The organism is Microcoleus sp. Z1_B2 (genome assembly GCF_036700325.1).
In the GTDB taxonomy this organism is placed as follows: domain Bacteria; phylum Cyanobacteriota; class Cyanobacteriia; order Cyanobacteriales; family Microcoleaceae; genus Microcoleus.
Genome location: NZ_JAUBOQ010000002.1, coordinates 1 through 57,671, shown reverse-complemented (window position 1 = coordinate 57,671; position 57,671 = coordinate 1). Strand labels below are relative to the sequence as shown.

47 protein-coding genes and 1 tRNA gene (1 of these 48 running past the window's edge) are annotated in these 57,671 nt (G+C 45.7%); 27 read left to right on the top strand and 21 right to left on the bottom strand.

Going from position 1 to position 57,671, the window contains the following annotated elements:
* A protein-coding gene (locus QT984_RS01215; RefSeq protein WP_333055811.1) for a universal stress protein crosses the window boundary here: on the bottom strand, positions 1-714 show its 5' portion. Its footprint begins 138 nt before the window's first position; 714 of the gene's 852 nt are visible here — the first part of the coding sequence; its start codon is at positions 712-714; its stop codon lies beyond the left edge, outside the window.
* A gap of 144 nt (positions 715-858) precedes the next feature.
* Here QT984_RS01215 and QT984_RS01210 point away from each other — a divergent pair, with 144 nt between their 5' ends.
* The 4 genes from QT984_RS01210 to QT984_RS01195 all read left to right on the top strand — a co-directional run bounded on the left by QT984_RS01210 (position 859) and on the right by QT984_RS01195 (position 7,167).
* On the top strand, positions 859-1,359 hold the full coding sequence (locus tag QT984_RS01210) for a thioesterase family protein (RefSeq protein WP_333055810.1): 501 nt from the start codon (positions 859-861) through the stop codon (positions 1,357-1,359).
* A 230-nt stretch (positions 1,360-1,589) separates the two neighbouring features.
* Positions 1,590-2,651, top strand: a complete 1,062-nt coding sequence (locus tag QT984_RS01205) for a DMT family transporter (protein WP_333263092.1) — start codon at positions 1,590-1,592, stop codon at positions 2,649-2,651.
* A gap of 22 nt (positions 2,652-2,673) precedes the next feature.
* Entirely contained in the window at positions 2,674-3,849 is a 1,176-nt protein-coding gene (locus QT984_RS01200) for an ATP-grasp domain-containing protein (protein WP_333055808.1), read from the top strand.
* 186 nt (positions 3,850-4,035) lie between these two features.
* Positions 4,036-7,167, top strand: a complete 3,132-nt coding sequence (locus tag QT984_RS01195) for a right-handed parallel beta-helix repeat-containing protein (protein WP_333055807.1) — start codon at positions 4,036-4,038, stop codon at positions 7,165-7,167.
* A 226-nt stretch (positions 7,168-7,393) separates the two neighbouring features.
* On the opposite strand, the gene QT984_RS01190 is transcribed toward QT984_RS01195, so the two are convergent.
* The 5 genes from QT984_RS01190 to QT984_RS01170 form a co-directional block, all read right to left on the bottom strand.
* Entirely contained in the window at positions 7,394-8,356 is a 963-nt protein-coding gene (locus QT984_RS01190) for a DUF6282 family protein (protein ID WP_333055806.1), read from the bottom strand.
* 53 nt (positions 8,357-8,409) lie between these two features.
* A complete protein-coding gene (locus QT984_RS01185; RefSeq protein WP_333055805.1) occupies positions 8,410-9,315 on the bottom strand; it encodes an alpha/beta hydrolase in 906 nt (301 codons plus the stop codon).
* Positions 9,316-9,329: 14 nt separating this feature from the next.
* Positions 9,330-9,776 carry a SufE family protein gene (locus QT984_RS01180; protein ID WP_333055804.1) on the bottom strand — a complete coding sequence of 149 codons (447 nt, stop codon included), beginning with the start codon at positions 9,774-9,776 and terminating at the stop codon, positions 9,330-9,332.
* 155 nt (positions 9,777-9,931) lie between these two features.
* Complete coding sequence (locus QT984_RS01175; RefSeq protein WP_333055803.1) at positions 9,932-10,960, bottom strand: GTP-binding protein; 1,029 nt, start codon at positions 10,958-10,960, stop codon at positions 9,932-9,934.
* Positions 10,961-10,962: 2 nt separating this feature from the next.
* The gene (locus QT984_RS01170; RefSeq protein ID WP_333372879.1) at positions 10,963-11,106 is read right to left on the bottom strand and encodes a hypothetical protein; all 144 of its coding nucleotides are present in this window, start codon (positions 11,104-11,106) and stop codon (positions 10,963-10,965) included.
* 235 nt (positions 11,107-11,341) lie between these two features.
* Here QT984_RS01170 and QT984_RS01165 point away from each other — a divergent pair, with 235 nt between their 5' ends.
* Complete coding sequence (locus QT984_RS01165; RefSeq protein WP_333055801.1) at positions 11,342-12,112, top strand: iron ABC transporter permease; 771 nt, start codon at positions 11,342-11,344, stop codon at positions 12,110-12,112.
* Here QT984_RS01165 and QT984_RS01160 read toward each other — a convergent pair.
* Complete coding sequence (locus QT984_RS01160; RefSeq protein ID WP_333055800.1) at positions 12,101-12,466, bottom strand: hypothetical protein; 366 nt, start codon at positions 12,464-12,466, stop codon at positions 12,101-12,103. The genes QT984_RS01165 and QT984_RS01160 overlap by 12 nt on opposite strands.
* Before the next feature lie 325 nt (positions 12,467-12,791).
* On the opposite strand from QT984_RS01160, the gene QT984_RS01155 reads away from it, so the two are divergent.
* The 3 genes from QT984_RS01155 to QT984_RS01145 all read left to right on the top strand — a co-directional run bounded on the left by QT984_RS01155 (position 12,792) and on the right by QT984_RS01145 (position 15,387).
* On the top strand, positions 12,792-13,523 hold the full coding sequence (locus QT984_RS01155; RefSeq protein ID WP_333055799.1) for a response regulator: 732 nt from the start codon (positions 12,792-12,794) through the stop codon (positions 13,521-13,523).
* A 2-nt stretch (positions 13,524-13,525) separates the two neighbouring features.
* Positions 13,526-14,125, top strand: coding sequence for an adenylate/guanylate cyclase domain-containing protein (locus tag QT984_RS01150; RefSeq protein ID WP_333055798.1), 600 nt, complete (start codon positions 13,526-13,528; stop codon positions 14,123-14,125).
* Positions 14,126-14,451: 326 nt separating this feature from the next.
* On the top strand, positions 14,452-15,387 hold the full coding sequence (locus tag QT984_RS01145) for a fused MFS/spermidine synthase (RefSeq protein ID WP_333055797.1): 936 nt from the start codon (positions 14,452-14,454) through the stop codon (positions 15,385-15,387).
* A 306-nt stretch (positions 15,388-15,693) separates the two neighbouring features.
* Here the strand turns inward: QT984_RS01145 and ccmS are convergent, their stop codons facing one another.
* From ccmS to QT984_RS01130, 3 genes are all read right to left on the bottom strand, one after another.
* On the bottom strand, positions 15,694-16,125 hold the full coding sequence (gene ccmS / locus QT984_RS01140) for a beta-carboxysome assembly chaperone CcmS (protein WP_333055796.1): 432 nt from the start codon (positions 16,123-16,125) through the stop codon (positions 15,694-15,696).
* 169 nt (positions 16,126-16,294) lie between these two features.
* A complete protein-coding gene (locus QT984_RS01135) occupies positions 16,295-18,091 on the bottom strand; it encodes an ABC transporter ATP-binding protein (protein WP_333055795.1) in 1,797 nt (598 codons plus the stop codon).
* A 207-nt stretch (positions 18,092-18,298) separates the two neighbouring features.
* Complete coding sequence (locus QT984_RS01130) at positions 18,299-19,138, bottom strand: prephenate/arogenate dehydrogenase (RefSeq protein ID WP_333055794.1); 840 nt, start codon at positions 19,136-19,138, stop codon at positions 18,299-18,301.
* 38 nt (positions 19,139-19,176) lie between these two features.
* Between QT984_RS01130 and QT984_RS01125 the strand changes: the two genes are divergently transcribed.
* The 6 genes from QT984_RS01125 to QT984_RS01100 all read left to right on the top strand — a co-directional run bounded on the left by QT984_RS01125 (position 19,177) and on the right by QT984_RS01100 (position 26,014).
* Complete coding sequence (locus QT984_RS01125; RefSeq protein WP_333055793.1) at positions 19,177-20,739, top strand: pentapeptide repeat-containing protein; 1,563 nt, start codon at positions 19,177-19,179, stop codon at positions 20,737-20,739.
* A gap of 96 nt (positions 20,740-20,835) precedes the next feature.
* Positions 20,836-22,398, top strand: coding sequence for a pentapeptide repeat-containing protein (locus QT984_RS01120; protein ID WP_333055792.1), 1,563 nt, complete (start codon positions 20,836-20,838; stop codon positions 22,396-22,398).
* A gap of 80 nt (positions 22,399-22,478) precedes the next feature.
* Positions 22,479-24,008 carry a pentapeptide repeat-containing protein gene (locus QT984_RS01115; protein WP_333055791.1) on the top strand — a complete coding sequence of 510 codons (1,530 nt, stop codon included), beginning with the start codon at positions 22,479-22,481 and terminating at the stop codon, positions 24,006-24,008.
* A 22-nt stretch (positions 24,009-24,030) separates the two neighbouring features.
* The gene (locus QT984_RS01110) at positions 24,031-25,539 is read left to right on the top strand and encodes a helicase C-terminal domain-containing protein (protein WP_333372874.1); all 1,509 of its coding nucleotides are present in this window, start codon (positions 24,031-24,033) and stop codon (positions 25,537-25,539) included.
* Between the two features lie 65 nt (positions 25,540-25,604).
* Positions 25,605-25,817 carry a DUF2839 domain-containing protein gene (locus tag QT984_RS01105; RefSeq protein ID WP_333055789.1) on the top strand — a complete coding sequence of 71 codons (213 nt, stop codon included), beginning with the start codon at positions 25,605-25,607 and terminating at the stop codon, positions 25,815-25,817.
* A gap of 125 nt (positions 25,818-25,942) precedes the next feature.
* Positions 25,943-26,014 (top strand) — tRNA-Val (locus tag QT984_RS01100).
* A gap of 76 nt (positions 26,015-26,090) precedes the next feature.
* On the opposite strand, the gene QT984_RS01095 is transcribed toward QT984_RS01100, so the two are convergent.
* The 4 genes from QT984_RS01095 to QT984_RS01080 all read right to left on the bottom strand — a co-directional run bounded on the left by QT984_RS01095 (position 26,091) and on the right by QT984_RS01080 (position 28,430).
* On the bottom strand, positions 26,091-26,297 hold the full coding sequence (locus QT984_RS01095; RefSeq protein WP_333313260.1) for a type II toxin-antitoxin system HicB family antitoxin: 207 nt from the start codon (positions 26,295-26,297) through the stop codon (positions 26,091-26,093).
* Positions 26,298-26,413: 116 nt separating this feature from the next.
* Entirely contained in the window at positions 26,414-26,491 is a 78-nt protein-coding gene (locus QT984_RS29710) for a type II toxin-antitoxin system HicA family toxin (protein ID WP_445243029.1), read from the bottom strand.
* 215 nt (positions 26,492-26,706) lie between these two features.
* Positions 26,707-28,032 carry a phthiocerol/phthiodiolone dimycocerosyl transferase family protein gene (locus QT984_RS01085; protein WP_333372871.1) on the bottom strand — a complete coding sequence of 442 codons (1,326 nt, stop codon included), beginning with the start codon at positions 28,030-28,032 and terminating at the stop codon, positions 26,707-26,709.
* A gap of 44 nt (positions 28,033-28,076) precedes the next feature.
* Positions 28,077-28,430: a type I restriction-modification enzyme R subunit C-terminal domain-containing protein gene (locus QT984_RS01080; protein WP_333372868.1), complete on the bottom strand. Its 354-nt coding sequence runs from the start codon at positions 28,428-28,430 to the stop codon at positions 28,077-28,079.
* A gap of 280 nt (positions 28,431-28,710) precedes the next feature.
* Here QT984_RS01080 and QT984_RS01075 point away from each other — a divergent pair, with 280 nt between their 5' ends.
* Together QT984_RS01075 and QT984_RS01070 are read left to right on the top strand one after the other, a co-directional pair.
* Positions 28,711-29,652, top strand: coding sequence for a DNA polymerase beta superfamily protein (locus QT984_RS01075; RefSeq protein WP_333372865.1), 942 nt, complete (start codon positions 28,711-28,713; stop codon positions 29,650-29,652).
* 119 nt (positions 29,653-29,771) lie between these two features.
* The gene (locus tag QT984_RS01070) at positions 29,772-30,533 is read left to right on the top strand and encodes a nucleotidyltransferase domain-containing protein (protein ID WP_333372862.1); all 762 of its coding nucleotides are present in this window, start codon (positions 29,772-29,774) and stop codon (positions 30,531-30,533) included.
* Between the two features lie 308 nt (positions 30,534-30,841).
* Here QT984_RS01070 and QT984_RS01065 read toward each other — a convergent pair whose 3' ends face one another.
* On the bottom strand, positions 30,842-31,534 hold the full coding sequence (locus QT984_RS01065; RefSeq protein ID WP_333263117.1) for a hypothetical protein: 693 nt from the start codon (positions 31,532-31,534) through the stop codon (positions 30,842-30,844).
* 612 nt (positions 31,535-32,146) lie between these two features.
* Complete coding sequence (gene cobJ / locus QT984_RS01060; protein WP_333372858.1) at positions 32,147-33,943, bottom strand: precorrin-3B C(17)-methyltransferase; 1,797 nt, start codon at positions 33,941-33,943, stop codon at positions 32,147-32,149.
* Between the two features lie 218 nt (positions 33,944-34,161).
* Here cobJ and QT984_RS01055 point away from each other — a divergent pair, with 218 nt between their 5' ends.
* Entirely contained in the window at positions 34,162-38,085 is a 3,924-nt protein-coding gene (locus QT984_RS01055) for a cobaltochelatase subunit CobN (protein ID WP_333372855.1), read from the top strand.
* Between the two features lie 98 nt (positions 38,086-38,183).
* Here the strand turns inward: QT984_RS01055 and QT984_RS01050 are convergent, their stop codons facing one another.
* Positions 38,184-38,843, bottom strand: a complete 660-nt coding sequence (locus tag QT984_RS01050) for a COP23 domain-containing protein (protein ID WP_333211737.1) — start codon at positions 38,841-38,843, stop codon at positions 38,184-38,186.
* Positions 38,844-39,369: 526 nt separating this feature from the next.
* Between QT984_RS01050 and QT984_RS01045 the strand changes: the two genes are divergently transcribed.
* From QT984_RS01045 to QT984_RS01030, 4 genes are all read left to right on the top strand, one after another.
* Positions 39,370-41,055 (top strand): NAD-binding protein, encoded by a 1,686-nt coding sequence (locus QT984_RS01045; protein ID WP_333055778.1) that lies wholly within the window; start codon positions 39,370-39,372, stop codon positions 41,053-41,055.
* Positions 41,056-41,224: 169 nt separating this feature from the next.
* Positions 41,225-43,084, top strand: a complete 1,860-nt coding sequence (locus tag QT984_RS01040; RefSeq protein WP_333055777.1) for an N-acetylmuramoyl-L-alanine amidase — start codon at positions 41,225-41,227, stop codon at positions 43,082-43,084.
* 81 nt (positions 43,085-43,165) lie between these two features.
* Positions 43,166-43,561 carry an SH3 domain-containing protein gene (locus QT984_RS01035; RefSeq protein ID WP_333055776.1) on the top strand — a complete coding sequence of 132 codons (396 nt, stop codon included), beginning with the start codon at positions 43,166-43,168 and terminating at the stop codon, positions 43,559-43,561.
* Between the two features lie 151 nt (positions 43,562-43,712).
* Entirely contained in the window at positions 43,713-43,883 is a 171-nt protein-coding gene (locus QT984_RS01030; RefSeq protein WP_333211731.1) for a hypothetical protein, read from the top strand.
* A 20-nt stretch (positions 43,884-43,903) separates the two neighbouring features.
* Here the strand turns inward: QT984_RS01030 and QT984_RS01025 are convergent, their stop codons facing one another.
* Positions 43,904-44,464, bottom strand: a complete 561-nt coding sequence (locus QT984_RS01025) for a Uma2 family endonuclease (protein ID WP_333234107.1) — start codon at positions 44,462-44,464, stop codon at positions 43,904-43,906.
* Between the two features lie 78 nt (positions 44,465-44,542).
* Entirely contained in the window at positions 44,543-45,520 is a 978-nt protein-coding gene (locus QT984_RS01020; protein ID WP_333234106.1) for a hypothetical protein, read from the bottom strand.
* A 170-nt stretch (positions 45,521-45,690) separates the two neighbouring features.
* Between QT984_RS01020 and QT984_RS01015 the strand changes: the two genes are divergently transcribed.
* Both QT984_RS01015 and QT984_RS01010 read left to right on the top strand, forming a co-directional pair.
* On the top strand, positions 45,691-46,887 hold the full coding sequence (locus tag QT984_RS01015) for a CapA family protein (RefSeq protein WP_333211724.1): 1,197 nt from the start codon (positions 45,691-45,693) through the stop codon (positions 46,885-46,887).
* Positions 46,888-47,828: 941 nt separating this feature from the next.
* The gene (locus tag QT984_RS01010; protein WP_333211722.1) at positions 47,829-48,449 is read left to right on the top strand and encodes a transcriptional regulator; all 621 of its coding nucleotides are present in this window, start codon (positions 47,829-47,831) and stop codon (positions 48,447-48,449) included.
* A gap of 550 nt (positions 48,450-48,999) precedes the next feature.
* On the opposite strand, the gene QT984_RS01005 is transcribed toward QT984_RS01010, so the two are convergent.
* Together QT984_RS01005 and QT984_RS01000 are read right to left on the bottom strand one after the other, a co-directional pair.
* Positions 49,000-50,928 (bottom strand): penicillin-binding protein 2, encoded by a 1,929-nt coding sequence (locus QT984_RS01005; protein WP_333211720.1) that lies wholly within the window; start codon positions 50,926-50,928, stop codon positions 49,000-49,002.
* 295 nt (positions 50,929-51,223) lie between these two features.
* Positions 51,224-51,799 carry a hypothetical protein gene (locus tag QT984_RS01000; protein WP_333055768.1) on the bottom strand — a complete coding sequence of 192 codons (576 nt, stop codon included), beginning with the start codon at positions 51,797-51,799 and terminating at the stop codon, positions 51,224-51,226.
* 337 nt (positions 51,800-52,136) lie between these two features.
* On the opposite strand from QT984_RS01000, the gene QT984_RS00995 reads away from it, so the two are divergent.
* From QT984_RS00995 to glgB, 4 genes are all read left to right on the top strand, one after another.
* Positions 52,137-52,331, top strand: coding sequence for a serine protease (locus QT984_RS00995; RefSeq protein WP_333055767.1), 195 nt, complete (start codon positions 52,137-52,139; stop codon positions 52,329-52,331).
* Positions 52,332-52,675: 344 nt separating this feature from the next.
* The gene (locus QT984_RS00990) at positions 52,676-52,918 is read left to right on the top strand and encodes a hypothetical protein (RefSeq protein ID WP_333211717.1); all 243 of its coding nucleotides are present in this window, start codon (positions 52,676-52,678) and stop codon (positions 52,916-52,918) included.
* A gap of 532 nt (positions 52,919-53,450) precedes the next feature.
* Complete coding sequence (locus QT984_RS00985) at positions 53,451-54,884, top strand: transposase (protein ID WP_333055766.1); 1,434 nt, start codon at positions 53,451-53,453, stop codon at positions 54,882-54,884.
* Between the two features lie 233 nt (positions 54,885-55,117).
* Entirely contained in the window at positions 55,118-57,412 is a 2,295-nt protein-coding gene (gene glgB, locus QT984_RS00980; RefSeq protein WP_333055765.1) for a 1,4-alpha-glucan branching enzyme, read from the top strand.
* The last annotated feature ends 259 nt before the right edge of the window (positions 57,413-57,671 follow it).

The following is a 57,671-nucleotide window of genomic DNA, read 5'->3' as shown; positions in this document are numbered from 1 at the left end:
TAACAAGTCGGCATTCAACTCGTCTGCAATCCGACAAATTTCTTCCCCTGGCTTGCCTGTAGCACTCACGCAGCGGTAGCTAACTCCCATTTGTTTGGTTAGTGCTACTGCTGGGGCCAATACAGCGTCTTTTTCAGCACTTGTTGTTAAATCTGTGCTGGATTTTCCCGTCAAATCTTTGGTGACGTGTACTAAAATTATCTCTGGGCCACTGACTTCTTTGACCAAAGATAGCGCCAGCTCTAATGACTGTTTGGCAGCTTCTGATTTGTCTACCGCCACCATGACGCGCTTGATTTTTTTGACATAGATGTCGTCTTTTACTAACAACATCGGTCGGGATGTTAGCTGGAAAACGTACTGGCTGACTGAGTTTTCCAAAATCGATTGCAGCCGTCCGAGTCCGCGGGAACCCATAATTACTAAGTCGGATTGTTCTTCTTCTGCGACTTGGCAAACTGTGGTTTTCGGGTCTCCCTGTTTGAGCCTGGGGTTGACTTTGCTGGGATCTATTTTCAAAGACTGGACTGCTTGTGCTAAAATCTTGCCTCCTTCTTCCAGTTTCTCGGCCATGCCATCGGAGGTTACTTGGGGCGGCACGACGTGCAAGACGGTGACAGAGGTTTGTTGCAAGGAAGGGATGTCCATCAACATATTAAACATCTCTTCGCACAAGCCGCGACCGGCGACGGCTACTAAAATTTTTTCTATCATGGTTTTTTTGGCGGTAAAAACAGTTGAGTTTTCTTGTGCGACGTTAAACTAGGGCGTTGGTACTCTAGTTGCTTACAGTCAAGCATAAGCCTGAAGTTTGTCTTATGATTTGTAGAAATGTAGCGTTTTGGAACGATTTGTAAAGTGTTAGAGAACGATCGAACTCAACCTGAACTCGCACCGGCTGGTGCTATTCAAAATCGCCGCGGGATCGACTCTGAGGGCTGGTTTGAATATTTGGTGCGAGTTTACCCTCACCATACTGACTACAGCGGTGTGGTTTGGCACGGGACTTATATTGCTTGGATGGAGGAAGCTAGGGTGGAAAGTTTGCGATCTCTTGGCATCGAGTATGCAGACTGGGTGGCGCAGGGTTTGGAATTGCCTGTGGTGGAACTTTCGCTGCGCTACCACCGGGCTGTACAAATGGGTCAATCTGTGGCAGTCAGAACGCGGATGGCTGCTAGCGAGGGTGTGCGGCTGCTTTGGGATTACGAAATTCGATCGGCTGAGACTCAGGAGTTATATGTGACAGCACAGGTAACTTTGGTGGGTGTCGATCGCGACAAGAACAAGATTATCCGGCAATTGCCGCCGGCGCTAAAGGAGGCTTTGACAAGGCTTTCTGTTAAACCTTCAACCTAAGCTGCTGTTAATACCAATTCTCGCCTCCAGAAAGCAAGAATGATGAGTGTGGGTTTGTTTACTGAAAGACTGTATGCACCGGTGCGTCGCTCAAAGATTGTGGATATTATTTAATATTTAAGGGTGGCGACGCACCCGGAGCGATACTGTTGCATGAGTTTTGAGGATTTGTATAATTTATAATTATACCTTCTGCTTTCTGTTTTTTGCCTTCATTGGAACTTTTAATAATGTCAAAAAAACTGGAATTGCCAGAGCAAAATATTGAACTTCGGCGCAATATTTTGGAAAAAACCGAGTTAAACTCTGCCTTAAAAACTGAAGACAAAACTCTTGTTTCGGGAAAGTCAGACAGTTTAAAAAACGGTGAATTAGCTGACAGTCAAGGCAAAATTTGGGCGATCGTTTCGCTGTCTGCGGCGCTGCTAGCGGTGTCGCTGGCGGCGATTTTTATTAGGTTTAGCGAACGGGAAATCAGCCCGAATGCTACTGTTTTTAACCGTTTGTGGATAGCAACTGTGGTATTTGGAGTATGGAATGGTGCTGATGCTGCACGCCGCCGAATGTCTGGGGCAAAAGTTGAAGAGCGATCGAGCTACACTCTGCAGGATGTGATGCTGTTAACAGCCGTAGGCGTGGTTTCTTCTGCTTCTTTGGGTTTCTGGGCCTGGTCACTGACTCAGACTAATGTCGCTAATTCTACTGTACTGCGAAACTTAACTCCTTTATTTACTACTTTGGGGGGATGGCTGCTGTTGGGGCGGCGCTTTGACAGCAGGTTTTTGGTGGGACTGGCGGTGGCTTTGTCTGGCGCAATTGCGATCGGAATGGACGATTTGCAAACGGCGGGAGACAATCTAGTCGGCGACATTACTGCTCTTTTATCGGCGATTTTTTATGCAGGAAATCTGCTACTTTCAGAACATTTGCGAACAAAGTTTCCGGCGACAACTATATTGATGTGGCGCTGTTTTATTGGTAGTCTCTTGGTTTTGCCACTGGTTCTGCTGGCGGGCGATCGAGTTTTCCCTTATTCTTGGCAGGGATGGCTGGCTGTAATTGGTTTGGCGGTGATTTGTCAAGCTTTCGGCCAGGGACTGCTCATCCACAGTCTCGGTCGTTTGTCGTCGGGATTTGTCGCTCTTTTTCTGCTGCTAGAACCCGTGATTACTGCGATTATTGCCGGGGTGCTGTTTGCGGAAAGTTTGAGCTTGTTTAATTGGTTTGCATTCTCCGTAGTTTTGGCGGGAATATATTTGGCAAAATCTAGCAGTTCGGCAGATAAAAAATAAAACACACAGGAAATAAACTTAAATGGTTGCAACATCAATTAGCCTGAATCGCTGGCATTATGACTTTAGTTTGCTGCGTCAATATTTGGAGGTGCTGTTTGCTAAATTGCGGATTGCTGTGGTGTTCGGCGGGGACTGCGATCGCCCCGGCTCAGTGATTTACAAAACTCACAATCCCCGCGCTTGGAAGAGTTACGAAATCGTCGCCCGCGAAATTGCTACAGCATTAGCAGAAATTGGCTTTCAGCAAGTCTTTGTCATGCCTGACGACATGAACTTACCGGAACAACTAAAACAAAAAAATATCCATTTAGTGTGGCTGAATACTGGCGGAGTCCAGGGATACAATCCTGTTTGTCACACTCCCGCATTGTTGGAAATGTTGGGAATGCCTTATGTCGGTCACAATCCTTTAAATAGTTCAACTTTAGATAACAAACACGCTTTTAAACGGGAACTGCAATCAGTCGGAATACAAACCGCTCCGTTTATTACTTGGCATCCTTCTCAAGGGATTTTGCATCCTAATTTGCATCAGCGTTTTGCCATTGCTTTTGGTGACTATCAAGGGCCGTTTGTTGTTAAACCAGTATCCGGTCGCGCTTCGCTGCACGTTCATTTTGTAGACAAAATTGAGGGTTTGTCTGAGGCGGTTTCGGAAGTTCACCGAGCCACTCACAATACTGCTTTAATTGAAAAGTATTTGCCGGGACGAGAATTTTGTGTGGCGGTTTGTGGCTATGTTAAATATGCTAAAGGCGGTTTTGGTAAAGATACAAAACCTTTTGCTTTTTCGACGGTGGAGCGCGTGCTTGAGCCTGACGAACTTATCTTTACTTCTATGGACAAAAAAGCGATTACGGCAGATCGAGGACGGTTGATGGGCGGTGAGGAACCTGAACTCAAACAAGAGTTAATTGAGTTAGCTAGAAAAATTTATTGGGAGTTTAGTTTGAACAGTTTGGTGCGGATTGATGTCCGCAGTGATGCTGATGGAACGCTTTATGTTTTGGAAGCAAATCCCAAACCGGATCTGAAACATCCAGGGGAAAATGTGACGAGTTTGGTAGCTTTAGGTTTGGCGGAATACGGGATGAGTTATAACGATTTAATTTTTAGTTTATTGGCGGATAGGTTGGATTATTTGTTGACTCAGCATATCGAAATTATTCCTCATATTGTGGATTTGCTGCATTAATCGGACTTGCAGGGCGGGCTGCACCTTACCTGTAAACAAAAGGGATTTGTAAAGAAATATAAATTGTCGAGAAAAGTCAACACAGGCTGGCAAGTTGTGATAGCTTTGAGTAAGATCGCGATTTGTGGATGTCCCTTTTTTGGTCATAATCAAAATCCCTCAATTTATATTAATTAGATAAAACACATGGAAGCATTACTTTTATTAATAGGATTTGGAGGCGGGGCATTAGTCTGCTGGCTAATTTTGAATAAGCGAAATTCACGCAATTTGGTACGGATGCAGGGTTCGCAGGAGGCGATATCGAATTTGGCTGCTCAGTTGGATGCCAGAACTTCGGAATTGCGGCAAAAGGTGCAGAATGAAAATCAGCTAAATTCTGAATTGTCTCAGTTACAAAGTCGGTTGGAAACTGTGACTCGCGAGCAAGAAGTGTTAAAAAATCAAGTGTCGGAAATGGAAGAATTTTTGGCAGGAATTGCCCAGGATCGATCGCAAATTGATACTCTGATTGCTGATTTGCAGTTTCAGCTAGAAAATGCTCAACAAGCTGAGTCTCAGTTAGCAGAAGTGGCAGAACTTCAAGAGCAGTTAGAAGTTGCGGATCAGGAGCGATCGCAACTTAACGCTCAATTGCTGGAAATGCAAGCAGAGTTAGAGGCGGTTGATGCAGAACGTTCTCAATTTCACGCTCTGCTGTCGGAATTTGAAAGTCAGTTGGAAACGGCTAGCCAAAGCAGATTGCAGGTACAGTACCAGTTGTCGGAAACTCAAATTAAGTTCGATCGCTCGATTCAAGAGCGCGAGCAACTTCAGTCTCAACTATCTGGTTTGCAAGAGCAACTGCAATTAGTCGAAGCAGAGCGATCGCAATTTACTTCGGAATTGTCAGAGCTACAAGCTCAATTGGAGAGTGCAGAGCAAGAACGCAAAACACTCAACTCTCAATTGCAAACCGCTCGCCAACAAGCAAAGCAACCTCCATTGGAATTATTAGAACTGCAAAGACAGTTAGAAGCAGCTAATCTGGAGAAAATGCAGTTAAACTCTCAACTTCATGAAGTACAACTTCAATCCGAAATGGTTGTTGTAGAGCGAGAGAGACTGCTGTCTGAGTTGTCAGAATTGGAGTCTCAGATACAGCGCAAGGAGGAAGATAGCTCGCAACTCCAGTCTCAGTTATCAGAACTGCAAGCTGAATTAGAAACTGCTAACACAGAACGCTCCCACCTTTATTCTCAACTGTCCCAATTGCAAAGTCAAATCGAGACAGCAAACCAGATCCCTACTCAACTTCAATCTCAAGTATCGGACTTAGAAAATCAGCTAAATAGCCTGCATCAAACTCGCTCTGAATTAGAAGTTCAGCTAGAAACTGCTAACACCGAACGCTCGCAACTTTATTCTCAACTCTCGGAAATTCAAAGTCAAGCCGAGACAGCAAACCAGAATCAAAATCAACTTCAATCTCAAATCTCGGAGTTAGAGCAACAGTTAGAAACTGTGCGTCAAAGTCGCTCTGAATTGGAATCTCAGTTCAATTCTCAAATCTCGGAATCCCAAAGTCAAATCGAGACAGCCCACCAGAATCAAAATCAACTTCAATCTCAAATCTCGGAGTTAGAACACCAGTTAGAAACTGTGCGTCAAAGTCGCTCTGAATTGGAATCTCAACTCACTTCTCAAATCTCGGAATCCCAAAGTCAAATCGAAACAGCTAATCAGAATCAAAATCAACTTCAATCTCAAATCTCGGAGTTAGAAAATCAGATAAATAGCCTGCATCAAACTCGCTCTGAATTAGAAGTTCAGCTAGAAACTGCTAACACCGAACGCTCGCAACTTTATTCTCAACTCTCGGAAATTCAAAGTCAAGCCGAGACAGCAAACCAGAATCAAAATCAACTTCAATCTCAAATCTCGGAGTTAGAGCAACAGTTAGAAACTGTGCGTCAAAGTCGCTCTGAATTGGAATCTCAGTTCAATTATCAAATCTCGGAATCCCAAAGTCAAATCGAAACAGCTAATCAGAATCAAAATCAACTTCAATCTCAAGTATCCGACTTAGAAAGTCAGTTAGAAAGTGTGCGTCAAAGTCGCAGTGAATTGGAATCTCAGCTAACTTCTCAACTTTCGGAATTCCAAAGTCAAACCGAGACAGCAAATCAGAATCAAAATCAACTTCAATCTCAAATATTGGAGTTAGAAAGTCAGTTAGAAAGTGTGCGTCAAAGTCGCTCTGAATTGGAATCTCAGCTAACTTTTCAAATCTCCCAATTGCAAACTCAAATCGAGACAGCAAATCAGAATCAAAATCAACTTCAATCTCAAATATTGGAGTTAGAAAGTCAGTTAGAAAATGTGCGTCAAAGTCGCTCTGAATTGGCATCTGGGCTAGAAACTGCTAACAGAGAACGATCGCACCTTTATTCTCAACTCTCGGAAACTCAAAGTCAAATTGAGACAGCAAAGCAGAATCAAGCTCAACTTATATCTCAAGTATGCGAGTTAGAACATCAGCTAGAGACAGTTTATCAAGAACGCTTGCAGCTAACATCGCAACTTTCCGCAGCGGGCGATCGGCAATCTGAGCATTTTGAGTCGAAGTCAGGGAAAATTAAAGCATCTACTTCAGATACCAAAGTTGGGAAGAGTCAAGGATTTGTTGTTTCTCAGCAGGGTCAAGGCGATTATACTACTATTAGCGAAGCGCTGAAAAATGCAGCACCGGGCACGCGCATTGACGTGCATCCAGGCGTTTACCGCGAAAGTCTAATTATCGACAAATCGGTAGAAATTATCGGCAGCGGAGAGGTCGATCGCATTGTGGTTGAAAGTATCAGCTCAAACTGCATTAAAATGGCAACTGACAGTGCTTTAGTGCGCGGTTTAACGCTGAGCGCCACTGGGAAATATTACGCTGTAGATATTCGCAAAGGCGAGTTAATCATAGAAGACAGCGATATCACTTCTGCGGACTATTCTGTGGTGGGAATTTGCGGCCCTGATGCAAATTCGATCCTCCGTCGGAATAAAATTCATGATGGGGTATGGAACGGAATTTTTATATCGGATAATGGGAAAGCAACGGTGGAAGATTGCAGTATTTTTGACAACGGCAGTTTGGGAATAGGTGTCGGATTGGGAGGGAAATTGATCGTGCGCCGGTGTCGGATTAATGGTAATGAAGGTGAGGCGATCGCCGTTTACAGAGATGGCATTGCTACCGTGGAAGATAGCGATTTAACGGGCAATGCTGGGGGTGCTTGGCGCATTGCAGATAACGGATACTTGAACAGCAAAGGCAATCAAGAATAGAAGAAGGAAGTTCGGCAACGGATTCGCTCGACGGATGTAACGGATGTAAAGGATAGAAGGAAGAGGGAAGAAGGCAGAAGGAAGTTCGGCAACGGATTAGCTCGACGGATGTAAAGGATAGAAGGAAGAAGGAAGAAGGCAGAAGGAAGAGGGAAGAAGGAAGAGAAAAGAGGGAAGAGAATTCCCAATTAGCGATTCCCAATCCCCGATTGCCAATTACCAATTATCAATTATAAATGCCTAACAATCGAGCTGGATTGTGTTTCATCATTAAATCAATTTCCTGCGGAGAAATGCCTTCATCTATCAATTTTTTCACAAATAATCTGTAACCTTCCGCAGGCAAAGGATCGGGTTTCCTTCCTAAATCCGTGCTCATCACAAAATGCTCTGCTCCTATTAGTTTAATCGCTGCTGCCATCTTACTAATAGAAACTTGATGCCAGTTTTTGTGTCCGTCATCAGCGGCATTTTCTCCCATCAAATCGTTCACAAATGCGAGTTCTAAGAAAGCTCCGGTTGCGGCGGCTGTTTGCATATTTTCTAGGGACAAACCGGGTACATCTGCCATTGCATGGGTAATCAGAATGTTCTTAATGTTGAGCAGGTTGGCTTCAGCTACAACTGCCATCACTTCTTCTGAGGAAATATGACCGGTTTCCAATACCAAATTCTCTTGGGCTACAATCTTCAAAACCGCTGCTGTTTCCGGTAAAACCTTGCCATTTTCCGCAACTTTAATCCCCATTCCCGACTTGTGAAAAACCTGCAAGTGATGCTCAGCATCAACCGTTGGTAGCCACACTACTTTACCGTATTTGCCACCGATGCGGTGCATTGCTTCTACAGCGTCGGGATTAATGCCGCCTACCGAATGATTGAGAACAACTCCTCCGAAAACTTCGATTTTTGGTACTATTTTATTAACCAGAACTGCCCGCGCTGCTGTGCTGGCATAATGATTTTTCAATACCACAGCTTTCATCTTCGCCCTAGCAGCTAATTTCGCTACTTCAAAATCGTCTAATCTACGGGGAATCGCATCAGGAGAAGAATGAATGTGAAAGTCGATCGCACCTTCGATCGTACTCTTGGGCAAATTGATTATCGGCGGATCTGCGACAGCATAAACTGGCAGACAAAACCAATAGCAAACCATCCAAACAAACGTTAAAAAAACAGCTTGCATTCCTCCCCTCTGCGTTCTCTGCGCCCTCTGCGGTTCATCCCCTCTTAATCCTCTCAAATAAAAGATTTAACCACATTTGCCAAAGCTTCAGCATTCTCTTCGTGCATACCCAAAGAACCGGGAATAACTCGCGATTCAACACCCGGTAATTCCGTTAATGCTTCCATTTCAGCCTTGGATTTTGGCGGCGCATTTTCAGCAATTACAACCATCACCTGCACTGCTAATTGTTGAAATTTATCTGTAAATTCCGATCGCACTTTTGCCGTATCTAAACCACCAGTCACAAAGGCAGCGGAACCGTATCGAGCACCTGGTTTTTGCGTCACTTGCCATTTGTTTTGGATGAAATCTGGCGTGACTTTAGCTGCATCGGCGTAGACGTGGCGGCGGTACATAAAACTGAGGAAAGACGGCGCAGTGTTTAGTTTGTAGAGGAATTGTCCCAGTAAGGGCGATCGTACTAATTCTCTCACGATTCCGTGCCAGCCGCTTTGCTGTTTGCTCATCGTCGGCAAAGGCCCGCGCCAAGTCGGTGCTGCTAACACAATCTTTGACCAAACATGGGGTTTTGATTGCGCTAATTGCATCACATAACTCGCAGCGTGACCTGCTGCAACTACAGCCACCGGACTATTAAAATTTTCCGCAACAAAATCCTTGAGAAATTGATGATATAATTGCGGTTCATAGTCGGTTCGCGGGCGATCGGATTCGCCAAAACCCGGCCAATCTAAACTCATAACTTGAAAGTTAGAAGCTAACAATTCTGCTAAAGGACGCATTTCTTCTCGCGTCGAAACCGTACTGAATGCCGGCAGCAACAATACAGGATTTCCCTGCCCTCTGGTTTCGTAAATAACTTTGATTTGGGTTTCTTTCCAATTCCACAGATATTCTTGAACTGCGGCGGAATACTGGCCAGAATTGGATTTTGTTAAATTTGTAGTTTGAGTCATGGCTGTTTATTCTTTTAATTTTCTTCTGCTTGCTTGCTCAATTCACAAGCAAGAGCCTTATTTTTCATCATTTGAAAGATGTTGAAAAATCCGTTAGCGCGGGAAGGTGTAAGACTCACATTCAATCCCGTGTCTTGAATAAAATCTGGGGTAATGGTGACAATTTCAGCAGGCGTTAATCCGCTCAAACCTTCCACCAGCAAGCCAACTAATCCTTTGACTAACTGAGCGTCTGAATCGCCTTGATACAGAACTTTTCCGTCTGCCAAATTTGCGGTAATATAAACTTGCGACACGCAGCCAGAAACTTTGTTTTCCGGCAGTTTATCGCTTTCGGGAAATGCTGGGAGTCGCTTGGCATACCACAGCAGTTGTTCGTAGCGTTGTTTCGGATCGGAATGTCGCTGAAAGCGCTGAACGATTTTAGCTAAAGCAGCAGGTAGCGCGGTGTTTGCAGACATGATTCACTCGTAGCGGTTTACTTCGTTAATATTATACCTTCGATTGTAGCAGGAAGGGCGATCGATTTGAGATTTTAGATTTGAGATTAGGACTTACGCATGAGATAGTAGGGACACGGCAATGCCGTGTCCTCATGGTTTTTTAAGACACGATCTTAAACTAAACAACTGTTCAGGTGTTCTCGAATTTGAGCGATATCTAAGTTGCGGCCGATGACTACGAGTTGATTCTTAGGTGCGGTAAACCATTCCGAAGCATCTAGTTCGTATCTGGGGCCGCTGAGTTGAAATATGTGTCTCATCGGACTGTCGTTAAACCAGAGAATTCCTTTTGCCCGAAATACATCGAAGGGCATTTTTTCCGTTAGAAATTCTTGGAATTTGTGGACATCAAAAGGTCGATCGCTCTCAAATGATAGTGAAATAAATCCGTCGTTATCTAAGTGATGAGATTGATGTCCGTGATGGTGGTGTTCGTGATGATGTTCGTGATGGTGTTCGTGTTTTTCCTCAATTTCAAGACTGTTGAAAATATCTGCTTGCGTTAAACCCACACCCAAAATTAAGGGTAGAGGAACTTCACCGTATCGAGAGTGTAAAATTCTCGCTCCTTCCTTAACTGTGCGAATGTAAGATTCTAACTTTTCTACTTTTTCTGGAGGAGCGAGATCGGTTTTGTTCAGCAGCACAATATCTGCAAATGCCACTTGTTTAAAAGCTGCTTCGCTGTCAAAATGATCGGGAGTGAATGTTTCGCTATCGACTACGGTAAGTACAGAATCTAGATTGGTTAAATCCCGCAATTCTGTGCCGACAAATGTCAGGATAATCGGCAGCGGGTCAGCAACTCCGGTGGTTTCAATTACCATGCAGTCGATGCGTTCTTCTCGTTCTAAAACTCGGTAAACTGCATCGACTAAGCCTTCGTTAATAGTGCAACATATGCAACCGTTGCTAAGTTCTACCATGTCATCCTCTGTAGAAAATAGAAGCTGCGAATCGATGTTTATATCGCCAAATTCGTTAACTAAAACGGCTACTTTTAAGTCTTGGCGATTTTTGAGTATTTGATTGAGTAAAGTAGTTTTTCCACTGCCGAGAAATCCGGTAATTATAGTTACTGGCATCCCTCTTTTGGGAAGATCGGCAATTAAATCTGGGGTTTGTACGGTGAGATTAGTCATTGTTATTCGTTGGTTAATTGTAGAGACCTTGCTGTTAATTTGCCAAGCCGATCGCACCTCATCGCTGACAGCCCGGTGCGATCGCCTCTGCTAAGATACGGGCGATCGAGCCGATCGCGCGCCTTTTGTTTGATAATCATTCTCATTATACGTGAAAATGCGGTTGGCGCGCAAGCTCTACAATTACAGATCGGTGCAATATCTCCGATCGAGCGTTAATCTGAAGAGCTTACTGTAGTTAACGAGCGCGATCTATCCACAAACAGGAGAATATATGGTATTTAGTAACTAGCCGGATTGTCTCTTAGGAGTTTGGGCGATCGCGCAGAAATAACTATGTAAAAATGTTATTTATCTAAAAGCAAAGCGGTATAATATATTGTGAAAAAAATCTGGCTAAAATATCGAGTTTTTCAGGCAGTTGTCTTCTTAGGATTGGGTTTGCTATTAACCATCGCGCTTTCGCTTTCTTTTGGTGCGGTACCCATGAGTGCCGATCAATTGTGGCAAGCATTTCTGCACCGAGGTGATACTGTCAATCAAACTATTTTATGGGAATTGCGTTTGCCCAGAGTTGCGGCAGCGCTGACGGTTGGTGCGGCTTTAGGAATGTCGGGGGCTTTGCTGCAAGGTTTGCTCCGCAACGGTTTAGCCGATCCTTTTGTATTAGGAATTTCGGCGGGTGCAGGGTTGGTTGCGATTACCATGCTGACTTTGGGAATATTTCAAACTTGGGTGCCTTTGGCGGCTTGGATAGGTGCTATTTTCACTTCGATGCTGGTCTACTTTTTGGGCAAAACTAAAACGGGAATTTCTGTGGAACGTTTGGTTTTAGCAGGTGTGGCTGTGAGTTCTCTTTTTGGGGCAGTACAAACTACACTGTTGCTGTTAGCTGAAGACAGCCGCTTGCAAGCTGCTTTGAATTGGTTAATCGGTAGTTTGAACGGTCGCGGTTGGTCGGATTTGCAGGTGGCTGCACCTTATATTTTGGCTGCTTTGCTGTTAGGATGTTTTTTGGGGCGATCGATAAATTTGCTGGCTTTGGTTTCTCTAAAAGTGAGAAAGCTAAAGGCATTCCAAAGCCCGCAGCGATCGGAAACCTGGTTTTTGAGCCTGACTCCCAATGCTGTCGGATCGCCATCAAGAAGCTAGATCCAGAGGTGGCAAACCGCGCAACTGTCGCAGCGAGTTGATACACATCTGACAGTCGCAGCCAAACAGCGCCACCGCCTCATCGCTTTCTGCTTCCGAAAAATCCAGCATCGCCACCCGTTCTTCACCCGGGCGCTGCCAACTGATTCTTACTTTAGAATTAGCAGCAGCAGACTTGCCAGAAAGCCGCACGCAACTCAGGCGCTGAGTGTGGGGCGATCGCACGCATTGAGGCGAATCAGCCGATTGGGCTGGTATTTCGCCAATTAGAGCGGGATTGGCGATCGCGCTCATAGACATCACAGATCCAAACAGCGTCGGACTTACAAGTAAAGTGAGGAGCAATCGATTCATTTGTCGTCCTTAAGAACTTTAACGTATACAATAGCCGATTATCTGTTGCAATTCAACAATGTATTCGTCCGACATCAGTACGATTTGCCGTTATTAAGGCTTAAAAGCCGAATATTTGCCGCCCAAACTTTCAACAATTATCCGCGTATTAGCAACTAGCATTTTCTGATAAGTATCACCTTGGCTCCCGATTTTAAGATTTGTTGCAATTTGAGTAAATTTAGATAGCCAGTGATAGCAAATTCATCCAATGCGGGTAAACTGATTTCAGCAAGGACAACTCGAAGCAGCGAACAAGTTTACCTCAAAAACCAAGTGGGGAGTGATGAGTACAGTTTTAGTGGTGGAAGATTCCCGCAGCCAGCGCGAGTGCATTTCACATCAGTTGAGATGCAGCGGATTGAATGTAATTCAGGCATCAGACGGTGTGGAAGCGCTGGATAAAATCGAGAAAAATTGCCCCGATTTAGTATTATTAGATGTCATAATGCCCCGTCTCGACGGCTACGGGGTTTGTCGTTTCATTAAAGCTAATCCCGAAACTCGGAACATACCGGTGGTATTTTTAACAGGCAAGGGACAGCAGTTAGCTTTATTTGCGAGGTTCCAGGGCGATCGCGCCGAGGCTTATGTTAGCAAACCTTGGCAGCCGAGGGAACTTTTGGCAACAATCAAAAAAGTTTTGCTCAATGCTAATATTAAGTTCGATCGAGCTTCAGCCGACGCTTGGACAGAATACGGTATTTTAAACTTAAGTACAGTCGAACTGTATCAAAGCCATGCCGATGCTTGGACAAAATACAGTTCCCAAATTATTAAATTGTACGATTCCAGCTTAGCAGCTTTCGAGCAAGCTTTGGCAATTGAACCGAGTCACTCAAATGCAAACAAGTATCGCAACCGAGTCCAGACAATCCGGGCAACTTTGATGAAAAAATTAGAGCAAACTAAACCTTGCAAAGTCTGTGATTATTATTACGGTAAGGATGGCATCACTTGTGCAGTGCATCCTGCTGGCCGCCCTCAAGAAGTGTGTCGCGATTGGGAATTTAATTAAAAATGAAAACAAATAACCGCGCTTACTTGGAAAAGTTGCTGCAAGAAAGAAACGAACATCCCGAAAGAATGGCGGAAATTGATGCGAAAATCAATGAAACTTTTCGCCAAAATTACGCAATTTTAGTAATGGATATGTCAGGATTTTCGCGCACGACAGTCCGCTACGGAATTATTCATTTTTTGGCAATGATTCACCGAATGCACGGAATTGTAAAACCGATAATTTCCGAATACAGCGGCACTGTAGTTAAGGAGGAAGCCGACAATATTTTTGCAGTTTTTCCCGATGTAAAATCGGCGGTGGAAGCTGCGATCGACTCTTTGAAACAAACGGCGGCTGTCAACACGACACTGCCGCCGGAGATGGACATTTACCTCTGCATTGGTATTGGCTGTGGCGATGTTTTGATGCTGGAAGGAGAGGATATGTACGGATCTGAATTTAATCTGGCATCCAAGCTGGGAGAGGATTTGGCGGAACGCGGAGAGATTTTGCTGACCTCAGCAGCCTTTGAAAAGTTGGAAGGTGACAAGCAAGATTGGGAAAAAGTGGAACTTTCGGTTTCAGGTTTGGAATTGGTGGCGTACAAGCGGCTGTAATCGGGTGAATTTCTGTTGTCTTCTCGTTCTTCGCCCTGCTGGAAAATGAGAACATGGCTTGTGCCAGCCTTGACTCGAAACCCGGTTTCTTCGCAGATATCGGGCGACTAAGGATCGCGAATTAAATAATTTACACTCTTGAAAGTGGGGAGTAGGGGATGGGCCTGAAAGCCCGCCCTTTCTGGACGGGCTTTCAGGCCCATCCCACAAGAACCATCACGCATTGTAAGTTATTTAATTCTCATTCCTAAGCCATTTTGGTATAAACCAGGTTGATGAGGCTATATTCTTAGAGAATATGGAGTTTAAATAAAATTTAAAATTAGATGATTGAGGAACACAAAACTTGGCAATCTATTAATTTATCCGCTATTGGACAGCGGCTGGCTTGGCTGCAGCAACAGCCAGACAAGGTTATTTTTTGCAAAGAGTCTGGTGTTCACTATGTTGCAGTCACAAAAGAGCGATCGCACATTAAACTATCTTTAGTAGAAAAAGTAAATCAGCACACAGATTTACTGCAATCTGTATTCGATTTCAACAATCCTTTACATCTAGTGTCTGAATATACTCAGGCGATGATGTTGGGTTTAGTGTGGCAAAACCAACCTCAAAGAATCTACATAGCTGGTTTTGGCGGCGGCAGAATTCCCTTAGTGTTGCACCACTATTTGCCGGAAACTGTTATAGAATGTGCGGATGTCGATCCGATCGCGATCGAAGCAGCTACACAGTGTTTTGGGGTAAAATTGGACGATCGTCTAACTGTAACAATTCAAGACGGCAGAGAGTATTTAGAGCAGCAAAAATCAGATACTCAATACGATATCATCATGATCGACGTAGCTTTTGGCAACGGCTACTTTCCGCATCGCCTATCCACCAAAGAATTTTATCAAATCTGCGAAAAACGCTTGTCAAGTGAGGGAGTTGTGCTGGTAAATCTGCTGCAAAGAGATGAGTTTTATGCGGAAAAAATCAAGACTTTTCAAAGCGTATTTTCCCAGGTGTGCGTGTGTCCGTGGAAGGACATTAACACTGTTTTGATTGGTAGCAACAGCGCTATTTTAGAGAAGAATGAGATTGTTGCTAGGGCAAAATATTTGCAAGATGGCTATCAATTTTCATTTCCATTAACAGAAAGAGCGCGGGAAGTAAAATTAGGTACAGAATTGGCGGAAGCTGTACCTAATTTATATCGATCTCAAATTTTGCATGACGATTCGCCGCCCGCTGGTTATTTTGATTGCTGGTTATTCTGATATCTATAATAAGTCCGGGTTTACTCTTTGTGGAACAGGCATCTTGCCTGTTGCTAATAGGAAGTTGAGAGCACCCAGGGATTGAAAGAGACTATGGGATAAAATTGCCCTCAGAGTGCGATCGGATATAACCATCGACAATAGGGCAACTGACGACACAACATTGCCGTTTCCCTACGCCAACATAATCAATCTTCCTCGATAAGAGATATAACCATCGCCCGATTTATTTTCGGGAAACCGCACAGCGTCGTCTCCTGACTGTAGGTAATATCAATTCCGATGCCACCGGATTTGATATAACTGCTATTTCATACATTCAACCATCTGCTGTTCCAGCTTAGCCAACAATGTATCAACATCGGTTGCAGCTTCCTCAAAACAAACAGGAGGTTCAGGCTTAGGTTCAAAAAGAATCAACTTAATTTGACCTTCCCCGATCGCCAAAATCGCCACTTCCTTCTCAGGCTTGTGAGCGTTCAACACACCTACAACTTCCTGAATATGACTTTTTACTTGACGGTTCAACTCCTCAACCGCCTCTTTCTTACAATACACAAAACGCGCAGTTTCTGCAATATCAATTGCCAAAATCTCCTCGCTTTCTTCTCCCCTTTCCAGAAATAGCCCCCAAGCCAAAGCAGCCAATTCATTTTGATTAGCTTTCACAAATTTATCTAATTTCCGACTCCAGCTATTTTCGTTGGGTTTGGACTCAGGGCTATCAAATAGAAACATTTTCTCTTCTTGCTTGTAGAAACTAATATTTTGCAGTCAGTTGTCAGTTAGCAGTTGGCAGTTGGCGGTTGGCAGTTGGCTGTTGACTGTTGTCATTAGTTACCCATGCCCAAAGGCCCATCCCCAATTACAAATTAGCAATTCCCAATTACCCAAAACCGCTGCGTTTCTATCTTATACCAGATTGCACGCGCCAGAGCGCCGCATAAATTCCGTCCTGTTCGATCAGTTGTTCGTGCTGCCCCGATTCTACCACCAGCCCCTCTTCCATGACACAAATGCAATCGGCATTGCGGACAGTAGAAAGACGGTGGGCGATCGCAATTGTAGTGCGATTCTTGGTAATTCGTTCGAGCGATCGCTGAATTGCCGCCTCAGTCTCGTTATCCACCGCTGAAGTAGCTTCGTCAAGAATCAAAATCGGCGGATTCTTCAAAACAGCCCTCGCAATTGCAATTCGCTGTCGCTGCCCCCCCGACAACTTTTGACCGCGTTCCCCTACAATAGTGTTGTAACCGTCCGGCAATTGCGCGATAAACTCGTGCGCTTCGGCAATTTTCGCAGCATTTACTATCTCTCGATTGCTGGCCTCAAAACTGCCGTAAGCAATATTTTCTGCCACCGTACCGTGAAACAAAAACACATCTTGACTCACCAATCCGATCGCTCTCCGCAAATCTTTTAAATTCAGGCTATTTAATTCTATACCGTCGAGATAAATATTGCCATGCTGTACCTCGTACAGCCTCAATATTAGTTTCACCAGCGTACTTTTACCGGAACCTGTCGCCCCAACAATCGCAGTAGTTTTTCCCGCCGGCAGATTCAAAGAAAAATACTGCAAAATCGGTTTTCTTTGATTATAAGAAAACGTAACATTTTTAAATTCCAACTCACCCTTAATCGAACTAACCGGCCGCCGAATATCACCCGTGCGAATTGCGATCGGAGTATCCAACAAATTCATCACCCGATTAGTCGAAGCCATGGCGCGCTGGTATTGATCCAGAGTATCTCCCAGGCGAGTCAGCGGCCACAACAACCGCTGGGTCAAAAACACCAAAACGCTGTAAGTTCCCACAGACAACCGGCCCGCCACCACCTCCAAACCCCCCAGAAATAGTGTTGCAATAAACCCCAAGAAAATCACAACCCGAATCAGCGGAATAAAAGCAGCCGAAAGTACGATCGCCCGTCGGTTGCTTTGGCGGTAAGCTTGGCTTTGTGTTTCGATGCGCTGAATTTCATAATCTTCGGAAGTAAAACTTTTAATAGTAGTAATTCCCATCAAATTATTCGACAGTTGCCCGTTCAGAAAACTCACCTTTTCCCGCACATCAGCATAGAAAGGAGCGAGGCGATTTTGAAAGGCGATCGAACCCCAAATAATAAAAGGTATCGGCAGCATTGACAGCCCAGCAACAAGAGGAGAAGCAGCAAAAAAAGCCGCCCCAATCACAACAACCGTTGTCATTACCTGAATTACCTCATTAGCGCCGTCGTCTAAAAAACGTTCGAGTTGATTGATATCATCATTGAGAATAGAAATCAAACCGCCCGTGCTGCGTTCTTCAAAATAAGCTAATTCTAATTCCTGCAAATGACTGTAAGCTTCCAGACGCAAATCGTGTTCAATATCCTGAGCCAAATTGCGCCACAAATAATCATAGGCATATTCAAAAACAGATTCCAACGTCCAAACAATCGCGCTCAAAAGAGTGATAATTGCCAGTTGCCAAAAGACATCTTTTATGCCCCATTGAGCGAGGATAGAATCTTGCTGTTTCACCACCACATCAACGGCAATACCGATTAATGCTGGCGGCGCTAAATCAAAGAATTTATTCAGCAGCGAACAGATACTTGCCAGCCAAGCTTTCAGGCGGTAGCGGCGCCCGTATTTCAGCAGCCGCTTGAGGGGATGGACAGGTTTTGATGGATTTGGTGATGCTTGAGAATCATTCATAGGGCATGGGGCATCCGAAATAGGGCCGAGAATTAGAAATTAGTAGGGTGATCGGCGCGCACCTTACCTTTGTTTAATTGTTAATTCTCAAAAGCCCGGTTCCTAGGCTTTAAACGTTAACACTCGCTTCATTTTAGCGACTACACCAACTATTTGCGCCTCAATCTGAACGTGAATTACTGGTTGAATTGGCTGGTAAATTTTGGATCACAAGTTGTAATTCTGTCTCGCTTGTTGAGTCAGCTTCAACTTGTGTTCGAGACTTTGCCAATTTTCGGCTGCGATATCGCTGATAAACTCGTCGAGACTGTCGCGGTAAATAGAGAGCGATCGCAATAATTCCTCTCGATTGTACTTTGCCACCATCACTCCCAGTTCGGGATTGCCACCCCCCACCCGGCTCGTGTCCCGAAAACCCGAACTCGCCAAATGTTGGGCTAAATTAACAATATCCCGATCGCCCTCTCGATCGCACGCAGCAACCAGCGTCGCGCTCGCCATCAGCGGCAAATGAGAAATCCAAGCCACAGCTCGATCGTGCTCTTCCGGTTCACATCGGTAAACTTTAGCACCCAGCAACCGCGCAATTTCCTCAACCTTATCCACAGCAAACGCCGGCGTTTGGGCAGTCGGCGTCACCACATAAGGCCGGCCCACAAACAAATCAGGTACCGCAGCCTCGATTCCGCTTTCAGCAGTCCCCGCCATCGGGTGTCCCCCTACAAAATTCGGCCACAGAGAAGACACAGCCTGCACTATGGGTGTTTTTACGGAACCGACATCGGTTACAATAGTATCAGGGGAAAGATAGGGCACCAAGTCTCGGACGATCGGCTCGATCGACCCCAGTGGCGTGCAAATAAAAACCACATCGGCTGCTGCAATCAGAGACAGGTTTATGCTGGCTTCATTGACAACACCGCGAGCTTGCGCCCGATCGCAAGTCTGCTGCCGACTCGAAACCCCCAAAACATTAAACCCGCGCGATCGCAAATCCAGCCCGATCGAGCCACCAATTAAACCCAGTCCGACAATACCGATATTCATAGCAATAAAATGGGGATATTTGATACGGTGCCGCCCCCATGACAGTCGAGGAACTCCTGAAGAAATATGCCGCCGGAGAAAGAAACTTTGCCGGAATCAACCTGACTGAGGCCAACCTCAGCGGCGTCAACTTGAGCGGAGCCAACCTCAAGGGTGCGAATCTGAGTGTAGCAAACCTGAGCGGAGCCAACCTCAGCAAAACCAACCTCACAGGTGCAAAACTCAACATTGCCAGACTCAGCGGCGCCCATCTAGGCGGCGCCGACCTCACCGACGCCGACCTCAACGTCGCTTACCTAGTGCGAGTTGACCTCAAAAAAGCCATACTCATAGGAGCCAAACTGATCAGAGCCGAGCTCATTCGAGCCGAACTCAGCGGCGCAAACCTCAGCGGTGCAAACCTCAGCGGCGCCACCCTCACCGAAGCCACCCTTCGAGGAGCCAACCTCGCTCAAGCCAACCTTCGAGGCGCTCACCTCAGTGGCGCGTGCTTGACAGAAGCCAACCTCGAACAAGCCAACCTGCAAGGAGCCGACCTCAGCCGAGCCGACCTCAGCGGCGCCGACTTGCGAGGCACAGAACTGAGACAAGCCAACCTAACTCAAGCCGTACTCAGCGGCGCCGACCTCAGCGGCGTCAATTTGCGCTGGGCAATCCTCAGCGGTTGCAATCTCCGCTGGGCCGACCTGAGCGAAGCAAAATTGAGCGGTGCCGACCTCAGCCGAGCCGACCTCTGCCACGCCAACTTGCTCAATGCCAGCTTAGTTCACGCCGACCTGACAAATGCCTATCTGATCCGCGCCGACTGGATTGGAGCCGACTTAACCGGAGCCACCTTAACCGGAGCCAAACTCCACGCAGTTTCGCGACTGGGCATCAAAACCGAAGGCATGACCTGCAAATGGGTCGATCTGAGCCCCAACGGCGACCACAGCCAAATTTACTGGTTGAACTCAGGAGGAACCCACGAATTTTTTCACGAAACCTTGCCCACAGTTCGGATTGTAATTGACTCGCCCTTAGACCAAGGCGCTCATTTTGCGCTAGCAGCAACTTATTACCAAATTGCCCAACAATATCCGAGTTTAAGTCAGCCTCCCACGATCGAAGTCAGCTCCAGGCGCACCGTACTCGCCTTTAAAATGGACAGCGACGATAAATTATTTGCCACCGCTTACGTTGCCATCATTCCTTTTAACGACGCTGCCATAACTCAAAAAAACCTAATAGCTTTGATGAAAATGATTCAATCCCACGATGCAGGCAAACTTAACGTCAAAGAATCTAAACACGTTCAGTTATGTAGCAAAGCTCTCAACCAAGCTATCAGCAAAGTAGACCAAATCAAAATTTCCAGTTCTTTTCCAAAAATCGGCGAAAGCATCAATTTCTTTCAAATTCCCACACAAATGATCTTAATTAATTCCCGCGACCAAAGACTCAGCGTATATCACCACCCAGCCTTCGGCAAGCGCCTGATTAAAAAATACGACCCAAGTAACTCAACCTCTGGCAAGTTAGCCGAGATAGCAAAATTGGCTCAAACTAATATCAGTAGCATTTTGGATTTTATAAAAGGCTTCCACAATATAGATGTTTAAGCATATTGCATCAAGTTACAGAAAATGCTTATTCTAGTTTAAAGGTTGGCACAACAAAGCTTTGTTCTAGCTAACACATCAGGGAAATTCAAAAGCATGGATGCCGAAGAACTCATCACAAAATATGCAGCAGGAGAAAGAGACTTTACTGCAATCCTCCTTTGCGAGGCAAATCTCAGCAGGATCGATCTCAGCGGGGCTAATTTCAGTGAGGCAATCTTAAGCCTCACCAACATGAGTGGCACCAATTTGTCAAACGCCAACATGAGAAAAGCCAAACTCAATGTTGCCAGACTCAGCGGTGCCAATCTGCACAAAGCCAACCTCAGCGGTGCTATCCTCAACGTAGCTAACTTGATTAGAGCCGACCTCAGCGAAGCCCAACTCGTCGAAGCTACACTGATCAGATCCGAACTGATTCGAGCAAACCTCAGTAGTGCCAACTTGACCGGTGCAAATCTCAGCGAAGCAGATTTGAGAGAAGCAACCCTCAGAGAAGCCAATCTAGAGCAAGCCGACCTCAGCGGGGCTCACCTTAGAGGCGCTTCCCTAACAGCGGCCAACTTGGAACGGGCCAACTTGCACAGAGCCGACCTCAGCAGGGCAGACTTGCGAGGAGTCAACCTCTGCAATGCCGAACTCAGACAAGCTAATCTTTCTCAGGCCAACCTCAGCGGCGCTGACTTGCGAGGCGCTAATCTCCGGTGGGCTGACCTCAGCGGGGCGAACCTGACCGGCGCTGACCTCGATGAAGCGAGATTGAGCGGGGCCAACTTGTACGGGGCAAATTTGAGCAATGTCAATCTCTTGAACGCTACTCTGGTACACGCGGATTTGACTCAAGCGAATTTGATTCACGCTGATTGGGTAGGCGCTGATTTGACGGGGGCGGCCCTGACGGGGGCAAAAATTTACGCGGTGTCGAGGTTTGATGTGAAAGCAGATGACATTACCTGCGATTGGGTTGACCTCAGTCCTAACGGCGATCGCAGCCACATTCAGCGCTTTACCCCAGAAGAATCTCAAAGGTTTTTCAATGCTACACCGCCGACAGTTCAAATTATTGTCGATCGACCCCTCGACCCCGATGCTAACTTTGTCCTTGCAGCTACCTACCGCCAAATTGCCCGTCAATACCCTGCTTTGAACCATCCTCCCAGTATCGAAGTTAATTCTCGACGCACAATCATATCATTTAGAATAGAACAAGACGAGCAACTATTTCCCACAGCTTTCGTGGCGATTACTCCCTTTAGTGATGCAGCATTTACTCAGAAAAATTTAATGACTCTGATCAAAATGATTCAACCCCAAAGTGGTAATAACCTGGGTGTCAGAGTCTCAAATATGGTAGTGCAATTAAACGTTGCCCTGACCCAAACAATGAGAAAAATAGGGGAAATGAAAATTCAGCCGATTCGCCTCGATCGCGAACCGATGTCAAGTTTTTTCCAATCGCCTACCCAAACTGTACTGGCCAACTCCAGCGCCGAAAGTTTGATGATTCACTATCACCCAGATTTTGGCAGAAACTTGACCAATTTGCCTGGAGTCAACAAAACCTCTATCAGTCCTGCAATTAAAGCCCAAAGATTTACCACCCCGCCGCTAAATACTGTCATTGAGTTTGTCAAAAGCTTTTATCAGCTCGGTGAGTAAATACTATAAATGAATTTGATATTATTTCTATTTATGCCATAAAAAAGTTAGCCGATTGCCATTTCATTCAGGTAAAAAAAATGGAAGCTGAAGAACTGCTCAAACGATTTGCAATCGTCAAAAGATACACAGAAGGTGACAGAGATTTCACAGGAATCAACCTGAATGAAGCTAATCTCAGCCGCATCAACCTCAGCCAATCAATTTTAAGGCGGGCTAGCTTATTTGTCACCAACCTCAGCGGCGCTAATTTGAGCGACGCTAACTTGAGCGAAGCTAACCTGAATGTGGCTAGACTCAGCAGTACCAACCTGTCGCGGGCAATCTTAAACGGGGCGACTCTCAACGTAGCAAACTTAGTCAGAGCCGATTTAAGTGCAGCTCAATTAATCCGAGCATCCCTGATTAGAAGCGAATTAGTCCGCTGCGAACTCAGCAAAACTAACTTCAGCGGTGCAAACCTGACTGAAGCAGATTTAAGAGAAGTAAAACTGACGGAAGCTAACCTGTGCGGTGCTAATCTTTCCGGTGCAAATCTCAGAGGTGCTTCGGCTGCTTCAGCTAACTTTCAAGAAGCTAACTTACACGGCGCAGATTTGACGAAAGCAGAACTTAGCGGCGTCAATTTGATCAATGCTGATATGAGACAAGCTTCTTTGCAACAGGTGAATCTCAGCAGTGCCAATTTGAGCGGAGCTAACCTCAAATGGGCTGATTTGACGGGAGCAAACCTCAACGGCGCGGATCTGAGCTTTGCTAAATTAAGCGGAGCTAACCTTAACGGAGCAGATTTAAGAAATACTAATTTAGCAAGTGCTAGTTTCGTTCACGCTGATTTGACAGAAACAAATTTGATTAAGGCAGATTGGGTAGGCGCTGATTTGAGGGGAGCAACTTTAACAGGAGCAAAACTGTATTTGGTTCCTCGATGTGGCATCATCGCAGATGATATTACTTGCCAGTGGGTTGACCTCAGCCCCGCAGGCGATCGCACTCAGATTCAACAATTTAATTCGCCGTCAGAATCGATAAAATTTTTAAGTCACACGCCTGGGTTAGTGCAAATTGTGGTTGACGCACTTTTAGACTACTCAGCAAACAGCACTTTAGCCACAGCTTACAGCGAAATAGCTCGGCATTACCGGGCAATGATTTTTCCTCCTAATATTGAAGTCGGCTACCGTCGCACAACTCTAACTTTTAGATTTGAGAGCGATGAGCATTTATTGCCAGCAGCTTTTTTAGCGATTCTTCCTTTTAAGGATGCTCTACAAACTCAGAAAAATATTATGATTATCGGCAAAAATATCGAAAGTCAAAATTTGGAGGAAAAACGAATATTGCAGTTGCGTAAAGCATTGAGTACAGCTACAAATAAATTAAATGAGTTGATGAATTTGGTCTCTAATATATCACAAGTGAGTCAGCCAACAAAGTTTTTTGAGTCACCTACCCAAACTATTTTAATTAGTTCGGGACAGGAGAGTTTGATGGTGAATTCTCACGGGAATTTTGGGAAGGGAGGTGCAACTCATCAGGAGAGTAAATTCTGTTTGCCTCTCGGTCAAAAAGTAGTTGATTTTCTGGCCAGTTTTGATTATGTTGATTGAGGAATGTTAACAGTACAATCGATTGATTGAGGTAGAAGTCCACAATTCGCTACTCCGCTTCCTGCGATCGAACTCCGAGCCGCACTGGCCCCACCATTTAACGATGGCGCGGCTCGTGGCGCGGGCTTTGCGCTTGGGGCGCAGCGCTCTGATCCAAACGGGGCTTCCCGCTGGAGCTTACCGACAGCGGTATCGAGTCAGCTATTTGATGCCGATTTTGATGTGGCCAGAGCCTGTGATATTAGTCGCGCCTACACGGGTGATCGAGCATTTGAGAGCAGTGGAAATTCCACGTTTGCAAGAGTGGCTGCAAACAGAGGGGTCGATCGAGACTTATTCGGATAATGCCACGGGACGAGGATTGATGCTAGCAGATCCGCAGTCTTGGCTGGCGGCTCGCTTGGCGGCAAATTCGGAACTTCACAGGAATATTCCGACAATTATCGACGGTGTGGATGACTTGGAAGTTTGGACGCGCCAGCAATTGACGGCGTGTTTGCAACCTGCTGACTGGAATGATTTAATGCAATCTCAGCCTTTGGAAGCCGATGCAATCCTCCAAGGGCGGGTACTGCTAACGCGGGCTTTCTTTCAGCATCCGGCGAAACCAGAGGAGTGCTATTTGCTGGAAACCGCAGAGCAAAATATTTTGGAGGGGCTGTTTGAAAGTATCGAGCCGAATTCGCTGATTCCGGCTGCTTGGAGCAATTTTTGGCAGCGGTGGGAAGCAAACGGAACACTGCGGTGGGCGGAAATTAATCGGGAGGCTGGGTCATTTTCTCTGTTCTGCGCGCCGATTCAGGTGGCTGAGGTTTTGAGCAAAATTTGGGATGGTCAGCCTGTGGTGTTGATTGGGGGGGCGGTGGATGTGGAACCGAAGGCTCCTATCTTCCGGCAAATGCTGGGACTCCCAGAATTGACGAGCGTTAAGTTTTCGCCCGATCGACAAAGCGAATTAATTCAACTGTACATTCCCAACTGGCTGCCGCTGCCGAATACGCCGGAATTTCAGGGAGTTTTAATGGAAGAAATTCGGACTTTGCTGTTGATGAGCGCCTCGGTGGCGGGTTTAACGGTGCTGATTGTGGGTGATGTACCGCTGAAGGCTAGGCTGGCGGCGATTTTGGCTTCTGAGTTCGGTTCTCGCGTGCAGGTAGAAAAGACTGATGTGGGCGAGAATGCGATTTTGGTGACGGGGTGGGAGTTTTGGCGGGAACATCAGGGGGAATTGAGGGCGCCTCACTTGCTGGCGATCGCAACTTTGCCGCTACCTTCTTTGGAGAATCCTTTGGTGACGGCGCGTGTGGCTTATTATAAGGAACGGCGCAAGGATTGGTTTCGGTTGTATTTGCTGCCGGCGGCGCTGAATGAGTTGCAACGGGCGATCGCGCCTGTGCGAGAACGTCAAGGGGTGGTGGCGATTTTCGACAGCAGGGTGATTCACCGCAGTTATGGAAAGCAGGTTTTAGCGGCTTTGAGTCCTTTTGCGAGGATTGATTATTTGGATACGACGTGGCTGACCCAGGCTTGAGATGACCTGTTGGCGTATAATTTGTTTAGGTATCCAGTTGAAATCTAATTTAGTAGACAAAGATTATGGGTGAAGCTAAGCGTCGCAAAGAGTCGATCGGCGACGAATACGGTAAAGAAGAGCGCATCCTTCCCTGGCTGCCAATCACGAAAACCCAAAGCGAAGATTTTGTGAAGTGGACAAGTCGCGGAAGCTGGATGGGGATTAGTCTTTTGGTTGTTTGGTGGATTGTAGTGCGGTTTGTCGGCCCCTCGGCGGGTTGGTGGCAGGTTAACTGATGCCAGACTCGACAAATGCCTGTATTCTTGGCATTGTGTCGAGTTTAACTCGGAAACCAGCGGCTGAATTTTTAGGAAAAATTTAGTTGCAAATTAGGACTTGGTATGGTATGGTAATTATCTGCGGGCAATTAGCACAGTGGTAGCGCACTTCCTTCACACGGAAGGGGTCACTGGTTCAAATCCAGTATTGCCCATCGAATTTATTTTCTTTCTTAGTCCGCGCACGCGAACTTCGTTTCTTTAGCCGCGGTTTCAACCGCCGTCACCTTCTTAAGCTTCAACATATTCGCAAATAGAGACAGGTTCGGGAATCGGAAAAGCATCCTCTTGTAGTCCTTCAATATGGAAGGCGATCGCCTCTTTAATTAAATTTCTCACCTCTTCTAAACTTTCAGCCACAGCTACACATCCCGGTAAATCTGGAACATACGCACCATAGCTAGTTTTACCTTTTTCAATTACCACAGCATAACGCATTAATCTTCTTCCTCTAGTTGAGCTTGCCGCAAAACACTTTTAAGCGTACCAATTGGCATATCAACGCCTAAATTACCTGACACAGTGAAACTTCCCGCCTTTTCAGGATGTTTAAATTAACGATGACTGCCTTTTGTTCTAGCTAAATACCAACCATCATCTTCTAAGATTTTAATAACTTCTCTAACTTGCATTTTTTATCTATAAAATTCATCAACTCCGGCACTTTTATTCCCATAATATGCTCTAACTTCAGCAATATCTCCCTAGTAGCCTGCGCCGCTGATAAAAAACCTCATCCTGCTTTGGGTTTCAGAGTCCCGACGACCACAATCTATCCCAAATTTGGTCAACTGCCGATCGCAGTTCCGGATCGGTTAGCATCGGTGACTTCTTTCCTCTTTTGCCATTATTTGACAGCCCTTATAACCTTTTCTTGGCAAACCTCAATCAGACAATTGATGACACCTGTAGCAAGCGTCTCTATAGTTTCTTGACTAAGTGAAGGCTTAGATGCTATAAAATTAAGAATCATTTTTTCTTGAAAAGTAGCCGTTGCAACTGTAAACATTTTGCCAAAAATAGCATTAGATGCAACAAAACTGATTTCTTCTATTTCCAAATCCCCATACAATTCAGAAATATTAACTCGGCCAATATTAGTCACCGAAATTGTGACCGGAAATTCATCAGGATTGTCAATATAATATTCAATGAGTTTTCTATACATCATTAAAGGCTTAAAAATATCTTTTCTTTTTAAACTAAGTTCAATCTTTTTAGTAACATCTCTTGATAAATCCCAAAACGACATCTGAGGTTTTATTTGATGTAAAGAAGTTAAAGATGAAGCTAAAAACCCCATATTTTCAGGTTTAATAGGAGGTTCTAGACGCCTACGCATATCCACATAAGAACGACATGAAACCTTAATGCTTCTTAGCTTTTCCCTGCTAATTTCATTAGCTACTGTAAGTAGCATTGCTGCACATAATGCCCCCTGCACTGTTGTCTTTTCTTGCCGACAAAGTTCAATTAATTTTTGGGTTAACTCTTTTTCTAAGAATCTATGACTCATGCCACAACTACGAGACTCAATGGGAACCATCTCTTCAGACTCTAATTTTTCTGGTTTGTGTAAAAGCATTTGTAATTTCATTTTCAGCAAAAACCATTTGCCATTGTCGATGCCTTTCTTTCCTTTCATCCATTTAGGCAATAATTCCTCTAAGGGTGGAAGAGCAGGTCGGCAATCTATATCAATGGAATTGCCAGAGGCAATTATTTGGTAACACTTCAAGATTTCTGATTGTAGACTTATACAAGATAAACCGTCTGATATGGCATGATGTAAAGTTGTGATTAAATAGCTGGTGTTGATTTCGGATTGTTTGTCAATAAGAACGCATCTTAGCAGAACCTGACTGCTATCAATACTCTTGTTTAATTCTTCTGTCACAACATCTTCCCAGTTGTCATTTATGCCCTGTGAAACTACACATAAAGGAATTTTTCCTGTTCCTTGATTGGTAAATTCGAGATGATCGAGCGTTCCAACAATCCGAGAGTTCAGTAGAGGATGAATACTTGGGAGCGCATCTAACGCCTGCCTCAAAATGTCTTTCCTAATTTCACCTTTTATCCGGCTGATTGTTACTATATTTAATGAACCCTTTTGGCGGTTCAATAGCTCCATCGCTTGTTCTGTGACCGAAAGCGCTCTGTTGTTATTCATAAATTTAATAGCTCTTTTATTTATCTGAAATCAATCATTAACTATTAAGCCGCTAACTTTTCAGTAAATTCAATCAACTCATCAACTTCCTCCTGAGTAAACCACCGTTCCACAGCATCCTCCCCAAACCTGTCTAAGGGTGCTTCATACAAATCCGGAACTTCCAACCGTCGCTTTTTCAAAAACACATTCTGCACCGCCTTTAAAAACTGAATCTGATTGGAGTTAAACTGCCGTTGGGCAATAAAATCCTCAAAATTCCGCCTTACCACCTCTTGATAATCCGGCAATGCCTCAATCTCGAACAGCTCTTGCAGAAACGATAATAAACTATTCACCTTCAAATTAAACGCCTTGCGAATATTTGACTCGGACAACTGCACGTTTGGACTACCCAAGTCCTGCCTTAGAATACGCTATAACGCCACCAGTTGCAAGTCCGTCACCGCTTCCCCATTGCGAATTGCGGCAATTGTCGGGTGAGTCTCCACAATCTCCAACACCTGCCCCTCAAACCGTTGGTGGTATTCCTCCTTGATAATTAATTAGACAATTTTCCACAAGGCCCAAACTGCCGTAGCAGGGGCGAGGGCGGGACCCGATCGCCCAAAACTTCCCTTATATACTACACCTATGCTACACTAATATCGTAACTCGTGCCCCGCAGGAGGTTTCCTCATGGCAAATGCCAATCTTCCTCAAAATTTCAACTTAATCCTACCCGCAGGAACCCAAATTGTCACCAAAATCGAAGTCAAAAACCCCGCAGGCGACCAATCTTGGAAACCGGGATTAGTAGGTGTCATCGTTCAATCGCCTACGGACAATTCCCACGCATATTTAGTTAAACTCCCAGACGGAACACAAGTTAGTCTGCGCCGGCACGAACTCAGCATCCGCAAGCATTTTCAGAGCGAAGGATTGCAGTCAGGAGGAGATTTTCTTGCAGAATACAACCTCTATGATTCTGTAATTTACCGCTGCATTGTTGGTTCGAGAGCCTACGGTCTTGATAACGAGCAATCCGATACAGACAGACGCGGGATTTACCTGCCGCCGGCAATACTTCATTGGTCGCTTTACGGCATTCCAGAACAATTGGAAAACAAGGAAAATCAGGAATGCTATTGGGAACTGCAAAAGTTTCTAGTTTTGGCACTAAAAGCTAATCCAAATGTGCTAGAATGTTTGTACACCCCTTTAGTAGAAACTGTTTCTCCTGTAGCACAAGAATTGCTGGAAATTCGGGAAATGTTTCTTTCTCAATTGGTTTATCAAACTTACAATAGCTACGTTTTGTCTCAATTTAAAAAAATGGAGCAAGACCTCCGCAATACCGGGGAAATTCGTTGGAAGCACGCGATGCACTTAATTCGCTTGTTGCTGTCAGGAATTACGGTGCTTAAGGAGGGGTTTGTACCCGTTCGCGTGCAGGATTATCGATCGCAACTTTTATCTATCCGCAACCAAGAAATATCCTGGGATGAGGTGAATCGCTGGCGGTTGAGTTTGCACGGTGAGTTCGATCGCGCTTTTGCTGCAACTTCCTTACCGGAACGTCCTAATTACGAGAAAGCGAACCTGTTTTTGATTAAATCTCGCAGAGGTGCGATCGGCTAAAAGGGGCGCGTTTACGAGATAATTAATTTGATACATATATGGTTGGTAAAACCCGCCCCTAGAGGTATTTGCGATTGTTTAACCGGAATTGAAATTAGCATTGATAAAATGTTGAAAAAATGACAGAATACATCTCTAATCTCGCCCCAATTATCTCCGTTCAACCTTATCCGCTGCTATTTGCGACTGTCAGCGGTTCGCACTTATACGGCTTTCCTTCGGCAGATTCTGACTTTGATTTGCGGGGAGTACACATTTTGCCGCTACCGAAAGTAATTGGACTCATTTCTGGAGAAGAAACCATCGAAGTTTCTGAAGTTCGGGAGGGAATGCAACTCGATTTAGTAACTCACGACATCAAGAAATTTTTTGAGTTGCTGTTGAAGCGCAACGGCTACGTGCTAGAACAACTGTATTCGCCGCTCATAGTTTACACTACAAAGGAACATGAGGAATTAAAGGATCTCGCCTCTGGCTGCATTACCAAGCACCACAGCCACCACTATCTCGGTTTTGCTAAAACTCAATGGAAATTGTTTGAAAAAGAACGCCCGCGTCGGGTTAAGCCGCTGCTGTACGTTTACCGGGTGTTGCTGGCGGGGATTCACTTGATGCAAACGGGGGAAGTCGAGGCGAATTTGGTGAAACTTAATGATAAGTTCCAGTTGTCGTATATTCCTGATTTGATCGATCGCAAACTGGCTGGGGAGGAAAAATCTGTGCTGGAAGATACAGATATAGAATTTTATCAGCAAGAGCGCGATCGGCTACTTAATATATTAGAAGATGCAAGTTTTACAAGTCATTTGCCGTCAAATCCTAATGCAAAGGTTGCTCTTAACGATTTTTTGGTAAAGGTGAGGATGTCATCTGTGAACTAAGCTGTTCCACGTTTAATTAGTCTTTAGTGTAGCAAGCACCCTATATATTAGTCGTTTTGTGCGCCGAAGAGCACAGAACCTCCAGTCCAGTACACATCAGTACCAAAGAAACCGGGTTTTTCATCCTGCTCATATCAAATCCGTTAGCATCGGAATAGTACATTCGAGTTCACTGTTCACGGCGTTAACTGTTCATTGTTCACGGCGTCAACAGTCAACAGTCAACATCATGTATGAATGTTACCGGAAATGATATCAAAGGCCATAATGCAGTATTTTCGTGTCCATTAAACCCGGTTTTAAGTGATTCACCTTAATAGATTTGTGTTGGCTGTTGCGTTAAGGGCAGGTATGCCGGTATTTTGATGGTCGGTAACTGGTGAGTTTTTTCCTGGTATGTAAAAATTCCAACTTACGCCGCCTACATATGTCTTGATATATGAAGTCAAGGCGTGGATAAATATAACGATTGCTACCATTTCTAATGACTCTTCAATCGTCGTTGCTATCACGTAGGATATATCCCCCGGTCCCGCTGTATAAACTATGTATCCCGCTAGCATTTCCACTCCGATGGCTCCTCCAATATAAATAGCGGCGGCTGCAACAAACAATTTTCTCATTGAAACAGGAAGGTGCAACACGAACTTACTGTAGGAAAAAAGAAATATCGCTACTAGAAAACCGATCGGCACAATCCAAGTAAAGTAAAGAAATCCTGTGGCATTTAGCAGGTTTCGCATCGGGTAAACCAGCTTTTCGTGCAATTGACCAATTTCGTCTAAAGATAAAAATAGAAATATGAAGGATAAAATTTTCCAGTGATTCTTATAGCGATCGCTATCCAAATTTTTCGCATAGGCGATCGAACCCAGCAAGAGAGAACTAAACAGCAATGTCAAAAATGAGTAGAAGGTTGGAATGTTCCCCTCGTAATCAACGTTGAATCCATTTGCTAAGAAGTCTCTAGACGGGTAATCCGGCAAGAAGTACATAGTCATCTGACTTAAGAAAGATAGTACAACTAGACAGGCGACCACTCGAAGCAGCAACTGGGTTACAGATCCTGGAGTTAGAGGAATTTGGAATTTCATGTTTTCTTAACCGTTCTCTTAAGCTTTGTTTAAGGGAATCTTATCAAACGAAAAAAAAAATTCGGTCTACCCAAAGACAGAGAAGACTCCTAGTCGTGAAGGGTCTTTTTTTGTAACCGTAAAATTATCTTAAGATTAAGAAGTTTAGCAGACATCGATCGCCCTTAATTTTCTTGTGGCTATATAAAAACCTTTTTGTTTCCTGAGATTTAAATTAGAGATAACCCAAAATGAAGCTGAAATCCTTACTACGGTTGAGTCGATATCTAAATTCGATCTATATCTGCCAAAAAAACTCGGCTTCAGGAAGCCGAGATCCCTCAGTACCGAGGATTTCTGTAATCAAAGGCGATCGCATCTCAATCGAGAGTGACAACTATGAGATGAAATAAGAGGTCGATCGAGTGATTTGCCGCCATTTGTTAACCTAGACTTTCCCCACCGAGAGCAAAATATTTCCTTGTCAAAGTCAATTAGCTTTCAGTCAATTGCTGATTTCCGAAGCTTTTGCTGCTTTACTTATTTTTCGTACCTGCGCGGCGTGTAAACCCAAACATCTCCATATTTGCGGGGAATAATCCGAGTTTGACTCGAACCGACAATCACTAAAGTTCTCATGTCAGCGTCTTGGGGCTGGAATTCGCCGAGGGTGCAAACCCGCACAGATTGACCGGGCCGGCCGAGGTTTCGCCCTAGTACGACGGGGGTTTTAGCATCGCGACTTTGCAACAAAATCTCGATCGCCCTTGCGAGTTGCCAAATCCGCTGTTTCGAGATGGGATTGTAAAATGCGATCGCGAAATCTGCGATCGCAGCAGCAGAAATCCGCTGTTCAATGACCTCCCAAGGCTTGAGAATATCCGAAAGCGAAATCACGCAAAAATCGTGTCCGAGGGGTGCTCCGATCGCAGCAGCGGCCGCCTGCATGGCTGAAATGCCCGGTGCTACCCGAATATCGATGCCTTGCCATTCGGGTTTGGCTGTAAGTTCGATCGCCTCAAACACCGCCGCAGCCATCGCAAAAATACCCGGATCTCCCGACGAAACGACGGCTACAGATTTACCGGATGCTGCTAAATCTAGGGCAAAACGGGCGCGATCGATCTCTTCGCGGTTGTCCGAATCGTGCCGCTTTTGTCCTTCTCGCAGGGTTCCAGCTAAGTCGAGATAAAATTTGTAACCCACCCAATCCGTGGCTTCGCGCAGAATTTCCTTAACTTCCGGGGACATCCAGGGCGCGCCTCCGGGGCCGGTACCGACGATCGCGAGTTTGCCGCGGCTAACTCCGATCGCGCTAGCATCAAAGGGTTCGGGGGCCAGGGCGATAGCGCAATTCAGGGCTAAAGTGGGATCGCATTCGATTAACTGACTGTTTGCACCGGCTGCTGTCAGGGCAATTTGTGCAGCCTGATTTTCGATGAATTCAATAGAGTTTAATTCGACAATTTCCGATTGATTTAAAAAACGGACGGGAACTTTAAAATATGCTGAAACTGCTTCTAATACCGGATTTCCCATTTCATGTTTTAAGGCAAAAAATCCAGCAATTGCAGCGGCTGCCAAATTTGTTTTTGCCAGTAATTCCTGCACGCAAAACAGGGCTATTTCTGGCTGAATATTCGATAGATTCGCAAGTGCAACTGCTGCAATTTGCGGATGGTAAACCAAGCAATCTGGCGTCGGCGCAATTGCTTTTTCGGTGACGCGGATAGTTAATTGGGCGTCGGGGGCGATCCTCTCCGTTGGCGTAGCCCCCGTAGGGGCGGGCTTCGCTAACGGCAAATTGCTCTCGGAAAGCCAGCTTGCAGCCCCTTCAAGGCGTACTTTTGCCCCGGCGAGCAAATTTGAAATAAAAGTCTTCGCGTCCTCTGGATTCGCCAAATAATAGCCTTGGGGAGGACTCAGTAGCGCGGTGCGAAACCGGATATCTCCGGTGGTGGTAATTGCAGGTTGTACGCCCAGGGCTGCTGCAATCTCTCTGGCCAAATCATTAACGCCGTGCAAACCGCCCAGCAGGGGTACGACGGCGCTTCCGTCTTCTGCGACGGCTAAAACAGGCGGTTCGGCGCGTTTGTCTGACAGCAGCGGGGCGAGGGTACGGATGATTATTCCGGCGGCGCAGATCGCGATGATTGGGGTTCCTGTTGCAAATAATTCCCGCAATGTTTCGCCGAAGTTGGTAAAGTTGATGTCTGTGTTGGAAGTGCGATCGATTAAACCGTAAATCTGGGAACCGGGGAAATGTGCGGAGATTTTTTTGGCGATCGGCAGGCTGTTTTGACCTAAGATAACTATTGCGGGAGGAACTCGAACCATTTTAGATTTTAGATTTTAGATTTTAGATTTTATGAGAGTTGCGACGGAAATTAGGAATTGATAATTGATAATTGGTAATGTAGGGGCGGGTTCGCCAATGTCTGCAATACAACACCAGAAATCTACTAAACCCGCCCCACCCCCACCGAGGATGCTATCTAATATAATATAACCTAATTAAAACAGGCTACAATCAATAAATATTTCGAGGTTTGGCTGTGAAACGCATTGTCTTAATTGCAGGGTTTGAATCTTTTAATGCTGATTTGTACCGCAAAGCTGCCGAGTTGGCTGTTTCTGGCTGTCAGGGATTGGAAGTACGGGTTTTTAGCGATCGCGCCCTCGCAGACGAACCTGACGCTGTAGCAGCCGCCCTCTCGAATGCTGATGTATTTTTCGGGAGTTTGCTGTTTGATTACGATGCGGTAATATGGCTGCGGGAAAGGGTACAAAATATTCCGATTCGCCTGGTTTTTGAGTCGGCTTTGGAATTGATGAGTCTTACTCAAATCGGCGCTTTTAAAATTGGCGACAAACCGAAGGGAATGCCGAAGCCGGTTAAGTTTATTCTGGATAAGTTCAGCAATGGGCGAGAAGAAGATAAGCTGGCTGGTTATATCAGCTTTTTGAAGGTGGGGCCGAAGTTATTAAAATATGTGCCGGTGCAAAAAGTGCAAGATTTGCGAAACTGGCTGATTATTTATGGTTACTGGAATGCGGGCGGTGCGGATAATGTTGTCTCGATGTTTTGGATTATTGCCGAAAAATATTTGGGGCTGAAAGTTGCAGAAATTCCGCCGCCTGTGGAAACTCCCAATATGGGTTTATTGCATCCTGATTATAATGGTTATTTTGAATCGCCTCGGCAATATTTGGATTGGTATCTCGGTAATCAAATGAGTAGAAGCGGGCAAGATGCCCGTTCCACAAAAGAGGCTAGACATCTTGATAGAAAGGGTTATAACGGGCAAGATGCCCGTTCCACAAAATTTGAGACTAATTTGTCTGAAAATTTAGATCGGGTTTCTAACGGGCAAGATGCCCGTTCCACAAAATTTGAGACCAATTGGTCTCAAAATTCAGACAGAGGAAAATCCCCTGTTGTGGGCATCTTGCTTTACCGCAAACACGTTATCACCAAGCAGCCTTATATTCCTCAATTAATTCGCTATTTTGAAGATGCGGGAATTGTGCCTTTGCCGATTTTTATCAATGGCGTTGAAGGCCATGTGGCGGTGCGGGATTGGATGACGACTGCTGGTGAAACTGCGCGCCGAAAACAAGGCAATATTGAAACTCTTTCGCTTTCTAAAGATGCCGTGGAAGTTGATGCGATTGTTTCTACTATTGGCTTTCCTTTGGTTGGCGGGCCTGCTGGTTCGATGGAGGCGGGGCGTCAGGTGGAAGTTGCTAAACGCATTTTAACTGCTAAAAATGTACCTTATTTTGTGTCCGCACCTCTGCTGATTCAGGATATCCATTCTTGGACTCGTCAGGGGATTGGAGGTTTGCAAAGTGTGGTATTGTATGCTTTGCCTGAGTTGGATGGTGCGATCGATCCTGTTCCCCTGGGCGGTTTGGTGGGTGAGGATATTTATCTGGTTCCCGATCGGGCGAAACGCCTGACAAGTAGAATTAACAATTGGGTGAAACTACGTCAAACTCCGCCATCTGAAAGGAAAATTGCGATTATTCTCTACGGGTTTCCTCCCGGTTACGGGGCGGCGGGTACGGCTGCTTTATTAAATGTACCGAAATCGCTGCTAAATTTCCTGCACAAACTTCAAGCAGCAGGTTATACAGTTGGAGAAATTCCGGCTGACGGTGAGGAGTTAATTCGCAGGGTGAAAGAGGCGGATGAAGCTACTTGTGAGGGGCAAGATGCCCGTACCACAAAAGAGACTGTTAATGTCAAAACTTTAGAAAAATGGCTGGGCTATCTGTTAACAAGTCGTATCGAAAAACAGTGGAAATCTTTAACGGGTACTGGAATTAAGACAGACGGCGACGAGTTCCAAATCGGTGGCATTCAACTGGGCAATGTTTGGATAGGTTTGCAGCCGCCGCTGGGAATTTCGGGCGATCCGATGCGCTTAATGTTCGATCGCGATTTGACGCCTCACCCTCAATACGCTGCTTTTTACAAGTGGCTGCAAAATGATTTGCAAGCTGATGCTGTGGTTCACTTCGGAATGCACGGCACTGTTGAATGGTTGCCGGGATCTCCTCTGGGAAATACTGGCTATTCTTGGTCGGATATTCTGTTGGGAAGTTTGCCGAATCTTTATATCTATGCTGCCAACAATCCCTCGGAATCGATGTTGGCAAAACGGCGCGGTTACGGTGTTTTGATTTCTCACAACGTGCCGCCCTACGGCCGCGCGGGATTGTACAAGGAATTGATGGCTTTGCGGGATTTGATTGCGGAATATCGGGAAGATACGGCTAAGAATTATGTGCTGAAAGAGGCTATTTGTAAGAAAATTTTAGATAGCGGTTTGGAGGCTGATTGTCCGTTTGAGGATGCTCGAAAATTGGGGATTGCTTTTAGTTTTGAGAATGTGGGAATGTTCAGTGCTGATGCTTTTAACCGCTATTTGGTGAAGCTTTACGAGTATTTGCAGGTGGTGGAATCTCGCTTGTTTTCTTCGGGTTTGCACGTTCTTGGGGAACCGCCTAATTCTGAGGAAATGACCTCTTATCTTGAGGCTTATTTTGGGGAGAGGTTATCACAGGAACAGGTGCAAAAACTGGTTTTTGAAGAAAATGAACCGCAGAGGCGCAGAGGGCGCAGAGAGGAAGAGAAAGAGGGGTTGGGTGGGGTTTTTGAGGAGGGTTTGTTGGTGCGTGATTTGTTGTTGCAAACGACGGATGAGTTGACTAATCTTTTGCGGGGTTTGAATGGGGAATATATTCTGCCTGCACCGGGTGGGGATTTGTTGCGGGATGGGGCTGGGGTGTTGCCAACTGGCAGGAATATTCATGCTTTAGACCCTTATCGGATGCCTTCTCCTGCTGCTTATGAAAGGGGGCGCGAAATTGCTCGGAAAATTATCGACAAGCACCTTGAGGAACAGGGGAATTATCCTGAGACTGTGGCGGTGATGTTGTGGGGTTTGGATGCGATTAAAACGCGGGGCGAATCTATTGGAATTCTGCTGGAATTGGTGGGGGCTGAACCTCTAAAAGAAGGTACTGGCCGCATTGTTCGCTATGAATTAAAACCGTTAGCTGAGGTCGGTCATCCCCGGATTGATGTGTTGGGAAATCTGTCGGGTATTTTCCGTGATAGCTTTGTGAATATTATTGAATTGTTGGATGATTTGTTCGTGCGGGCGGCGGATGCTGATGAACCGGAATCGGAGAATTTTATTCGCAAACACGCTTTGATTTTGCAGGCAAAAGGTGTGCAGAATTATTCGGCAAGGTTGTTTTCTAATCCGGCTGGGGATTTTGGTTCTTTGGTTAACGATAGGGTTGTTGATGGTAGTTGGGAATCGGGGGATGAGTTGGGGAAAACTTGGGAAAGTCGCAATGTTTTTAGTTACGGGAGGAAGGATAAGGGGGAAGCGAGGCCGGAGGTTTTGACTCAGTTGTTGCAAGGGTGCGATCGCATAATTCAAGAAATTGATTCTGTGGAATACGGTTTGACTGATATTCAAGAGTATTATGCGAATACTGGCGGCTTGAAGAAAGCCGCAGAAAAGCAACGCGGCAAAAAAGTCAATACCAGTTTTGTAGAAAGTTTTTCTCAGGATACAACTCCGCGCAATTTAGAAGATTTGCTGCGTTTGGAATATCGAACTAAGTTGCTAAATCCTAAGTGGGCTAACGCGATGGTCAATCAAGGTTCGGGCGGCGCTTATGAAATTTCGCAGCGGATGACGGCGTTAATTGGTTGGGGCGGAACGGCTGATTTTACTGATAGTTGGGTGTACGAACAAGCTGCGGATACTTATGCTTTAGATCAGGAAATGGCGCAGAAGTTGCGGGAGGCTAATCCTGAAGCTTTTCGCAATATTGTAGGGCGAATGTTGGAGGCTAACGGACGTGGTTTTTGGCAGCCGAATGCGGATAAATTACAGCAGTTGCGCGAGTTGTACGAGTTAACTGATGAGAAGATTGAAGGGGTGACAGTGTAGTTTTTTTAGTCTAAATATTTAGGGGCGGGCTAGAAGCCCAACCCCTACTCCCCACAATAGTTTCAAAATTTGTCAGGTGCAAGTTAGAGGCGCGGCTATTAAATACCCCGATCGCCCTGCGGTTTTGCTACAGGAACTGACGGTTTCTTGTTGGGAGAATTAAAAGCTCGATCGACCATATCTCCAAAGGGAACAAACTGCGGTGCAGCCGATGGAGCTCCGGTTCTGAACACTGCCACGGGCCCGCTGCCGTCTTGGGCAAAATTAATCAATTTCGTTAAAGCATCACCGGGATTTTTAGCATTGCGCTTGTCTAGGGTGAAAAGCAGATTTTGAGAGTTGCAGCGCCCCCGTCCGTTCACGTAACAAACTACTGGCAAGTTATTAACAATTCCTGTTGTTAACTGCAAGTTGCTCAATCTGCCGCCATTCTGGGCAACAGCTTTGGTCAATCTATTGGAAACAATTTGACAGCGCTGCCAAGGTGTATATTCCCGGCCGAACTCGGTAGATTTCCACAGAATCATTGGATCTGTCGTGACATTTCCCCGGCGCGCAATTGTGACAAAATTCCGACCGGAAGTAACGCACTGAAATGTTGTTCTAGTGCTATTCCAAGAGTTGCTGGCTGGATCTGCTTGCACTTGGCTTGCAAAGGCGACAGTACCGACGAAAACTAAAGCGGATGCTAATAAGGGTGCAGTCAATTTCATAATAACTCCTGCCGCTAAGGCAGCTAAATTTATGTAGGAAGTCATAGTTGTAGGGACAGGGCAGTGTCTATTGGTGTCAACTTAAGGTTAAACCGGTAGTCCGCCAGGGAATGAATTCCCTGCCTCAAAGCTAAAGTCCTCTAAAGAGGACTGAGAAAAAGACTGTTAAACTCATTAGTCCTCTTTAGAGGACTTTCGCTATTAGGCAGGGGTTTTAACCCCTGCCGGACTAGGGGTTTAACCTTAAGTTGTGACTAATAGGCAGTGTCCTGTCCCTACCTATTCAAATTCCGCTGGTTGGCTGTCGCACCCGGATATTTTTCAAATATTAAATCAGGTTAGTTGCACCTCATGTCTGTAGGTACATGGCAGTGTGGTGTGTTTATTTCAACACTTGGGAACGCGGCTTTAGAAACACGGCACAGCTTTTTCTTTGTTTCCAACACTTCGAGACTGTGGCACAAGTATCCTAGATAGTGTTTTTAGCTACATTCTGCAAAGCCACGACAGTCAACAATGGTAAGTAAAATTACAAAGGACAGCTCCGAAATTGGCTGGCAAATAACTTTTTATGAAACCTCGAATCATTGTTTGCGGGTTGGGGCACACGGGCCACAAGATTTTTTGTTTGTTGAGACAGCAAGGAGCGATTGTGGTTGGTATTAGCGATCGCCCAATTCGCGGCGAAACTTCTGATGTGGTTGTCGGCAATTTGCAAGCAGCTTCTACCTTGTTGACGGCAGGCATTCAAAACGCTCACACTTTAGTAATTGCAGGAGACGATGATGCTGTGAATTTGGCAATTTTGATGCAAGCGAGGATTCTCAATCCTCAGATTCGCATTATCAACAGATTGTTCAATACTAGCTTGGGCGACAGAATTGACCACACTTTGCCCGATCACGCTTCCATGAGCGTTTCATCATTGGCGGCTCCGGTTTTTGCCTTTGCGGCTCTCGGAAATCAGGCGATCGGACAGTTGCGTTTGTTCGATCGCACTTGGCCGATTCACGAAGAATATATCGATGAAACACATCCTTGGAAAAATCGCAAACTGAGCGATTTGTGGGACGATCGATCGCGAATGTTGATTTATTATCTCCCGGCTGCTAACAAAACTGATTTAGTATCGGCGGTGCTTGCCGATCGGCAGTGTCAGCAGGGCGATCGGCTAATTGTTGCAACTCAGCCGACTCTCCACAGCCCCCAAAAAACTTTAACTCAAAAACTGCTCAAAACATTAACTAGGCTGCACAGATTTCAGCAGCACAGCCAAGCAGCAGTAATTGTTGTACTGACGCTGCTGGCCATGATTGCCGTTGCTACTGCCACCTATATTTGTGTTGACGAGCATATCTCAATTGTCGATTCTCTCTATTTTTCAGTAGGGATGATTACCGGAGCCGGAGGCCATGAAAAAGTAGCCGAACAAGCTCCCGAAAGCATTAAACTATTTACAATTGTCATGATGTTAGTTGGAGCCGGCATCATCGGCATCTGCTACGCACTGCTCAACGATTATGTATTGGGAACTCGCTTTACCGAATATTGGGATGTGGCGCGAGTGCCGCAGCGCCATCATTACATTATCTGCGGGCTCGGAGGAATAGGTATCCAAATTGCTAAAGAACTGCACACTAACGGTTACGATATTGTGGCGATCGAGCAAGATCCAAACTGCCGATTTCTGAGCACGGCTCGCTCAATGAAAATTCCGGTCATTCAGGGAAGTGCCAGTTTGCCCGCAACTTTGGAAGCTGCTAATGTTAAGCAAGCGGCAGCACTTTTGGCTGTTACTAGCAGCGATATGTCTAATGTCGAAATTGCATTGAGCGCTAAAGGATTGGCACCAAAACTATCAGTTATTGTCCGCAATCAAGACCCACATTTTGCTTTGATGGTGCAGCAAGTTTTTGAGTTTGAAGGAGTTTTGAACCCGACGGAATTGGCTGCTCCTGCTTTCGCGGCGGCGGCAATTGGAGGCAGAATTTTGGGTAACGGAATGACTGCTGACAGTCTCTGGGTTTGCTTGGCCACCTTGATTACGCCAAACCATCCTTTCTGTGGCCACCGTATTCAAGATGCTGCTAAGTCTGCTGATTTTGTGCCTCTTTATGTGGAAACTAAGTGTCAAACTCTCCACGGCTGGGATTTACTAAATTGTTGTCTGAGTACGGGGGATGTTTTGTATCTGACGATGCCGGCGAATCGGTTGGATCAACTGTGGAGAACGACCTCTGAACTAATTAAAACTTAATGGTTTTACGCGGGAATTTATATTGCCGATCGCTCAATTGCAACTACAAACCTGATAAAATGAGCCGTGTCTAGTAAATAAGACTTACGGCTAATCCTCAGAAATCCGGTTTCTTAGGGCAAGTTCTAGTATAAATAACCCACAGAGTGTCAATTAGTTGCGATGTAGAATGAGAAAATTTTTAGGATTAGTTGTGTTTGGCCTGATAATGGCGATCGCCTCTGTAGCTGTCGCCGCTCAACCTTTGTTTCTCGCTTATCCTCCCGCCAACCACAAAACTACAGCCGATCGCATCTTTTTAATCGGTACAGCGCCCGCACCGGGACAAGTTTTAGTAAATGGCAACCAAATTTCGCGCACGGCAGTCGGTCATTTCGCCCCGACTTTTCCGCTGCAACTCGGCGAAAATCTCTTTACCTTGCGTTACGAAAATCAGGAAGTCAAAATTAAGGTGACGCGCGAGTCTAATCAGCCGATAGCCCCTGTAGGATTGGCTTTTGCTAAAGATTCCCTGACGCCGAAAGTCGATGTCGCGAGTTTGCCGGGGGAATATATTTGCTTTGGGGCGATCGCACCGGCGAATGCTCAAGTTTCAGTAAAATTGGCGGGAGTTACTATTCCTTTAAAAGCGCGATCGCAAGTGGAACTACCCGATAACAAATCTGTACTGTTAGGTGAAAACTCCCCGATCGAAAAAGGCGGCAGCGAACAGTATCAAGGCTGCGGTAAAACCCCCCCCAACCCCCCCTTGCTAAGGGGGGGCAATGAGTCTAATGCCGCCTTGCCAACGGGGGGCAATGAGTCTAACTCCTCGCTACTAAAAGGAGAAAAAGTGGATTTGGGAGTGCCTGTATTTGAGCTAACAATGAACGGTCAAACTATCAGCCAACAAGGTACTGGCAAGATTTCTATTCTGTCTCCGGCGGATTTAGAAATAGCAGAAGTAACGGCCGATCCGGGTGTTGCCCGAACCGGGGCGAGTACAGATTTTTCTCGGATGACACCGCTGCCGAAGGGAACGCGAGCAACAATTATTGGGCGCGAGGGAGAATGGCTCAGACTTGATTACGGTGCTTGGATTAAAGCATCGGAAGTGCAAATTGTCAAGGATGCAGTGCCTCCGCGATCGATTATTCGCAGCGCGCGATCGCGTCAAGTTTCCGGCTGGACAGAGGTCTTATTTCCCTTAGAAACACCCGTCCCAGTCACCGTGCAGGAAGGAGAACGCACTTTCACCTTAACCCTGTACAATACCACCGCTCAAACTGACATTATTCGCCTCGACGATGACCCGGTAATTTCGCGTTTGGAATGGCAACAAATATCGCCACTGCAAGTACAATACACTTTTAATCTCAAATCTGCCCAGCAGTGGGGCTATAAATTGAGATACGACGGCACAACTTTAGTGCTGTCTTTAAAACACCCGCCGGTGAATACAAGCATGATGCCTGTGTCGCAAGCAAAACCGCTGTCGGGAATTAAGATTCTCATCGATCCGGGACACGGCGGGCCGCAGGATGGAGGTGCTGTGAGCCCAGTGGGAATTAGGGAAAAAACGGTAGCTTTAACGGTGTCGAAATTGGTGCAACAGGAATTGGTAAATCGGGGCGCGAATGTGCTAATGACGCGGGTAGAAGATGTCGATTTGGATTTGCCGCCAAGGGTGGAAATGATTCAAAAAGAAGAACCTGCGATCGCAATTTCAATTCACTACAATGCTTTGCCGGATAACGGCGACGCCATTAATACTAAAGGCGTCGGCGCTTTCTGGTTTCACCCGCAAGCGCACAGTTTGGCAATGTTTTTGCACAATTATTTAGTTGCCAAGTTGAACCGTCCGAGCTATGGTGTATTCTGGAACAACTTAGCCATGACTCGTCCTGCAGTTGCTCCATCTGTTTTAATGGAATTGGGATTTATGATCAATCCCGAAGAGTTTGAATGGATTGTGAATCCGACAGAACAGAAGAAGTTAGCCGCGGCGATCGCCCAAGGTGTTACCGAATGGTTTGCCTCTGTCAAATAACAGTTAGTAGTAAGGACTGAAGTCATTATAAAAAAAATTATAGTCAGGACTTCAGTTCAGCCAATCCAAGGAAATGAAATAATGCTAATTTTCACTCAATCAAAAGCCTTTTTTATTGCAGCCGTCGTTGCAAGTTTTAGCTTCTCACTTTACAGTTTTCCTGTTTTCGGCAAGCAGCAAAGTCTGGCTCCCGCAAAAGCAGAAGCTTTAAAAAAGCAAACTCAATGCTCGTTTATTACTGGTGAAGGTGGCGCTATTAACATTCGCAAAGGCCCAGGCAATCAGTACCCAGTTGTTGCTAAATTGAAAAGGGGAGACGGAGTTAGGGCTGTCAGCAGACAAGGTAAGTGGGTGAAAATTGCGGCCAGATTTTCAGGTAATCCTCCTAATGAAACTTTGACAATCCTTGACGGTTGGGTGAGCAATCAATTTATTAATGGCTGTTCCGAAGACCAATTTGACAGGTGGCGGAAATAGGGAATTTCCTAGGGGCGGGTTTTACAGACAATATATGTAGGGGCGGGTTTTACAGACAATATATAACGAGTACAAACAATCTATATAAACCCGCCCCCACACCACCAATAACTACATGAACCTTGATTTCGATCGCAGTAGAAAAACATAGATGGGGATTTACAGTTGGGTAGGGGCGGGTTTACTAGATTGTCGATTATTGACAATAATTGTCGGTGAAACCCGCCCCTACGATCGGCGGTTGAAACCGCAACTACACTTGCCTTGCTTCGGCGCAACGCGAGACTTTAAAAAAGGAGATTTAAAACCGGATGTCATGTAAAAAAAGACGATCGCCCTGATTCATTCTTGCATTCTCAACCAGCTAAACACCTGTTCGGCGGTGATATTCAGGGGAATCATTTCGGGCACAGGAAGGACATCGCTACCTTCGCAGAATTGCGGTTGTTGGTTGGGCAAAAACGCTAAAATCGATCGATCGTCTGGATCGATTAGCCACCCCAACTGACAATTATGTTGCAGACAGTGAATGATTTTTTTAGTTACGCGATTTGAGCTTTGTTGTGGCGAGAGAATTTCGATCGCCCAATACGGCGCAATTAGCACATCATCCAATGGTTCACCGCTCTCATCAAATTGAATTTGTTCCCACAATAGTACCGCTATATCTGGAACAATCGATCGACCGCCAAACGTACACCGCAACTCTGGAAACGCATAAGCTATCTTGGGAGTTTCCGTCACCTGATTAATTTCGTTGCAGGCTTTTAATCGCAATAAGCTATGCTTTGTTTTCGGCATAGGTTTTTGGATAATATCCCCCTCAATATATTCGCTAGCAGGTTTGGTTTCTGGCAGTTTCAGAAATTCTTCAAGGGTGAGGCGCTCAGTTGCGATCGTCATAAATAAATTCCTCGATTCTACCTATCTTCACTGTAATCCAAAAAATATTTATTTGGCATAAAAATTTTGTTTAACAGCCTATTTTTGCGGAACAAACTGCTGCTTAAATTCAAATAAATTAGGATTTTCCGGTTCATAAAAAGCCCGTAACCAATGCACATTTGGAGAACCAAAAGTTTCAACTCTAGTAAAATTTTTCATTCTCGGTAATTGAGTCTCATCGGTAAAATATGGTAAAGGTTTATCGATGCGGAAATAGTGAGTATCGCCGTGAACGAATACAACCTGCCCTGGGAAATTGCCTGTTTCTGTTTCCAGAGTTGCGATAAAATCGTTGTAGCCACTTCTTCTTTTGTCCGTCGGATCGAGTTCAAATCCCGGATTTGCCTGTGCAACTAACACAATTCCTTTGCTGTTGCTGCGTTTGGCTAAAGCAAAACATTCTTTGATCCAGGCTAAGTTAGCCCAATTGCGATCGGCATATTCTGCATCTGCTTCGGGAGTGCGGCCAAAATTGTTGTTGCTTCCCGGCATATTAATCGCCAAAAACACAACGCCATGATAAATCCAGCGAACATTTTCGCGGAATTTAGCAAACTGCGGGTTTTCGCTTTGACGGGTGAGAGTTAAGGTGCGCTTTCCCAAACTTTGATTACCGTTGCTAAATATTTCCCGCAGTTTAGCGAGTCTTTCTACTGGATCGTAACTGCCGTTTTTTGAACGGTGGCAATCCGTCCATTCATTGTCACCATAAGCTAGAATAAACGGCATCTCAAAATTGTCAAATAACTGCTTGCGGCTGACAAACGTTGCATCATCGCACACACTAGAACCGTTTTTAATGTCGCCGTCGTGGACGACAAACGCTGCGGGCGATCGATTGATATCTGCAATCAAACTCGGAAATTGTGCTTCCTGTTCGGCACTGTAGGGCAAATCGCCAATCAAGGCAAATTCAAAAGGTTTATCGGCCCAACTTTCAGCATAGCTCAAAGTACCTAAACCGATAACAGATGCAAAAATGATAAATCCAATAATCAAATATTTTTTAAACATTCCTTCTCCAGTAGCCAGCAAACCATCGATATCCTAACAAAACTTGTCAACATCTCTGTTTTCTTCTTTTCCTCTGTGTTCTCTGTGCTCTCTGTGGTTCAAAAAAAAAAACTGCCTAAATTGCGATTATTAATGATACCATAAACACGATAAATTACTATAGATAAATTATGAAATTTCCCCCGACGCTCTCGGTAATAGCTGCATTGTTAATGGCTAGCTGCAATATCCAAACGCCACAAACCAACACACAGCCTACAGAAAGTCGCTCGCCAATAGCAACCCCTGTTCCCCCCCAACCCAAGTCTGAGATCAAAGAAGCAAAACTAATTGCTGTCGGCGACATCATGATGCACAGTACCCAAACGCGATCGGGCTACGACGCAAAAAAGCAAACATACAATTTTGACAATTTCTTCGCACCAGTTAAAAGTATCCTGTCAACAGGCGATTGGGTAATCGGAAATCTCGAAACACCTTTAGCGGGCTCCGATGCGGGCGGATATACGGGATATCCGCTATTTAACGCACCGGCTCAATTAGCGGATGCTGCTAAAAAAGCCGGATTTAATATCTTGACAACAGCGAACAATCATGCTTTAGATCGTGGAGAAAAAGGGGTAATTAGGACGATCGCCAATCTGAGCGATCGCAAAATTGCTGCCATAGGAACAGCCACATCAGCCGCCGCAGCCGATCGCACTTTTATCAGCACCAAAAACAACATTTCACTAGCCAAGCTAGCCTACACCTACGGCACAAACGGCATTCCCATACCCAAAGGCAAAGATTACTTAGTTTCCCTAATCGACGAAAAAAAGATAGTCAAAGACATAGCCAAAGCCCGCAAACAAGGAGCAGATATTATCGCAATTTCCCTGCATTTTGGCGACGAATATCAGCGCCAGCCAAACCCCCAACAAAAACAATTAGTTGAAAACCTATTAAAAGCCGGTGCAGACATCATTCTAGGCAGCCATCCCCACGTCGTCCAACCTTACAAAATTTTTAATTTTCCCGGCAAAAATGGCAAAACCCGCAAAGCTGTAGCCATTTATTCAATGGGAAACTTCATTTCCGGTCAGAATAAAAAATATACAGACTTAGGCGTGATTTTGCAAGTAAATATTCGCAAAAAATTTCCCGAAAAAACCACAGAAATTACCGATGTAAAAACACATCCTACTTGGGTACACCGCTATACTCAGAACAATAAAACTAACTATCGCGTTTTGCCCTTAGAAACAACAGTCAGCCAGAAAAAAGATGCACTGCTAGCAACTTCACAGTATCCTGTTTTAGCAAAATATTTGCAGGATATGAACAATCATCTTAATTCTTTAAATAAACCTCAAGATAACAAGTAATCCCTCCCTCAAGCAGGGCAGGGCGGTTTCATTCTCGCGAAAATCCCGATTTTGACTCTTGTAGTGCCAAGAATGCCTACCCCTAGAGACGACTTCACAGGCGTTTGAGACATGGGGGCTGCCACGGGGGGCAGCCCCTACAAGAGAATGAAACAGCCCTGATATCTGCGGTGAAAAAAAGAGAATGTATTAACCGCCCCGGACAAGGGATTGACGCCCATTTACCCAGAGGTCGAGAATAGATAGATGAATAATTTCGATGCTAACAGATTTGATATTACCCGAAATTAGGACACCGGAGTGCCGTTTCCCTACAATCAACCGGGCAATGATTATATCCGATCGCGATCGCCCACAACTGTGCACGATTCTGATGGAGTTCTTCCGTATAATTCTCGCCGTGATAGCCAACTATTCCTGACGCTAAAACACGAGGATAGAAAGTAAACTTGTCCCTCTATTTGAGTACAAGTTTTCACCTTGACTCCAGCCAAGTCTAATAGATAGTCTAAGGATCGCGAATTAAATAACTTATAATTTTAATTGTTATTGTGGGATGGGCGTCCCGCCCGTCCACTCATGACGGGCTATAAGAGCCCATCCGACTTTCAAGAGTGGAAGTTATTTAATTCTCATTCATAAATAAAAATTCATCCCTCTCACTGTATTGATTGCTATATTTTACGCCATAAACTCAGGAGAGCTTTTTCTTCTCCCTCCTGCCTCAAAACTCCAATTCCTAGCTTGGCTGCTTTCATTTAGATTCTCCCTACATATCTTCGGGATCTGGTGCGATCGGGCGCAGTTTTTTTAAAGTCGCATAAATTTTCAGTAAATACCGATCTACACACTCGCCAAACCCAAAGTTAAAATATACCCAATAAAAAATAGCTCCTCCTAGCTGTTTTTTTGTCCAGCTAAATATCAGGGAGTGCATCTACGTGTCAATAAATAAAACGCTCAAAGGCAGAGCCACTACACCTGCCCCAGGTTTTACCATGATTGAGCTATTGATAATTATTTTAATCATAGGAATATTTAGTGCGATCGTCGCCCCCTCTTGGCTAATGTTTATCAACAACCACCGTTTAAAGGTATCGCTCGATCGGGCTTATTGGGCAATGGAACTTGCCCGCAGCAACGCCAAACGATCCAAAATTTCATGGCAAGCCAGCTTCAAACAAGTAGGAGAAAACGTACAAGTAGCAGTCCATCCAGCCGACATTCCCCCAGCCCAAATACCAGCCAGTCAATGGAAAAACCTAGAACCGCAAATTCAAATAGATCCAGATGAAACAACAGTGCTCCAAGTAAATGACAGCAACGAGCAAAAAACAAACGGCACAATCCGGCGCGTCATGTTCAACCACAGAGGTTGCCCCGTATCTCGAAGCGACCACGACTGCACGCTAACGAGTATAAGAGCCAAAGGAACCCTAACACTATATCATCCCAATTTAAGAAACAGCCAACGCTGCATCATCATCTCCACTCTCCTAGGACATAAACGCACCTCCCAAAGACAATCAAAACCCAACGACAACAAAAGATATTGTTACTGACAGGGCGCTCAATTATTTTGGGCTAGGGAAACGGCATTACCGCGTCGTCAATAGCCTTGTTGTCGATGCTTATATTCGATGTCAATTCTTGACGCAATATCTCCGATCTAACTCACGCCCAGAGTACCATTCTCGCTTAACAGGCTTTTCGCCCTGTTCCGCAAAGAGTGAATTTTCTTGTGGAACAGGCAGAAAAGCCTGTTCATAAAAGGCTTATTGAGAATGGTGCAACATCTCAGATACAGCATATTCCAGGTTCATGAAGTACACACAATCTTGTAGTAAGGATCGCGAATTAAATAACTTACAATTTTAATTTTTATTGTGGAATGGGCGTCCCGCCCGTCCAAAAAGGACGGGCGGGACGCCCATCCCACTTTCAAGAGTGGGAGTTATTTAATTCTCATTCCTAAGTAAGGTGCGGATACACCCGTCAATCTGCAAGTTCTATTTAAAAGGTCGCAGATCCGCACCCTACATATTAAAATCACACAACATAAATATAGCGGCTACTTTACTTCATCAACCACCGAATATGCTGTATAATCAACTACTTCTTACTCGGCGCAATTTTCTCAATAGAAATCAGCGCCTCCATCACCGACTCCACAATCGGCGCCGCCACCGTACCCCCCGAAGAACCCTCCTTCGGCTCATCAATCACCGCCAAAACCACATACCGAGGAGCCTCCACAGGCATGATCCCCACAAAGCTAGTAATAATCGCCTTGTCAGAATAACCCCCACCAGCATTAGCTTTTTGAGCCGTGCCCGTTTTTCCAGCAATCCGATACCCAGGAATTTGTGCAGCTTTCCCCGTACCGCCATCAACCACAGTTTCCATCATTTCTAACACCTGCTTAGTAGTTTCCGGCGAAAAAACCTGCTTTGGAACCGGCCTCGGAAGCTTCCAATAAGCTTCACCTTCCCTATCAAAAAGTCCCCGCACAACGTGAGGAGTCACCAACTTGCCACCATTAGCCAAAGCGCCGTTAAGCTGCACCAACTGCATCGGAGTAATCGAAAAACCTTGCCCAAAAGCCGTAGTAGCAACTTCCACAGGAGAGTTAATAAATTGCTCTCGATTTTTAAGTTGACTGCTTACTTCAAAAGGCAAATCAGTTCCCGCCGTTTGTCCGAGTCCGAGTTTTTCTAAAGCTTGATAGTAAAGAGAAGGTTTCATGGTTCTCATCATGTGCACCATCCCCACATTACTAGAATGTTTCAAAATCTCAGTAACAGTCGAAGGGCCGCGCGCGCCTGCTCTTTGGTAATCGGAATTTTGGATAGTCCAGGGATTCATGTAAATCCGACCTTCATCGTTAAACACGGTATTAGGTTTCACCGCACCCGCTTCCAGAGCGATCGCCACATTAATCGCTTTAAAAGTCGAACCAGGCTCATAAACATCAGTTACAGCCCAATTTTTATAGCGCGACAAATCGAAATTAAAATATTGATTCGGGTCATAAGAAGGTTCCGCCACAACTGACAGCAATTCCCCGTTACTGGCATCCATCACAATCACTGTGCCCCGCTTCGCATCGTGTTGCTTCATTTTTTCCTTGAGGGCACTGCGGGCCGCCCGCTGCAAGCGACTGTCGATCGTCAATTGCAATTTCAAGTCATCAAGCTGCACAAATCCCGCCGTCAGCCGATCGGGAACCCAATTCCCATTGCTCGACCTGCTAAACTGAATCGACGGCATCGATCGTTCCAACAAATTCTGCTGGCTGTATTCCACCCCAGCTTGTCCCTTCCGTTCCCCATCCACATAACCGAGGATATCCGCCGCCAACTCCTGCTGTGGGTAAAAACGCTGCTGCTGACGCAGCAACTCCAAGCCATCCACCAGACTCTCTTTAATTTGCATCCCAGCGACGCGATCGGCAACCTCTTGAGGTAGAGACTCCGCAATTGTAATACCGCTTTCAGCAAGATTAAACCTGCGTATCAGTTCAGTTTCCGACGTAGTGCCCGGAGTCAGTTCGATCGCCAGCATCGGAGCCAACTTAGCAGCAATTTCCGCCTTCGAGTGGTTAAATAACTTCGGGTGAGCGTAGAGCGTGTACACCTGTCTGTCGATCGCCAAAACATTTCCTGCGCGGTCAATTATCGGGCGTCTCGGTACAAACGGCTTCGTTTTGAGAGTTTGCTGCTGAAGAGCTTGTTTACGCAGCGCCGGAGCTCGCGTCACCTGCAAATAAAACAAATTCACAGCCAGCCCCAGCCCCCCCAGCATCAACACCGCCCACACCGCCCACAAACGGAACTTGCTGCGCTTTAAACGCTCCACCGGTCGCCCCCAAGATGCAGCCGTCTGTTGTGGCGATCGGCCGAAACTGCCGGAATCTCTAGGTTTTGCTGATTTTTTCCACCCAGTACGCGCGGCGAAGCTATCCCGTAGGGAATCGCCCGCCTGTTTTGTGCGTTTGAAATTCGGCGATCTGTAGCGGTCAAAACGGGGGTCGTAGCTCATGGCATTAAAAATTCAATAGCAAGTTAGAGCGTTGTATAATTGATAATTTATAACTTAAATCTTAAAATATAAAATTCACGGCTTGGGAATGAGCAGTCCCTATCAGGGTTTGGATCGCACCTAAAGTTGCATTCTGTTTTTTGAAGTGGTCTTAATTATTTTTAATCTGTAACTTCCGGTGGGAAACTGAAAATCGATCGCGACTTGGAAAAAAGTCAAAAAGGAAATTAGAGCCTCAAATTCTCATGCCCTCGGACACTCATGCCCGGAGGGCGCTCTCCGCTTTGACACAGGTTTAATAGCCCAGCGGTGTTTCCACACCGGCTCGATTCTGGAGAGCGGGCTCAGAATTTGGTGCCGCAACGGGCGATCGAGTTTCAGGGGCCGGCTGCAAGAAAATCGTGTCCCCAGGATTCTGCGGAGCCAAACCGGTTTCGGGATTTTGGGCTTCTTTAGCAAGTTGGTGTTTCAAGACTTCACTAGAAGCACTCAATTGTTGTTCCCGGAGGCGCAGAGTTTCCAGTTTTTGATACTCCTGACTCCAGCGCTGCTCGCCGTAAACTGTCAAGCCGTAGAGACTCAGAGCACCGCCCAAAAGCATAACTGCTACCACTGAGGAGGCGCGCTGTGCCTGCAGGAGCGAGCGCAACCACACTGGCTGCTGCTGGCGATTGGGCAAGACTTTCAGCACCGATGCGGACTGCCGAACCTGAGCCTGTTCGTCTGCTGGCGAGTAGTTGGGCAATACCGGCCCTGTCTTCGCCCGCCTAGCTTTGGCAATAGAAGTAACTTTGCTTTTGGCTGGGCCAGCAGCGGGCTTGCGGGTCGATCGGGAGCGGGGAGAATCCGGGGATCTGATAGCAGCGGTCATAAAGTTCACCAATACGTAAAGTGGGGTAGCTTCAGCTTGATTGAGGTTAAGAGTTTTTTGTCTCCCAGAGCGCCAGTAGTGGCTATCTGCGTTCGATCGGTTATCCTTACCAAGGATACCTCACAAGCCAACCAACCCATCCTACCACTGGTCTCTTTGACTTCAGGATTTGCCAAAAAAAAGAAATCTTTGCTGGTTAGCGATAATCTATGTGAAATTTATTAATAAATGCAGTATTGTAATCAACGAGCGAATCGTTGAGCTATTCGTGCCAGCATTGTTTCTCAAGTACACTCTTCCCTTCCTTGCGATGGGTTTTCAATCTTAAGGAGTTTTTATGAACAAAGGATTAATTCGTTTGACTTTGGTCGTGGGCTTGGCAGCAGCCCTCGGCGCCTGCGGAGGAGATACCACCACCCCCAGCTCCCCTAGCCCCTCTCCGGGCGCTGGCACTACTAATCCTCCTGTTTCTTCTCCATCTCCAAAGGCTACTCCAACTACTAGCCCTGCCCCTGCTCCTAAAAAGCCCTAACTAGGGCTATCTCGGAGTTGGTTCCCAACGAGCCTAGCCTCCAGGTGAAAAATCGTTCGCTCCTCGCATTTTTTCATCTCATAGGTCTAGGTCTCAAGTTGGGTGTTAGTGATTCTCTGCTGCTTTTACTAAAGTTCAGTACGTCCCGTTACCGCAGCAAAGTCCGCTGATTCGCTGCGTTACAGGAGCATTCCCTTTCAAGTAGAAAATTTGACCAATAATTTCTTGATGGTACCGGCCACGTGATTTATCCGTGGAATCAATCCAAAATCCTTGCAGCCTCAAGCCCCCGGATTTATCCGTGGTGTCAATTCTTTAATCTAAAATCTAAAATCTAAAATCGAATGACTCCCGGCCTGCACCTTTTGAAACTCAAGCCTGTGACAGGATGTTTGAGGACATTGCCAGTGCTGCTGCTTCAACTGAATATCAACCGGAGGCAAGCGAGACTCGACGCAAATTTTGCACTCTATGGAGTCTCGCTTGCCATCCCCGCCGCTGTGGCCCGCAGACGAGAGGAAAGCAAGCAGAGACTTGGATGCTCGAAGACTGAGTCCTTTAGCTTTGATTCCTCAATACCGAGTTAAGCATCCTTCGCCGTTTGAGCGTATTGCCCAAATTTACGGACTTTGTGGGGAAACCCCGCCTCCGAGATGTGAAAGTCTACCGATCGGGCGATGCTCCCTGCCTGAAAATTCCAGGTAAACTATTAACTGCTCCCCAACACTTACAGGGTTGACCCTCCGGGAGTCGCCAATCGACAAGAGTTTAATAAAAACTCCCGATCACATATAAAAAAATAAGTCAAGGATATTTGGGAAAAAATATAAATTTTTCAATTTGTTTGAACTACCAGCCGGGAAGTCCCTCGGTATATTTAGAGGGGACACATCTGAGCGCTGCGCGAAGTACCCCGTTGGGAATTACGCCCGCGTGATGGAAAGAAGCGTCGGGTGGAGGGACGGAAACCGACAATTAGACTTAGCCACTATGAATTAATCTTCGGAAGTATCTTGATTTTCGATGTACTTCCTAAGTGTTGAAATGGTAATCTTTGGTGTGGCATTTTGGACATACACAAACTATACTATGCAAAGGTCGAAAAAAGAAAGTTAAAAAATGCAACTCACTTACAAATACCGCCTCAAACCCACAAAAGCCCAACTAACAACGATGGTGGCTCACCTAGAGCTCTGTCGTCGGCAGTACAACTACCGACTTGGCGATAGATTTAGGTGGTGGTCAGCCACGAGAACACCTATCAACGCCTGCCCCTTGATTGTTTCGATAGTCCCGATTGAGGAAATTTATCAAAATATTTCTTTGACGAGAGTGCAAACTAGGGATGGTAGAAAAAAGGATGAGTCAGGCAATCCTCTAACCAGGAAAGGTGATGTTTTCTCGAACATTGAAGGCGGATATGTACAGTGGCAAACCATACAACTGGCTGACCTGAAAAACACAAAAAAGTTATTCCCTGATTATAAAGTGTTAGATTCGCAGGTCTTGCAAGATGTCGTCAACAGGGTGGAAACTTCCTTTTCAAATTTCACCACGCCGGACACAAATGGCAATCGTAGAGGCAAGCCCAGATTCAAAGGGCTTCATTACTACAAATCTTTCACTTATCCTCAACTAGACAATCTTGATATTGTCAAGGACGAGGAAAATAGGATTTGTATTGACCTCGCAAAAATAGGTCAAGTACCTATGGTTTTCCACCGTCCAATACCAACAAGGTTCACAGTTAAGACGGGAACAGTTATCAGAGAAGCTGATGGGTGGTATATCTCCCTGACGCTAGAAGATAAAACAGTTCCCGTAACGGTTGCAGAAATTCAACCGACGGTCGAAAATACTGTTGGCATCGATATGGGAATCACTAATTACGTCTATCTTTCCAATGGCGAGAGAGTTGAGAATCCTAGGTTTTTGAGGAATTCTGCCCAGAAATTGGCAAAACTTCAAGCGAAGTTAGCTAATAGAGTCAAGGGTTCTAAGCCTTGGAAGATTATCAAGGACAAGATTTCCCAACTCCATCAGTTTGTAGCTAGATCCCGATTAGATTTTCAGTTTAAAACTGCACATGAGCTATTCGGTAAATGTGAGGTTTTAGTTGGTGAAGACTTGAGTGTCAAAAATTTAACTAGACGTGCCCAGCCCAAGACAGATGTTGAAAATGGTAATTTGGTTTATTTGCCGAACGGTCAGTCAGCTAAAAGTGGCTTGAATAAATCCATGCTTGATGCTGCTCATGGGCAATTCGCCAGCGTCCTAAAATATGTCGCCTGGAAATTGGGTAAAAGCATTTTGTTTGTCTCTCCAAGAGGAACTTCTCAACATTGCTGGAATTGCCTCAACAAAGTACCGAAAGAATTGTCGGAGCGCTGGCATTCTTGTCAATGCGGAGAATCTTTGGATCGAGATAAAAACTCAGCTAAGCTTATAAAGAGAATTGGTCTAAGTTACGAAAGTGGCGGGGGAACTCCGTCACTCAAAAAAGCCTTTGAAAAAAAGGAAAAAGAAGCCGGCGGTCTAACTGTACTCAGTTGACCGTCAGGTTCGTTCACTATTTCTATACTTAGATGTTAGCAGTAAAACCCCAGCTCGGCCGTCGGCAAGGCAACAGCCTGCTGTGTGTGCAAGGACGCGCGCTGGATCTGCAGCAGTCAAGATCGTGCTAATCAGTGGTAGGATCAGCAATCAAAAATGTATCGAAATGTAAAGTGCAGCGCCGCTCTAGGTTTTGAAAGCCATTTAGTTAAAAGATTGAGGTAAGTAGTTTTATGCCCGCGACCGTCCCCTTTGAACAGATTGACCGCATTGTTTGGAATCAGCACCACGATCCATTTGAAGTGCTAGGCCCTCATGCGATCGAAGAAAATGGCAAAAAAGTCTGGGTCGTCCGAGCTTATCTGCCGAATGCGGATGCGGTATCCGTAGTTTTGCCGGAGGCCAGGGCCCAATACCCGATGAAATCAGAGCATCACCCTCACTTTTTTGAATGTACGATCGACACCCCAGAACTAGCAAACTATCAATTGCGGGTCAAAGAAGGGGAACACGAGCGCTTCATCTACGATCCCTACGCCTTTCGATCGCCCAAACTCACAGAATTCGACCAGCACCTATTCTCAGAAGGCAATCATCACCGGATTTATGAAAAATTGGGGGCGCACCTCACCGAAGTAGACGGCATCACAGGAGTATATTTTGCCGTTTGGGCCCCGAATGCCCGCAATGTCTCTGTTTTAGGAGATTTCAACTATTGGGACGGCCGCAAACATCAAATGCGGAAATCGCAAAACGGCATCTGGGAATTATTTATTCCGGGACTATCCGTGGGAACTTCCTACAAATACGAAGTGAAAAACCAAGACGGACATCCCTACGAAAAGTCCGATCCTTACGGTTTCCAGCAAGAAGTGCGGCCCAAAACAGCATCAATTGTCACCGACTTAGATACCTACACTTGGCACGACAGCGCTTGGATCGAAAAGCGGCGGCACACAGACCCACTGACGCAGCCGGTTTCGGTTTACGAATGCCACATCGGTTCTTGGCTGCACGCCGCTACTGACGAACCCGCCGTGCTACCAAATGGGGAAATACAACCCGCCGTGCAGGTTTCGGAACTCAATCCGGGGGCGCGCTTTCTGACTTACCGGGAATTAGCCGATCGGCTGATACCATACGTCAAAGATTTGGGATTCACCCACATCGAAATGCTGCCCATCGCCGAACATCCTTTCGACGGTTCTTGGGGCTATCAAGTCACCGGTTATTTCGCCCCAACTTCCCGCTACGGCACACCTGAAGATTTCATGTATTTTGTTGACCAGTGCCACGCCAACGGCATTGGCGTACTGGTGGACTGGGTACCGGGACATTTCCCCAAAGACGGCCACGGCTTGGCTTTCTTTGATGGAACTCACTTGTACGAACACGCCGACTCCCGCAAGGGCGAACACAAAGAGTGGGGAACCCTAGTATTTAACTACGGCCGCAACGAAGTGCGGAATTTCCTAGTATCAAACGCTCTGTTCTGGTTTGACAAGTACCACATCGACGGGATTCGCGTAGATGCCGTAGCCTCGATGCTTTATTTGGATTACTGTCGCGAACCTGGAGAATGGCTGACCAACCAGTACGGGGGCCGGGAAAATATCGAGGCTGCAGATTTTCTGCGTCAGGCGAATCACGTCATTTTTAGCTATTTCCCAGGTGCGCTGTCGATCGCCGAAGAATCTACCTCTTGGCCGATGGTATCTTGGCCGACCTATGTAGGGGGTTTGGGCTTCAACCTGAAGTGGAACATGGGTTGGATGCACGATATGCTCGACTATTACCACATGGACCCGTGGTTCCGCCAGTTCCACCAGAACAACATAACTTTCAGTATGTGGTACAACCACAGCGAGAATTTCATGCTGGCTTTGTCCCACGATGAAGTAGTGCACGGCAAAGCCCACATCATCGGGAAAATGCCAGGAGACGAATGGCAAAAGTTTGCAAACGTGCGGTGTTTGTTTACTTTTATGTTTACTCATCCCGGAAAGAAAACGATCTTTATGGGGATGGAGTTCGGCCAGTGGCACGAGTGGAACGTTTGGGGGGATTTGCAGTGGCAGTTGCTGCAATTCGAGCCGCACCAAAAGTTGAAGCTGTTTTTTAAAGATTTGAACAATTTGTACCGCAGCGAAACGGCACTTTACAGTCAAGATTTTGCTGAGGATGGGTTTGAGTGGATTGATTGCAGCGACAACCGACACAGTGTCGTGGCATTTGTGCGCCGAGAGAAGGATGGCGACGAGTTTGTGGTGACAGTATGCAATTTTACCCCGCAGCCGCACTCTCACTATCGCGTAGGAGTGCCGGAACCTGGTTTCTATACGGAGTTGTTTAACAGCGACGCGCGGGAATACGGCGGCAGCAATATGGGGAATTTGGGAGGCAAGTGGACTGAGGAGTGGTGGTTCCACAACAGTGCTTATTCGATCGACTTGTGTTTGCCACCTTTGGGGGTGTTGATCTTAAAGCTCGATCGGGCAAAAACAACAGCAAAATCTCAACAGTTTTAAGTTGGGAGTGGTGATAGTTTTGAGTTAAGAATCAAAGCTTTATTAAACCTAAAGCTTTGAGGGTATTTAGAAACCCGGTTTTTTGGACAAACCGGGTTTTTTCTGTTTTGTTGTTGCGAAAAAAGGAAGTTCTGCAACGGATTCGCTTTCTTAGGATTTAAGGAGTTTAATATTAATTCCGGTGTGCGATTCGTTTAGCCTAAATGGATAGGTTCTCCTATCCAGGGACGGTTAGCCTGACTCCGCTGCGAGTTAGTGA

What these genes read in the sequence shown, in the direction of transcription:
- QT984_RS01205 (WP_333263092.1), top strand. Translation starts at nt 1,590, where the DNA reads ATGTCAAAAAAACTGGAATTGCCAGAGCAAAATATTGAACTTCGGCGC.
- QT984_RS01200 (WP_333055808.1), top strand. Translation starts at nt 2,674, where the DNA reads ATGGTTGCAACATCAATTAGCCTGAATCGCTGGCATTATGACTTTAGT.
- QT984_RS01195 (WP_333055807.1), top strand. Translation starts at nt 4,036, where the DNA reads ATGGAAGCATTACTTTTATTAATAGGATTTGGAGGCGGGGCATTAGTC.
- QT984_RS01190 (WP_333055806.1), bottom strand. Translation starts at nt 8,356, where the DNA reads ATGCAAGCTGTTTTTTTAACGTTTGTTTGGATGGTTTGCTATTGGTTT.
- QT984_RS01185 (WP_333055805.1), bottom strand. Translation starts at nt 9,315, where the DNA reads ATGACTCAAACTACAAATTTAACAAAATCCAATTCTGGCCAGTATTCC.
- QT984_RS01180 (WP_333055804.1), bottom strand. Translation starts at nt 9,776, where the DNA reads ATGTCTGCAAACACCGCGCTACCTGCTGCTTTAGCTAAAATCGTTCAG.
- QT984_RS01175 (WP_333055803.1), bottom strand. Translation starts at nt 10,960, where the DNA reads ATGACTAATCTCACCGTACAAACCCCAGATTTAATTGCCGATCTTCCC.
- QT984_RS01170 (WP_333372879.1), bottom strand. Translation starts at nt 11,106, where the DNA reads ATGAGAATGATTATCAAACAAAAGGCGCGCGATCGGCTCGATCGCCCG.
- QT984_RS01160 (WP_333055800.1), bottom strand. Translation starts at nt 12,466, where the DNA reads ATGAATCGATTGCTCCTCACTTTACTTGTAAGTCCGACGCTGTTTGGA.
- QT984_RS01155 (WP_333055799.1), top strand. Translation starts at nt 12,792, where the DNA reads ATGAGTACAGTTTTAGTGGTGGAAGATTCCCGCAGCCAGCGCGAGTGC.
- QT984_RS01150 (WP_333055798.1), top strand. Translation starts at nt 13,526, where the DNA reads ATGAAAACAAATAACCGCGCTTACTTGGAAAAGTTGCTGCAAGAAAGA.
- QT984_RS01145 (WP_333055797.1), top strand. Translation starts at nt 14,452, where the DNA reads ATGATTGAGGAACACAAAACTTGGCAATCTATTAATTTATCCGCTATT.
- ccmS (WP_333055796.1), bottom strand. Translation starts at nt 16,125, where the DNA reads ATGTTTCTATTTGATAGCCCTGAGTCCAAACCCAACGAAAATAGCTGG.
- QT984_RS01135 (WP_333055795.1), bottom strand. Translation starts at nt 18,091, where the DNA reads ATGAATGATTCTCAAGCATCACCAAATCCATCAAAACCTGTCCATCCC.
- QT984_RS01130 (WP_333055794.1), bottom strand. Translation starts at nt 19,138, where the DNA reads ATGAATATCGGTATTGTCGGACTGGGTTTAATTGGTGGCTCGATCGGG.
- QT984_RS01125 (WP_333055793.1), top strand. Translation starts at nt 19,177, where the DNA reads ATGACAGTCGAGGAACTCCTGAAGAAATATGCCGCCGGAGAAAGAAAC.
- QT984_RS01120 (WP_333055792.1), top strand. Translation starts at nt 20,836, where the DNA reads ATGGATGCCGAAGAACTCATCACAAAATATGCAGCAGGAGAAAGAGAC.
- QT984_RS01115 (WP_333055791.1), top strand. Translation starts at nt 22,479, where the DNA reads ATGGAAGCTGAAGAACTGCTCAAACGATTTGCAATCGTCAAAAGATAC.
- QT984_RS01105 (WP_333055789.1), top strand. Translation starts at nt 25,605, where the DNA reads ATGGGTGAAGCTAAGCGTCGCAAAGAGTCGATCGGCGACGAATACGGT.
- QT984_RS01095 (WP_333313260.1), bottom strand. Translation starts at nt 26,297, where the DNA reads ATGCGTTATGCTGTGGTAATTGAAAAAGGTAAAACTAGCTATGGTGCG.
- QT984_RS29710 (WP_445243029.1), bottom strand. Translation starts at nt 26,491, where the DNA reads ATGCAAGTTAGAGAAGTTATTAAAATCTTAGAAGATGATGGTTGGTAT.
- QT984_RS01085 (WP_333372871.1), bottom strand. Translation starts at nt 28,032, where the DNA reads ATGAATAACAACAGAGCGCTTTCGGTCACAGAACAAGCGATGGAGCTA.
- QT984_RS01075 (WP_333372865.1), top strand. Translation starts at nt 28,711, where the DNA reads ATGGCAAATGCCAATCTTCCTCAAAATTTCAACTTAATCCTACCCGCA.
- QT984_RS01070 (WP_333372862.1), top strand. Translation starts at nt 29,772, where the DNA reads ATGACAGAATACATCTCTAATCTCGCCCCAATTATCTCCGTTCAACCT.
- QT984_RS01065 (WP_333263117.1), bottom strand. Translation starts at nt 31,534, where the DNA reads ATGACTATGTACTTCTTGCCGGATTACCCGTCTAGAGACTTCTTAGCA.
- cobJ (WP_333372858.1), bottom strand. Translation starts at nt 33,943, where the DNA reads ATGGTTCGAGTTCCTCCCGCAATAGTTATCTTAGGTCAAAACAGCCTG.
- QT984_RS01050 (WP_333211737.1), bottom strand. Translation starts at nt 38,843, where the DNA reads ATGACTTCCTACATAAATTTAGCTGCCTTAGCGGCAGGAGTTATTATG.
- QT984_RS01045 (WP_333055778.1), top strand. Translation starts at nt 39,370, where the DNA reads ATGAAACCTCGAATCATTGTTTGCGGGTTGGGGCACACGGGCCACAAG.
- QT984_RS01040 (WP_333055777.1), top strand. Translation starts at nt 41,225, where the DNA reads ATGAGAAAATTTTTAGGATTAGTTGTGTTTGGCCTGATAATGGCGATC.
- QT984_RS01035 (WP_333055776.1), top strand. Translation starts at nt 43,166, where the DNA reads ATGCTAATTTTCACTCAATCAAAAGCCTTTTTTATTGCAGCCGTCGTT.
- QT984_RS01030 (WP_333211731.1), top strand. Translation starts at nt 43,713, where the DNA reads ATGGGGATTTACAGTTGGGTAGGGGCGGGTTTACTAGATTGTCGATTA.
- QT984_RS01025 (WP_333234107.1), bottom strand. Translation starts at nt 44,464, where the DNA reads ATGACGATCGCAACTGAGCGCCTCACCCTTGAAGAATTTCTGAAACTG.
- QT984_RS01020 (WP_333234106.1), bottom strand. Translation starts at nt 45,520, where the DNA reads ATGTTTAAAAAATATTTGATTATTGGATTTATCATTTTTGCATCTGTT.
- QT984_RS01015 (WP_333211724.1), top strand. Translation starts at nt 45,691, where the DNA reads ATGAAATTTCCCCCGACGCTCTCGGTAATAGCTGCATTGTTAATGGCT.
- QT984_RS01005 (WP_333211720.1), bottom strand. Translation starts at nt 50,928, where the DNA reads ATGAGCTACGACCCCCGTTTTGACCGCTACAGATCGCCGAATTTCAAA.
- QT984_RS01000 (WP_333055768.1), bottom strand. Translation starts at nt 51,799, where the DNA reads ATGACCGCTGCTATCAGATCCCCGGATTCTCCCCGCTCCCGATCGACC.
- QT984_RS00995 (WP_333055767.1), top strand. Translation starts at nt 52,137, where the DNA reads ATGAACAAAGGATTAATTCGTTTGACTTTGGTCGTGGGCTTGGCAGCA.
- QT984_RS00990 (WP_333211717.1), top strand. Translation starts at nt 52,676, where the DNA reads ATGACTCCCGGCCTGCACCTTTTGAAACTCAAGCCTGTGACAGGATGT.
- QT984_RS00985 (WP_333055766.1), top strand. Translation starts at nt 53,451, where the DNA reads ATGCAACTCACTTACAAATACCGCCTCAAACCCACAAAAGCCCAACTA.
- glgB (WP_333055765.1), top strand. Translation starts at nt 55,118, where the DNA reads ATGCCCGCGACCGTCCCCTTTGAACAGATTGACCGCATTGTTTGGAAT.